This is a genomic window from Streptomyces sp. NPDC005494, from assembly GCF_042872025.1.
Taxonomy (GTDB): domain Bacteria; phylum Actinomycetota; class Actinomycetes; order Streptomycetales; family Streptomycetaceae; genus Streptomyces.
The window spans coordinates 115,344-172,440 of sequence record NZ_JBIAJR010000002.1; the positions used below are offsets into that span (position 1 = coordinate 115,344).

Consider the following 57,097-nt stretch of genomic DNA (forward strand, 5'->3'; position numbering starts at 1 on the left):
GAGCGGACCCTCTTCCTGTCCTCCGAGGGCACCGAGCCGAAGCTCCGGCCCAGAATCGTGGTCACCTACATCGACTCCACCACGGAATCGACGTACTACGCGCCGCAGACGCCGGCGCGCATGACCCCGAACACCGACTACACGGTCGACTTCACCCTCACCAACACCACCGCGTCGACGTGGAACGCCGCCGACCATGTCCTCACCTACAAGTGGGCCCTGCCGGACGGCACCGACGCCACAGGCGGTGGCAACCAGATCCGGACCGCGCTGCCGAGCGACCTGGCGCCCGGTGAATCCGTCCAGTTGCAGGCGCAGGTGAAGACCCCGATCAACTCGGACTCGGGCAACAAGCTCACCGAGTACGCCCTGACCTGGGAGGTGTACGACAAGACGGCGGGGACGTGGGCCTCGGGCACCGAGGGCATCCCCGGCCTGAAGCAGAACGTGGCGGTGGAGGACCCGACCTCCAACCAGCTCGGCATGGAGAAGTTCTACTCCTACACGGGCAAGAACACCGGTGCCGGCTCGACCGTCATGAACAACCTGGCGTCCGGCAACAGCGTCTGGCAGTACAACGCGTTCACCAACCCGGGCCGCGGTGTCACCACCTTCGCCCGGTTCGCGTACAACAGCCTGGACACCTCCGACACGGTCTCCGGTCACGGCTGGTCCTTCCAGGCGTCCGGCCCGATCCGGCTCGGCGCACCGCTGGAGTTCCACCCCAAGCCGAACCCGACCGAGATCCGGCTCCCGGACGGTGACGGCACGACCCACGTGTTCCGCAAGCAGGACGACGGAACGTGGAAGGCCCCGGCCGGCGTCCACTACAAGCTGGCGGCCAAGCCCGGTCTGGACTGCACCCCGCTCAAGGACCCGATCCCGGACGCGTGGACGCTGACCCGTCCCGACGGGACGCGGTTCCTCTTCGGCTGCGACGGCTACCTGACGTCGCTGGTCGAGAAGAACGGCAACACGCAGACCTACACCTACGAGGAGCGCAAGTCCAACAACAAGCCGACGAAGTTCCTCCGTTACCTCACCGACCCGTCCGGCCGGCAGTCGCTGACCATCGAGTACTACACCAAGACGGACAGCTCCAACCCGAAGATCATCGACCACATCAAGTCGATGACCGAGATATCGGGCCGCACGTTCGCCTTCGAGTACTCCGACAAGGGTCTGCTGACGAAGCTGACCGACGGAGCCGGCTCCGCCCAGCCGAAGGTGTTCGGCTTCGAGTACGACGCCACGCAGGGCAACAAGAACGTCAAGCTGGTCAAGGCCACCGACCCCCGCGGCAACGCCACCGCGATGTCGTACTACGCGCCGCAGGCCGGTGACGACCCGAAGTACCACTGGTGGACCAAGACGATCACCGAGCGTCTGCAGGGCGTCACCGGGTTCGGCTACGCGGCCGACGCCGGAAACACCAAGTTCACCGCCACCAAGGTGACCGACGCGGAGTCGCACGCCACCGACTACGTGTCGGACGACTTCGGCCGGCCGGTCCGTACGACGAACGCCAAGGCGCAGACCACGAAGCTGTCGTGGGACGCGGACAACAACGTCACGTACCTGGAGGAGGCCAACGGCGCCAAGACCGCGTACTGCTACGAACAGAAGACGGGACACCCGCTCTGGAAGAGGGACGCGGAGAGCAACAAGGCCGGCGTTCCGCCGTCCTCGGACTGCGCGCCTGGCACATTCCCGGCGAACTCGGCCCGGTACACGTATCAGACGCGTGCGGACGGCTATTCCGCCGACCTGGCCACCAAGACCTCTCCGGAAGGCCGGAAGTGGCAGTTCGCCTATGACGCCTTCGGCAACCTGAAAGCGGTCACCGACCCCAAGGGCGTCGCCACCACGACGGCGGGTGACTACACCACGTCGTACGAGTACGACGCCTACGGCCGGCTGACCAAGGCGACCGACGCCAACGGCAACCCGACGACCACCGGCGAGTTCGGCCCCACCGGCTACCCGGCGAAGATCACCGACGCGCTGGGCAAGGGCACGTCGTACCTCTACGACGAGCGCGGCCAGGTGCTCGAGGTCACCGACGCGCTCGGCAAGAAGACCACGCAGACCTACGACACCTTCGGCCGGCCGAAGGTGAACACGGTTCCGAAGGTCCAGGACGCGGGCGAGCTGATCACCACCCCGGCCCCGGTCTACGACGCCAACGACAACGTCACCACGTCGACGGCGCCCAACGGCGCGGTCTCGACCGCGGTCTACGACGCCGCGGACCAGCTCAAGTCCGCCACCGCGCCCAAGGACACGCCCACGTCCCCCGAGCGGAGGACGTCCTACACGTACGACAAGGTCGGCAACCTCAGGACCGTCACGGAGCCGAAGGGTTCGCTGACGACGACGGACGCGACCGACTACGTCACCACGAACCACTACGACGAGATCTACCAGCTCACCTCGGCGGCCAACTCCGCGGGCGACAAGATCTCCTACTCGTACGACGACGTCGGCAACACCGACGTGGTGGTCGACCCGAAGAAGAACGCGACCGCCGACGCCACGGACTACACGTCCAAGATGGCCTACGACCTGAACCACCGGCTCACCACCTCCACGGACGCGGCCGGCAAGGTCACCTCGCGCACCTATGACAAGGACTCGCAGGTCCTCACGACCACGGACGCCGTGGGCAGCACCACGACCTACACCTATGACGAGCGGGGCAAGCAGACCGAGGTCAAGGTCCCGTACGACCAGACCACGTTCCGTACCACCAAGTACGAGTACGACCAGGCCGGCAACACCACCAAGGTGATTTCTCCGAGGGGTGTGGCGACAGCCACCGCGGACGACTTCACCGCGCGTACCGAGTACGACGCGCTGAACCGGCCCGTCAGGCAGTTCCAGCCGTACGATCCGAACGACGCCGGCAACAACGATCCGAACGTCTACACGCAGACGGTGTACGACGCGGTGGGGCGGGTGGAGCGGCAGTCGCTGCCGCCGTCGGAGGGCCAGACGGTCCGCAACGACACGGTCTTCGAGTACTTCGACAACGGCTGGTCGCGGAAGTCCACCGATCCGTGGGACATCACCACGACGTACGACTACACCGAGCTCGGGCAGCAGAAGGCCCGAACGCTCACGTCGGCGGGCGGTTCCTCGGACCGCACCATGACGCAGTCGTACTACCCCGACGGCAAGCTCAAGTCCAAGGCGGACGACGGCGTGCCGGTGGGCAGGTCGGTGGTGCTGGTCGACAACTCCGACACCCAGCACACCTCCGCCACGGGCACCTGGACGGCCGGCGACCTCGCCGGCCAGCAGGGCTACGACCACCGCAGGCACGCGGCCGGCACGGGCGCCGATGCCTTCACCTGGACGCTGAACATCCCGAAGGACGGCTCGTACACCGCGTACGTGAAGTACCCGAAGGTGACGGGCGCGGCGACGGCGGCGAAGTACACGCTGTCGCAGGGGGCGACGACCCAGCCCCCGGTCACCAAGGACCAGACGGCCGGCGCCGGGACCTGGGTGCCGCTGGGCTCCTACAGCCTGAAGCAGGGCAATGACGCCCAGCTCGAGGTGGAGCAGAGCAGCTCCGGCAGCGTGGCCGCCGACGCCGTCAAGCTGGTGCGTGACACGGCCGGCGAGACGGACACCGAGAAGAACTCCTTCGCCTACGCCTACGACGTCAACGGCAACCTGACCTCGATCGACGACACCTCGGCCGGCGCGAAGATCGACGCCTACACGGTCACCTACACCGGCCTCAACCAGGTCGAGAAGGTGACCGAGGCCCTCGCGGGCCAGGAGAAGAAGGCCACGTCGTACACCTACGACGGCAACGGCCAGGCAGACACGGTCACGCACCCCGGCCAGTTCTCCGAGTACACCTACGACCTGCGCGAGCTGGTCAAGACGATCTCGGTGGGCAAGTCCGCCACGGACGCGTCGCCGAAGGTCTCGTCGTTCACGTACACCGACCGCGGGCAGCGGCTCAAGGAGACCAAGGCCAACAACAACACCGTCGACCACACCTACCTCCTCGGCGGTGACCTGAAGTCGACCACGGAGAAGAAGGGCTCCGGAACTCTCGTCTCCTCGCACACCTACGCCTACGACCTGAACGGGAACAAGGCGCAGGACGTCGCGGAGAAGATGAACGCCGACAACCACGCGGCGTATCTCGACTCCACCACCGACTACACCTACGACCCGGTGGGACGGCTCGCCAAGTCGGTCAAGACCGGCACCGGCGCGGGCACCGAGACGTACGTCCACGACGACAACGCCAACGTCGTCAGGCAGACGGTCAAGGACGTCACCACCGTCTACGACTACGACCGCAACCGGCTGCTCAGTGCCACCACCAGTGGCTCGACGGCCACCTACGCCTACGACCCGTTCGGCCGGCAGGAGTCCGTCACCGCGGGCGGCAAGGTCATCGAGAGGAGCGTGTACGACGGCTTCGACCACGTCGTGGAGTCCCAGAAGATGGACGGGACCGGCGCGATGAAGTCGACGAAGTTCACGTTCGACCCGCTGGACCGCACCGCTTCGAAGACGACGGACGGCAAGACGACCGACTTCAGCTACCTCGGCCTGTCCGGCGAGGTGCTGAGCGAGGAGGTCGCCGGCCGGCTGACCAAGTCGTACCAGTACAGCCCGTGGGGCGAGCGTCTCTCCCAGGTCAAGCACAACGCTGACGGCACGAGCGAGGACGGCTTCTACGGCTACAACTCGCACAGTGACGTCGAGACGCTGACCGACGAGGACGGTGACACCAAGGCGACGTACGGCTACACCGCCTACGGCTCCGACGACAAGTCCGAGTTCACGGGCATCGACAAGCCGGACGTCGCGGATCCGACGAAGCAGGAGTACAACCCCTACCGGTTCAACTCCAAGCGCTGGGACGCCCAGTCGGGTACGTACGACATGGGCTTCCGGGACTACAGCCCGGGGCTCAACCGCTTCACCACCCGGGACATGTACAACGGCGCCCTCGCCGACATGAACCTGGGCGCGGACCCGTTCACCGGCAACCGTTACGCGTTCTCCGGCGGCAACCCCACCAGCTTCGTCGAGATGGACGGCCACTTCGCCATCCCGCTGGTCTGGTGGGCCGGGGCGGCCCTGGTGACGGCCCTGTACGCGGCTACGCCGGAGGGCCAGGGAAACCTTCAGGACGCGGCGACGGCGCTGAGCCAGCTGATGCCGTCCGCGGAGGACCTGGCCTCCTCCAGCTCGTCCAGCGGGTCGAGCAGCGGGCCGACGCCTTCGCCGGCGCCGGGACCGGCTCCCTCCGCGCCCAAGAGCGGCCCGCAGGGAACCACGACCGGAGCAGCGGTATCCATGCTGGTCCGGATCTTCCAGGGCCTCACGTCGTCACAGGCGACCGAGGACACCTCCCTCCAGCGCAAGCTGATCGACCGCGCGGGGGAGGAGAACAAGAAGTGCCAGGACTCCTCCGGGCCGAGCACCGTGTGGAACACCCCGGTGGACACACAGGGCCGGGCCACCGGCGGGTTCGCCTGCCTGAATTCCGACGCTCCGGCGCCCAGGAACACCAGCGAGCCGCAGAACCCGGTCGGCTGGAACCTGCAGGGCAGCGCCGACGAGTGGAACCGGGCTCACCTGATCGCCCGTGAATTCGGCGGGACTCACCTCCGGCAGAACATCGTCCCGACGACGAAGTCCGCGAACCAGACCGACATGCGGGCTGTCGAGTACGAGATCGAAAGGCGCCTCAAACTGGGAGAACGGGTCTATTACCAGTCCGTTCCGGTCTACGTTCCCAACAGGACCAATCCGATCGGAGTCCACATGTACGTATCGAGCTCATCAGGCACATTCTCGCGACTGATAGGGTCCGGAGTTTAAGTCCCCTTGAGGGGCTGATCCGGCACAGATGAGGCGGTGGGGTGAGCGGCCGGCGGCTGCCCACCCCACCGCCGATGCCGTTCACGGAGGAACACATGAATCATCTCGACGTCATCCGGCTGCTCGGTCTCGACGCCCCGGTGCGGGCGCAGGACGGCGGTCACGGGCAAGTCGTTCCCGAGGACTTCGAGTTGCTGGTCCAGGCGCTGCCGCCGGGGGTGATCGCGGCTTCGGTACTGTTCAGCCGGCCCGATGTCCCCGTGCGTTCGCTGCCGGACTTCACGGAGGAAACCGCCCTGCGCCTCGCGGACATGGAGGAATCCCTGCGCACGCGCGAGCACGAGCTTCCGTCGTCCTTCTTCCCGCAGCCCGGCGGCATGGTGCCGTGGGGCCGCACCGCCCGTGACGGCGTGCTGCTGTGGGACACCACCGACCCGGACACGGCGAACTGGACGACCGTCCTCACGGATTCCGATTTCCAGCTGTGGCTGGACCTTCCTTTCTCCGCGTCGGAGTTCATCGCGCGGGCCCTTCTGGGACGCCCCGAAGGAGTTCCCGCGTGGGAGACCTACGAGGAATACGAGGCGGGCTCGTTCTGGAATGTCGCCGACGACATGCGCGCGACGGCCACCGCGCTGGCGAACCCGGACATCGGGGCGGTGGAGGAAATCATCACCAAGGTCCGGGGTATCGGTGTCCCGGGCGTCCGGCAGTACGCGGAGGAGCTGCTGGACCGCGCCGTGAAGGAATCGTTCGGCGCCCTTCCGGCCGACTACCTGGCCATCATGAAGGAATTCCCCGGCGGGGTCGTCGCCGGTATCCGGGTGTTTCCTGTGGAGGCGAGGCCGGAGACCCCGGGGCTGCGGTGGCTGGACGAGGACCGGCTGTTCCTGCAGTGGGGAGAGACACCGGGGCACATGTTCGGCTGGCTCGCAGGCCAGGGTTCGCCCGAGGACTGGCGCATCGCTTACATCGAGCGGAGCGGCACCGCGCTCACACACCTGGAGGACCAGACCTTTTCCACCTTTCTGCGGCGTCGGTTGAGGGGCGACAACTCACTGTTCTGATCCGGTCCCGTCCGCATGTCCGGGCGGCTCGCAGCTCCGGCCACGATGGGTTCGGTCCCTCGCCGGGAGACCGAACTCCGATGGCAGAAACGCGCTGTGTGCCTGATTTCCGGCAGGGCGGCGCGCGGCGGTCAGGGCGTGGACGACCTGCTGGATCTCCTGCGTCGCACACGCCCTCCGCGTCCCGGCCCGGGTTCGCCTTCCCGCGCGTGGCGGCGGCCCAGCCGAGGCCAGTCGCATCGAGGTTCCGGGGGACCCGCCGCACCGGGCACGGCGCCTCAGGCGCGGCGGGCGCGCCAGAGCCATGTCGCCGTGCCGACGAGCAGGGCGAGCATCGCCACGTTGGCCACGAGGGCCGGGGTGTCGCCCTCCGGGCCGCCGCTGGACAGGTTCCACGCGGCGATGACGACCGTCGGCAGGACGGCGGTGATCAGTACGCCTGTGGTCTTCTGGACGGTGCTCCAGTGCACGGAGGTGCAGAGGAGTACCGCGCCGGTGATGCGGAACGCGAAGGCGAACGCCGGGCCGGGGAGGTCGGGGAAGACCATGGCGAACGGCAGCGCGAGAGTGAGCATCACCAGCGGGACCAGGGGGTGCACCTTGCCGCGGCGGGCGGGTGCCGCCGCATCGTCTCCGGTCTGCGTCCCGGCGGTCCCGTTCCCCGACTCGGCCAGCGCCGTCGACGCGATCGTGCGAGGGTCGCCCAGCTCCGCGAGGATCTCGCCGATCGCGGCGCCGGGGCGTTCTGCCCGGGTCACCTCTATGTGTTCGGTGAGGTCGGCGAGGAGTTCCTGGCGGCGGTCGGCGGGGAGTGCGGAGGCCTCGCGCTCGACGGTGGTGAGGTAGTCGCGTACGAGATCGGAAGAGGTCTTCATGCGGGGTCTCCGTCGGAGAGGGGTGAGGTGTTCAGGAAGGTGTCGACCGCGTCGCGGAAGCCGGGCCAGACGCGGGTGAACTCGTCGAGCGCGGTACGGCCGTTGTCGGTGAGTGCGTAGTAGCGGCGGGGAGGGCCCGAGGCGGATTCCTGCCAGGTGGTGGTGACCAGGTCGTCGCGGCGCAGCCGGGAGAGCAGCGGATAGACCGTGCCCTGGCTGGTGGCCAGAGCGCCGGAGTCCTCCAAGGCATGCAGGAGTTCCACGCCGTAGCGGGGGCGGTCCCGCATCAGGGCGAGCACGCAGTACTCCAGGACGCCCTTACGCAGCTGGGCGGCTGCCCTGGCCTGCTTGGTCGAATCACCTGGTTCCATGCGATGCAAGATACCTGGTCGCGCAAGTGCGCGGGGAAGGTGGGTGCGGATCTGCTCCGGGGGCCTGGGTGCCGTTCCGCATACGGAGTACCCCTCGAGCCGACTGCGGCGGGGTCCGCCGGCTTCTTCAACAGCGGCCGTGCGCACGCGAAAGCCCCGGACCACGTGAAGGGATCCAGGGCTGGTCGTCGGCGGTCCAGAAGACTGTTCGCGCCGGTGAGTTGGGCGGAAGAGCGTAGGCCGGTGGAGCCGGGACCGAACTCCCCGGCGCAGCGCGGGTGCTCGGTGTCGGCTCCGCGGTGGGCCGAGGACTCGGCGAGCCCGTGCGGGTCCGTGACCCGGGCGCGAGCCGGGGGGGGGGGGGGGGGGGGGGGGCCGCCCCCCCCCCCCCCCCCCCCCCCCCCGGGGGGCCGGGGGGGGGGGGGGCCCCCCGCGCGCCGCGGGGGGGGGGGGGGGGGCCGGGGGGGGGGGGGGGGGGGGGGGGGGGGGGGGGGGCGGGGGGGGGGGGGGGGGGGGGGGGGGGGGGGGGGGGGGGGGGGGGGGGGGGTTGCTGGCGGCCCCCTAACCGGCCCGGCCCCCCCCCCCGGGGGGGGGGGGGCGGCGCCGGGGGCGGGGGCGGGGGGGGGGGCCCCCCCCCCCCCCCCCCACGGCCCGGAACAGCGGCCGTGCGGGGTCGCCTCAGGTGGTCCGGCCCGAGCCGGTCGACGCGGCCTTCTTGATGCCTTCGGTGATGTCGTCCAGCACGGACAGCTTCGGCGCCTTGTCGTGGACGTCGAAACCGGAACGGACGACGACCAGCATGTCCGTGGAGTTGGGGGAGGGGAAGGCGAGCGACTCGACGTAGCCGTCGTCGCCGTTCTTCGTCACCACCTTCCAGCGCACCCGGTAGCCCTTCTGGCCCGCCACGGTCACCGCCTCGGACTTGAGCTCCTTGTGCGACGTGATCCCGCCGTAGACCTTCTCCCCGTACGACTCCTCGGCGTTGGCCTCGATGTCGGCCTCCGCCGCGGCCTTCGCCGTGGTCGCCTCGACCTTCAGGGCCTGCGCCGGCGCGGAGAACACCCCGCCGCGCACACACGTCTGGCTCTCGTCGCCCGGGCAGGCGTACTCACCGGTCGTCAGGCCGGCGCCGATGGGGCCGGACTGGCCGGTCCACCCGTCGGGGACGGGAATGCTGATCCCGCTGGCCGCGTCGGTGGCGTAGCCGTCCTCGGCCGGTATCTCCTGGCCGGGGCCCTGCCCCTGGCCGCCGTCCTCCCCGCCGCCCGGTGCGCCCGGGACGCGAGGGCTTGCGGAGGGCCCGGAAGGGCCTGCGGGAGCGTCCGCCGAGCTGCCGACCCGGTCGTCGGAGCTGTCGCCCAGCACGTACGCGCCGCCACCGACGGCGGCGAGCAGGACGACACCGGCGGCTATGCCCGCCCCGATGCGTATGCGGCGGCGCCTGACCGTCGCGGGCGACGGCCGCAGCTGGTCGGTCCAGCGGCTCCCGTCCCACCAGCGTTCCTGGACGGGGCCGATTCCTGAGTGCCCGGGGTCTGGATGCCAGCCGGGCGGGGTCATCTGCGTCACAAGAGCACCGTAGGCGCACTGGGTGAGAAACGTATGAAACGCACAGCGTGGTCGTAGTCACGTCCCAGGTGCACGTGCGCACCTCGCCGGACGGCGGACAAGTCCGGGCGGAGCCGGACCAGTTCGTAACGCACCCGGCATCGGCATGTGTCGCGCGGGACGACGAGGGGCGTACCGTACGGCGGCCGAGCGGGCCTACGGCTCGATCAGCCCGGCCCTGATCGCGTACCGGGTGAGTTCCAGGCGGTCGCGGAGCCCCAGCTTCTGCAGCAGATTCGCCCGGTGCCGCTCCACCGTCTTGACGCTGATCACGAGCATGCCGGCGATCTCCTTCGACGAATGGCCCTCGGCGACCAGCTTGAGGATCTCCTCCTCGCGCTCGGTGATCGCCCGGTCCGGCACGTCGCCGCCCTCCCTGACCCGGTCCAGGTAGTTCCGGATGAGGGCGGTGACCGCGCCCGGGTACAGGAACGGCTCGTCACGCATGGCGGCCCGGCACGCCTCGACGAGATCCCGGTCGGCGACCGACTTCAGCACGAAGCCCGAGGCGCCGGCCTTCAGCGCCTCGAAGAAGTACTGCTCGTTGTCGTACATGGTGAGCATCAGGATGCGCAGTTCCGGCATGACCCGGGACAGCTCCCGGGCCGCCTGCAGCCCCGTCAGGCGTGGCATGGCGATGTCGAGGACGGCGAGGTCCGGGCGCTCGGCGCGGGCCAGTTCGATCGCCTCGGCGCCGTCGCCCGCCTCGGCGACGACCTGGAGATCGGGTTCGCCGTCCAGGATCAGCCGCACGCCCCTGCGGACCAGTGCGTGATCGTCGGCGAGCAGGATGCGGGTCTTCGCGGAGCCGGCGGGGGAGTGGGGCATGGTCAGGCACTTCCGTTCCGTACGGGTACATCGAGGCGAATGTCCGTTCCGCCCGTCGCGCCGGGGCCGACGGTGAGCGTGGCGCCGATGAGCAGGGCGCGCTCGCGCATGCCGCGCAGGCCGGCGCCCTCCTGGGCGTCACCGATGCCCCGGCCGTCGTCATGGACACGCAGCTGCACCCCGTCATGGCTGCGGCGCAGGGAGAGTTCGAGCAGACCGGCCCCGGCGTGCCGGACGGTGTTCGTGAACGCCTCCTGGGCGATGCGGTAGACGACGAGCTCCGCCTCCTCGCCGAGGGGCGGCAGATCCTTCTCCATCCGCCTCCTGACCGTCAGCCCTCGCGGTGTCGGCGTCTCGGTCGTCAGGGCGGTCAGGGCGCTGACGAGCCCCAGCTCCTCCAGCACTCCGGGGCGCAGCCGCCTGGCGATGCGGCGGATCTCGTCCAGGCTGCCCCGGGTGATCTCCTGGACCTGGGCGAGCTCGTGGCGCAGCGGCTCCGGGGCGTGGTTGGTGACCCGCTTCAGTTCGAGCAGGACCGCGGTCAGGGTCTGGCCCACCTCGTCGTGCAGTTCCTGCGCGACCCTCCGGCGCTCGGCCTCCTGGGCCCACAGGGCCCGCGCGCTGCTGGTGGCACGTTCCGCCTCCAGGCGGTCCAGCATGCTGTTGAACGTCTCGATCAGGGCCGCCACCTCCCCCTGCCCCGCGACCTCGGGCCGCGGCCGGGGGCTCAGCAGATCGATGTCCGTCATCGCCCGGCTGACCCGCTGCAGCGGGGCGAGGCCCAGCCGCAGGAGCAACGCGTTCGCGCCGAGCATCAGCGTCATCCCGCCGGCCAGGATCAGGGCCTCGGTCAGCACCACCGGCGCGGACACGGTGATGGGGCCGAGCAGCAGCAGGGCGCCGGCCGCCACCAGGACCGCGGCGTTGAGCAGGAAGATGCGCCAGAACAGGGACAAGACCGCACGGCCTCCTTCGGACGGGTACCCGGTCGGGACGATTGCCTCCACTATCGCCGGTGCGGCGCGCCGCCGGGCCTCGACCGGCCCGCACGGCCGCGTCTGCATGGCCGGCCCCCGCGAAGATGGGTGTCATCCCCGATGGCCACCCGCCCCCGCCGGCGCCGACGATGGAGTCCGGCCCAACGGGTTCCGATCCGGGAGGGAAGTCACCATGGCCCACTACGACCAGCGGCTGAGCGGCATCGAGTACCGGCCCGTGCACGACGGCGGCGCACAGGACGGCAGCGATCACGACGGCGGCGCGTCCGGCGGCGCTCCTCGCGGGGACGCCCCGCGCGAGTCGCGGCCCCGCCAGGTCTGGCTGTGGCTCGCGGCCGGCATCGTGGCCCTGGTGGCCGGCATCGTGATCGGGCACGGTCTGCTCATCGCCGCCGGTCTCGTGGTGGCGGGCATGGCGGGGCAGCTCCTCGAACCGCGCCGGCGGTCAGGCCGCCGGTCAGCGGTGCCGCGCCCACGCTGAGTCACCCCGGGATTTGGTCCGACCACAGCTCCTGTGTGACATAGTCGGTCCATGCGTTTCGCCCGGACCAGGGAGTAGTGGATGCCTGTCGAGTGGCAGCCCGTACGGCAGTCCCGCACCCATGAGCTCGTGCTCCAGAGCATCGAGGAACAGGTCTTCGCCGGGGAGCTCAGAGCGGGCGACCGCCTCCCCCCGGAGCGCGAGCTGGCGCCGGTGCTCGGCGTCAGCCGGTCCGCGCTGCGTGAGGCGCTCCGGGTGCTGGAGACCATCGGTGTCCTGGTCGCGCAGCCCGGCCGTGGCCCCGACTCCGGCGCGCGGATCGTGCGCAACCCGGACGACGCGCTCGGCCGACTGCTGCGCCTGCACTTCGCGCTCGGCAGCTACAGCCTCCACGACGTACTGGAGGCGCGTGTCGTCCTGGAGCGGTCGAGCTGGGCGGCCGCCGCCCGGCACGCCTCACCGGAGGACCTCGACGCGGCGGAGCAGCTCGTCCGGCGGATGGGGGAGCCGGACGTGGGCGTGGCGGAGTTCAACGACCTGGACACCCGCTTCCACGTGCTGATCGCCGGCAGCTCGGGCAACGCGCTGACCTCCACGCTCACTTCCGCGGTGCGTGAGTCCGTCCGCCCGTTGATCCTGCGGGCTCTGGAGGAGACCGGAGACTGGCCGGCGACGGCGACCGCGCTCAACGCCCAGCACGAGCGACTGCTGGGACTGGTGCGTGAGGGGCGGGGCGGCGAGGCCGCCGACCTGGTCGAGGAGCACATCCGGGGCCTGCACGGCACGCTCGTCGACGACAACGACGCCTCGTGAGGGGCTTGTAGCTTCCGGGGCTCGCCCCTTCCGTCATGGCGTGCCGGCCGCGCCCGGGCTGTCGGCCTCCATCGCCTTACGCGGCGGCACTCCCCGCGGCGCCGCGGCCTCGCGCCCCCGCTCGATCATTCCCAGCGCCACCCCGGCGATGATGATGACCCCGCCCGCAGCCTGGGCCGCCCGGATCGACTCCCCGTTGATCACGACGGCGCCGATGACGCCGAAGACCGGGACCAGATTGAGGACGTTCACGGCGACGCTCGACGCCATCCTGCGCAGACCGTAGTTGTAGAGCAGAAAGCCCCCGACCGAGCACGCGACCGCCAGATGGACGAGCAGTGCCGACGCGGTCGCGTCCGGCATCCGCCGGTCGCCGGCCTCCAGCAAGGACGCGAGCAGGAAACCGGCCGCGCCGGCCAGGGTCTGGTAGTAGGTGACGCCCACCGCGTCCTGGCCCGTGCCCGCGCGCTTGCCGAGTACGTTGTAGCCGGCCCATGCCACCCCGCCGAGCAGCAGCAGGATGTCCCCCAGCCAGCGTGAACTCCCGCCCACCTGAGCTCCGTTGCGTACGACGAGGAAGGCGCCGAGGGTGGCCAGCAGCACCCCCGCCACGCGCGTCGCCGGCAGCCGTGTGCGAAAGACGGCCAGTTCCAGCAGAATCGTCATCAGCGGGTAGGTGGCCACGATCAGCGAGGCGTCGGACGCGGTGGACAGGTCGACGCCGACGTTCTCCAGGATGAAGTAGACGGTGATGCCGAGGAATCCGCTCAGATAGAGCTGCCGTCGCTGCCGTGCGTCCGGCCGGGCCGGCCCGTGCCGCCGCATCCGCACCACCACGCCCAGGATCAACGCCGCGAGGGTGAACCGGATGGCGCCGATGCCGAGCGGGCCGACGTCCTCCAGTACCCGCTTGGTCACCGCGTACGAGCTGCTCCAGAACAGCGCGGCGGCCACTACGGCGCACACCGCCCACGCGCCGGGTCCTCGTTCTCTCATCCGAAGTCGCCCTCTCCATGCCATCGTCGGGGCCGCCGTTGTCGTGCCATGACCGAACAAAGGTCAGCCAAATCGCGAGGAGGCTAACAACACATCGATCTTTGCGCTAAGATCCGAATTACCTTCGGATTCGAGCAGGGCGGGACGAGCATGGACGAACTAGATTCGGCACTGGTACGGATGCTCCAGGAAGACGGTCGGCGCACGAACCGGGACATGGCCCAGGTGCTCGGTATCGCTCCCTCCACGTGCCTGGAGCGGATCAGGTCGCTGCGTCAGCGCGGCATCCTGACGGGTTTCCACGCGGAGGCCGACCTCACGGCCATCGGCCGCGGACTGCAGGCCATGATCGCCGTGCGGGTCCGCCCGCCCACCCGTGCGGTGATCGAGGCCTTCCAGGCGTTCCTCGTGCGGATGCCCGAGGTGATCTCGGTCTTCGTCCTCACGGGGACGGACGACTTCCTGGTGCACGTCGCCGTCCGGGACACCGACCACCTGCACGCGGTGGTCCTGGACAAGCTGACGAAGCGTCCGGAACTCGCCGACGTACGGACGTCGGTGATCTACAACCACATGCACAAGAAGGTCGTCGGGCCTCTGTGACGCGGGCTCCGAAGTCCCTGCGGGCGGCCGGCGGGCGACGTGGGCTCTCCGAGGTGTGTGGCGGTCCGGCCGACGTTGTGCAGGTCCGCGAGGTGCGGCGGTCCGGCCTGCACCGTGAGGTCTCCGAGATGTTCGGCGGTCCGGCCGGCGACGTGAGGGTCTGCGAGGTGAGGCGGCCCCTCGGCGCGGAGGCCACCCCCTTACTGGGTAGACTGACCTACCTAGTAAGGGAGGAACGTCATGAGCGAGGCCCCCGCCCCGGCGGCGCACCCCACGAAGAGGCGGGGAACCGCCCGCGCCCGGCTGCTTGCCGCCGCGGCGAAACGCTTCTACGCGGACGGGGTGTCGGCGACCGGGATCGACGCCATCACCGCCGAAGCGGGCGTGGCGAAGATGAGCCTGTACAACAACTTCGCCTCCAAGGCGGACCTGGTGATGGCCTACCTCGACGCCCGTCACGAGGAGTGGCTCGGCCTCTACCGGCGCCGGCTGGCGGCGGTGAGTGATGCCCGCGGCGGCGTGCTGGCCGTCTTCGACGCCTACGCCGATCACGCGGACTTCGCGTACGAGCACGGATTCCGCGGGTGCGGGCTCCTGAACGCGGCGGCCGAGCTCCCCGCCGGTCACGAGGGGCGGGCCGTGGTGCGCCGCCACAAGGAGGACGTCGAGTCCCTGCTCGCCGGGCACCTCGGCGAACTGCTCCCCGGCCGGCCCGAGGAGGCGCGCGCCGTGGCGGAGCATCTGGCGTTCCTGCTGGAAGGGGCCATGGCGCGGGCCGGACTCGAAGGCGGCGGCACGCGCCTGCGGCACGCCCGGACCATGGCGGCCGGCCTGCTGGAGCGGCTGTGAGGCGGCCCGGGGTGCCCGTGGCAGGTCCGGTGGGCAAGGGCTCGCTGTGCGTACTCCTGGCCTCGGTGCTGTGGGGTACCACCGGCACCGCTGCCACCTTCGCCCCCGGAGTGGGCCCCCTCGCCATCGGTGCCGCGGCCATGGGTGTGGGCGGGCTGCTCCAGGCCCTCGTGGCCGTCCGCCGGATCGCCGCGGAACGGTCCGGGCTGCGTGCCCAGCGCGGCGTGGTGCTGCTCGGCGCACTGGCGGTGGCCGCCTACCCGCCGGCGTTCTACTCCTCCATGCACCTCGCCGGGGTGGCCGCGGGGACCGTGGTGTCGATCGGTTCCGCGCCGCTCGCATCGGCGGTGATCGAGCGTGCCGTCGACGGCCGCCGCCTGACGCGCCGCTGGATGGCCGGCGCCTCGCTGGGGCTGGCCGGCACGGTGCTGCTCTGCGTCGCCGAAGCGGCCGGCGCGCACTCCGGCCGGGGCGTCCGCTCCGCGGGGGAGACCGTGCTCGGGGTGGGGCTCGGCCTGGCCGCCGGGGTCACCTATGCCCTCTACTCCTGGGCGGCCCACCGCCTGATCAGCCGGGGGACCGGCTCCCGGGCGGCCATGGGTTCCGTCTTCGGGCTGGGAGCTCTGCTGCTCCTGCCGGTGCTGTTGTTCACGGGCGGGCCGCTCCTCCACTCCTGGTCCAACGCGGCTGTCGGGGTCTACATGGCGCTGGTGCCGATGTTCGCCGGATACGTGCTGTTCGGCTGGGGCCTCGCGCACGTGGCGGCGAGTACCGCCACCACGCTCTCGCTGCTGGAGCCCGCCGTGGCGGCCGTGCTCGCCGTGCTGGTCGTCGGTGAACGCCTGCCCCTCCTCGGCTGGGCCGGCACGCTCCTGATCGTCGGCTGCCTCGCCGTGCTGACCGCTCCGTCCCGCAGGACGCGGAGGGTGCGGGAGGCGGTGGGCGCCATGCCGGAAACCGGGAGCGGCCGCATGCTTCCCCATGCGGACCGAGGCTAGTATGGTCGGACCATAAATCGACCGGGGAGGCCCCATGCGCATCGGACTCTTCGCCACCTGTCTGGGAGACACGCTCTTCCCGGAGGCGGTGAGATCCACAGCGGTGCTGCTCGCCCGCCTGGGCCACGACGTGGTGTTCCCGCCGGGACAGACCTGCTGCGGACAGATGCACGTCAACACCGGCTACCAGCGCGAACCCGTCCCGCTCGTGCGTAACTTCGCCGAGCAGTTCGGGGACCCCTCGATCGACGCGGTCGTCATGCCGTCCGGCTCGTGCGCCGGCTCCGTACGGCACCAGCACGAGATCGTCGCCGAGCGGTACGGGGACGCGTCGCTGCGCGCGGGCGTCGCCACGGTCAAGTCCAAGACGTACGAGCTCTCCGAACTTCTCGTCGACGTCCTCGGCGTCACCCAGGTCGGGGCCTGGTTCCCGCATCGCGTCACCTATCACCCGACCTGCCACTCCCTGCGCATGCTCCGGGTCGGCGACAAGCCGCTCAAGCTGCTGCGGGCCGTCGAGGGCATCGACCTGGTCGAGCTTCCCGAGGCGGACTCCTGCTGCGGCTTCGGCGGCACCTTCGCGGTCAAGAACGCCGAGACCTCCACCGCCATGCTCCGGGACAAGATGCGCCACATCGCCGGCACCCAGGCCGATGTGTGCACCGCGGGGGACTCCTCCTGCCTGATGCACATCGGCGGCGGGCTCTCCCGCATCAGGTCCGGTACGCGCACCCTGCACCTCGCCCAGATCCTGGGCTCCACCCGTACCGCGCCGTACGCCCTGACGGAGGTCGCCCGATGAGCACGTTCCTCGGCATGCCGGCCGCGCCGCCCCGATCCCCCTACGGGACGGGAAACCTGCGCGGGGACCGGAAGTTCCCCGAAGCCGCGCACGACGAACTCCGCAACGACCAGCTCCGCCGCAACCTCGGTAGAGCCACCCGCACCATCCGCACCAAGCGTCTCCACGTCACCGGCGAACTCCCCGACTGGGAGCAGCTGCGCGACGCCGGATCGGCGATCAAGACCGACACCATGAACCGGCTTCCCGAACTCCTGGAACAACTGGAGCGGAAGGTCACCGAGCACGGCGGCACCGTCCACTGGGCGCGGGACGGGGTGGAGGCCAACGAGATCGTCACGCGGCTGGTCAGAGCGACCGGCAGCCGCGACGTCATCAAGGTCAAGTCGATGGCCACCCAGGAGATCGGCCTCAACGAGCACCTCGAAGCGGCCGGCATCACCCCGTACGAGACGGACCTGGCCGAGCTCATCGTGCAGCTCGCCGACGACAAGCCCTCGCACATCCTGGTGCCCGCCATCCACCGCAACCGCGACGAGATCCGGCAGATCTTCCTCGACGAGATCCCCGGCGTCGACCCGGACCTCGACAACGTGCCCGCCCACCTCGCCGCCGCCGCCCGCGCCTATCTGCGCGAGAAGTTCATGACGACGAAGGTGGCCGTATCGGGCGCCAACTTCGGCATCGCGGAGACCGGCACCCTCGCCGTGGTCGAGTCGGAGGGCAACGGGCGGATGTGCCTCACCCTGCCCGACACGCTCATCACCGTCATGGGTATCGAGAAGGTGCTGCCCCGCCATCAGGATCTGGAGGTCTTCCTCCAGCTGCTGCCGCGCTCGTCGACCGGCGAGCGGATGAACCCGTACACCTCGATGTGGACGGGCGTGACCCCGGGCGACGGTCCGCAGGACTTCCACCTCGTCCTGCTCGACAACGGGCGCACCGCCGCCCTCGCCGACGCGATCGGCCGCGAAGCCCTCAACTGCATCCGCTGCTCGGCCTGTCTCAACGTCTGCCCGGTGTACGAACGGGCCGGGGGCCACGCCTACGGATCGACGTACCCCGGTCCGATCGGCGCGGTGCTCACCCCCCAGCTCGCCGGGATGCACGCGACGAAGAACGATCCCAACAGCTCCCTGCCGTACGCCTCCAGTCTCTGCGGGGCGTGCTTCGACGCCTGCCCGGTCAAGATCGACATCCCCTCGATGCTGGTCGAACTGCGCCACCAGCACACCGAACAGTCCGGAACCACGGCCGAGAAGCTGGCCATGAAGGCGGCGGCCGGGCTGATGAGACAGCCGAAACTCTTCACCGCCGCCCAGAAGGCCGCCTCCCTCGGCAGGGTCGCCGGAGGACGCAACGGTACGATCTCGCGTCTCCCCGCCCCGCTCAGCGGCTGGAGCGACAGCCGTGACACCTCCGCGCCGCCCAAGCAGTCCTTCCGCTCCTGGCTGGCATCGGCCGAGGGCGCCGAGACGATGCGCGCGGCGGCCGAAGAGGGCGCCCGCCGGGCGGCCGAAGCTCCCGAGGAGGACCAGTGACAGCGCCCGGTGACACCGCACGCGACACCGTGCTCGGCCGGATCAGGGACGCCCTGGCCCTCGCGCCCGCCCCAGCCGCCGAGATCCCCCGGGCCTACCGTGTCGGCCGTACCCTCCCGGACGGCGAACGCCTGGCGCTCCTCACCGACCGGCTCGTCGACTACAAGGCCCGCGTCCACCCCTGTACGGCCGACCGGACCGCCGAAGTGATCGCCGGGGTACTCCGCGAGAACGGCGCCCGGCGCATCGGCGTACCGCCCGGGCTGGACGAGCAGTGGCTCACCACCTACGACGGCGAGGTGCTGCGGGACTCGGCGGACATTCCGGCCCCGAGCCTCGACGCCCTGGACGGTGTGGTGACCGCCTCGGCCGTCAGCTGCGCCGAGACCGGCACTATCTTCCTCGACGGATCGCCGGACCAGGGCCGGCGCGCCCTGTCCCTCGTGCCCGACCTGCACGTCTGTGTCGTCGACCTGTCCTCGGTGGTGACCGGGGTCCCGGAGGCGGTCGCCCGGCTGGTTCCGGAGAGGCCGACGACGTTGATCAGCGGGCCGTCGGCCACCTCCGACATCGAACTGGAGCGGGTCGAGGGCGTCCACGGCCCCCGCACCCTCGCCGTGGTGATCCGCACGGACGTCTGAGGCCCGCGATGTCCGGGCACCCTCGGTGAGGCGTCCGGACGATCATGTGCCGAGCCGGCCGGTGGGGTTGCGGAGGTCGCGGTGCCGAGGAAGACGTGGCCGCCCTGCAGTCGGCGGCGTGATTTCCGCGCCGCCCCTTCCCGGCCCCCTGGTCCGGTCGTAGTCGCGGTGAGCCGGTTTCGGCTCCCCTGATACGGCATGCGCCGTATCAGATGCCTTCTGGTGCCGAATCGTCCCGAACAGACGTCCGTTGTGGGACAGTCGGCGCGTGATACGTCTGGCGGACCCGCTTCGCTTCTTCAGCATGCTTGTCGCCTGGGTCGCCACACCCTGGGCTCTCGCTCCGTACTCCGTGCTGCTCGCCGTGGTGTCGGTGATCCTGCTGCTCGGCGCGCTGACCGTTTTCGTGACTCCGGGTGACAACGGGATGGAGAGGGAAAAGATCCTCGTGCCCGTCCCGGGAGCCGTGACCATCGGCCTGGTGCTGCTGCATCTGGGCGCGGCCGTCATTTTCTCCTGGGCGGCCTGGCCGACATGGGCGGCCGTCGCCGTGACCCTGCTGGCCGCGGCCAGCCTGATCGCCGAGCAACCTCGCTGGCGGCACCTGCTCGCCGCACGGAGCTGAGGGCTGTCCCGTTCTCCCTGGCGGGCGCAGGGAGAACGGGACAGCCCTTGGCCCCGCACGGCCTTCGGCGACCCCCGCGGCGACCGCGGTGCCCCCTGACGGCCGCCACGGCGCGGTCGTACGTCAGGCCAGGCCGTAGAGGGAGAACTCCTCCCACGAACCGGTGATCGCGGTCGAACGGGCGCGCAGCGCGTACTGGAGCGACCCGGTGTAGCCGTTCTCCATGGCGACGAACAGCCCGTTCAGCGTGGACTGGAGCGCGTAGCGGTCCAGGTCCTCGTTGTAGTACAGGTAGAAGCGCTCCCAGCCGCCCGCGGTCGTGGAACGCGCGCGCAGCATGTTCTGGGCGCTGCCGGTGTAGTTCTTCTCCACCGCGACGTACCGGTTGTTCGCCAGGGACCTCAGGGCGTACGTCGCCGAAGCCTCGTCCCACTCGAAGGCGAAGCCCTCCCAGGAGCCGCCGACCTCGGTGGAACGGGCCCGCAGCGCACCGGTGTCGGGCGCGGCGTAGTTCACCTCGGTCGCGGTGAACCGGCCGTTGCGGGCGGACTGCAGGGCGAGGAGCTCGGGCTCCTCGGCGGCCGAGGCGCTGTCGCCGGCGGCGCGCGGAGCCTGCCGGGCACCGGCCTGCCCCGCGATGCGCTCCAGTTCGCCGCCGTCGACCGTTTCCCAGCCGCTGGGAACCGCCGCCGGTCCGACGTCCTGCGGCGCGGCGCCGGCCGCAGGTGCGGCCATCACGGATGCCGCGAGAACAGCGCTCAGGGACAGAAAGACGGACGTGATACGTCGCACAGTCATCCTCACATGTCGTCAAAAAGAATTCCGGAGGCGAAAAAGGAAGGCCTCGACGGAGGGTTCTCACCCGTTCGGGAGGCGCACGGAACGAAAAGAGATGCCGGTCGCTTCACATACCGGTAGCCGTTCCGTGCGCATGGCAGAGCCAACCCCCCGAAACCGTCCCCCCATAGCCGCGCTGGCGCCTCCCCAGGCGTCGTCGCAGCTGCCGCGCCATGTGGCGAAGCTGTCTCAGCGTAACGGGGGAACGCGATCTGCGGCATCGATCCGAAGGAATTCCGGAGAAGAGCGAAAGCAATCGTGCAGCATTGTTGATTCCGCTGTTCCCCGTTAAGGAAAGCGAAACTGTGCGTTTTCCTCGCGGCTGCCTTCCCTCCGGAAATCCCGCTGCCCCGCCGTCGCCGGTGCTCCCCGTCCGCGCCCTCCGCGCCCTCCTCCGGACGGCCTCAGCCGTGGGTGACCTCCAGCGGCATGAGGCCGATCCGGGTCGTCGTACCGTCGTCCGCCCAACGGACCGCGACCCGCTCCCCGTTCACGTCCACCGCGCTCACCGCCGCTGCGAGCGGGGCGGTTTCGGGCTCCCCCGTGAGCGCGGCCAGTCCCACCAGCACCTCGGTACCCTCGACGTCGGCGCTCAGCCGGGGCAGCACGGCCCAGCGGGTGAACGCCGTGCCCTGCGGAGCCCGTACCTCCTCCAGATCCGTCCAGCCGTGCAGTCCGTGCAACGAGGACCGCACCGTGCCCCCGGGGTCCGTCGCCCAGCCCGTCTGCTCCGCCAGCGCCCCGGCCGGGGCGCCCAGGACCCGGTGGACCCGAAGCTCGTACCGGCCCCGGACCACGGTGACGCTCTCCACGCGCAGCCCCGGCCAGGTCGGCGGCCCCTCGGGGAAGACCGGGATGTGCCAGGACGCGGCCCAGCCCCAGCCGTCGCCGTGCCCCACCCCGAGCGGATGGATGCGGACCCTGCTGCTGCGCGAGCCCGAGACCCGTAGCGAGAAGTGGTTGTCCGCGGTGTTCGTCGACGCCGTGGGGCCCGTGGCCGTCGAGTACGCCAGCCGCGCGTAGAGCGGGTCCGACACGTCCGCCGTCTCCGCCTCATGGGGCCGGACATGGTCGCTGCCGTGGTTGTGCAGCCGTACGATGCCGTCCGCGCGCGTCGACTGGACGAGCAGCCCGGGCGACGGCAGGGCCAGCACCTGGTCCGGGCCCTCGCTCGGCGCCGGTTCCTCGTCGGCCGTCCACAGCGGATGTTCCGCCGGTGCGAGCAGCGCCACGAAGGCCTTGGACGCCCAGTACGGCGAGGACGGCCCGGAGTACACCTGGAGCGTCGCGTCGTGCGGGCCGTGGTAGCCGAGGCTCAGCAGGCCGTCGTCCCCGGCCGCACCACGCTCCAGGAAATACCGCAGGGAGCCGCTGATCAGCCGGCGCGAGACACCCGGCGCCAAGGGGGTGTGCCCGGACACCGCGCCCATCCCGACCGCGGCTCCCGCCGCGAACCGGTAGGTGAGGGAGCGTCCGAAGTGCATCGGCGCACCGTCCGCGCCGAACATCAGCGAGAAGCTCTCCAGGTGCTCCCGCAGCCGGCCGCCGTAGTGTGCGGCCAGTTGTTCGTCGCCCGACAGAAAGGCGTCCAGCACGGGGTACAGGTGCAGGGCCCAGCCGTTGTAGTGGTCGAAGGCTCGCCCGTCCCCGTCGGAGTACCAGCCCTCGCCCCGGTACCACCCCTCCATCAGGTCGAGCGCGCGCTGCCGGGCCCGCGCCGTCTCGGCGTCGCCCCGGCCCACCGACTCCAGGAAACCCGCGACGGAGAACGGGAAGAGGTACCAGTTGTTGGGCGCGGGGGAGTGCCGCAACGATCCGCGCAGCCACTCCTCCGCCCGGTCCTGGGTGCGTCCGTCCAGGGCGTCCCACAGCCAGGGCCGGGTCAGCCTGAGCCCGATGGCCACCGAGGCGGACTCCACCATCGGCTGGCCGAAGACGGTGTGGTCCAGGATGAGCGGCCAGGACTCGGCGTCGTCCCGGCCCGCGGTGCGCGTGCCCGCGTCGAGCCCTTCCGCGTACCGCTCCAGCCAGTTGTGCGGGTCCTCGCCACCCGCGCCCGCGACGCGGAACGCCGCGGTGAGGAACGTCCGGGCGTAGCCTTCCAGGCCGTCGGAGCGTACGCCCGAACGGGACGGGCGACCCGGCAGGTCGATCAGGGCACGGCCCGGGGTCGACCACTTCCAGGCCGCACCGAGCAGTCCGTCGGCCACCGCCTCCCAGTGGTGCCGGGTGTAGCCGGTGAAAGGGCTCGACCCGTGATCCGCAGGGGGGAGCTGAAAGGGGATGAGGGTCATGCGAGGAATGCCAGCCTTTCGCGTCGTACGGGATGGGCGAAGCTGCCGCCCTCGGCCCAGCGGGCGACCTCTCCGATCGCCAGGTCGGCCAGCCGCCGCAGTTCGTTGCCCTGCGATCCGGCGAGGTGCGGGGTGATGGTCGCGTTGCGGCAGTCCCAGAGCGGATGGTCCACCGGCAGCGGATCGGGATCGGTGACGTCGAGCACCGCCCGGATGCGCTCGGACCGCAGTACGTCGACGAGGGCGTCCTGGTCGACGACGGCGCCCCGGGACGTGTTGAGGAGGACCGCGTCGGGCCGCATCGAGGTGAGGAGTTCGCGGCTCACCAGCCCCGTCGTCGCCGGCAGCAGCGGTGTGTGGACACTGACCACGTCGCTCTCGGCGAACAGCGCGGGCAGGGAGACCGGGTGGACCCCGAGCGCGGCGGCCTCGGCGTCCGTGACGTACGGGTCGTGGAGCAGCACCCGCAGGTCGTAGGGGCGCAGCAGCTCGATCACCCGCCGTCCGATCAGGGAGGCGGACAGGATGCCCGCCGTGCGGCGGTAGTTGCCCACGTCGGGAGGGGTGGCCAGCCACGCGCCGCGCTCGCGCGTGGCACGGAAGTCGCGGGCCCGCTCCAGGACGCGCTTGCCCGACAGCAGGATCATCGCGACGGTGTACTCCGCGACCGGCAGGGCGTTGGCCGCCGCCGCGGAGGACACCTCGATGCCCCTTTCCCAGCACGCCTCGGTGACATGGCCCCGTACGGACCCCGCCGTGTGCACCACGGCCCGCAGCGAGGGGGCGGCGGCCAGTACGCCCGCGTGGATCGGCGGGCAGCCCCAGCCGGTGATCAGGATCTCCGTGTCCGCGAGCGCGGCGCGGGCCGTGGGGGTCGTGAAGTCGTCGATGGCGGGCAGGGGCGCGAGTGTGCAGACCTCTCCCAGCGCCGCCAGAGATGCGGGGGAGAGCACCGCCGCGGCGGCGTCCGTTCCCATGGCGAGCGCGGCGCGCGGCAGTCGGTGGGCGGGGGGAGTGCTGAGCATGGTTCTCCTGTGCGGTGGTCCGGGCGGGGCGGCACGGTCACTTGACGGCGCCGGCCGTCAGACCGGACCGCCAGAAACGCTGGAGCAGGGCGAAGGCGAGGATCAGGGGCACCACGGCGAGCAGCGAGCCCATGATGACGACGGGGTAGTACTCCGGTGACACGGACGCGGAGCTGTTCCAGGAGTACAGGCCGAGGCTGACCGGATACAGGTCCTGGTCGGAGAGCATCACCATCGGCAGGAAGAAGTTGTTCCAGATGGCGGTGAGCTGGAAGAGGAAGATGGTGACAAGACCCGGCCCCAGCATGCGCAGCGCCACCCGGAAGTAGGCGGCCAGTTCGCCCGCGCCGTCCATCCGCGCGGCCTCGAGCACCTCGTCGGGCACGTACCCCTGGCTGAAGATCCGGCCGAGATAGACACCGAACGGGTTGAACAGGACAGGGATGAAGACCGCCCAGAAGGTGTTGACGAGCCCGGTGCCGGAGGCCATCAGATAGAGCGGCAGGGCCAGTACCGTCTGCGGCACCATCACCGCGGCCAGCACGAGACCGAACAGCTTCTCCTTGTGCGCGAAGCGGTACTTGTCGAAGGCGTAGCCGCACGCGATGCTGATCAGGGCGCCGAGTGCCGCGCCGAGCACCGCGTACAGCAGGCTGTTGCCGTACCAGCGGCCGAACAGTCCGCCGTCCATGGCGAAGAGGTCCTTCAGGTTCTGCACGAAGGAGAAGCCGCTCAGCGAGAGGATGTCGCTGCTGAAGAGGGCGTCCCTGTCCTTCGTCGAGGCGAGCACCAGCCACAGCACCGGCAGCAGGGTGTAGAGCACCGAGACGAGGACCACCAGGTTGACGACCGAGCGCCCCAGGAGCCGGGGCCGCAGGGGCGAAGCGGTGCGGGAAACGTTCGACGCGCTCATCGGGCGGCCTCCTCGGCCGCGGCGGCCCGGTTGGTCCAGCGGGTGACGCCGTAGGAGAGGGCGATCGTGCACAGCAGCAGGATGACCGAGGCGGCTGCCGCGAGACCGTAGTTGTTGCGCGTGAAGGCGGCGTCGTAGATGTACATGCTGGGGGAGAAGCGGGAGTTGATCATCGGGGTCGACTGGCTGAGCAGCATCGGCTCGGTGAAGAGCTGGAGCGCGAAGATGAGGGTGAACATCGCGACCATCACGATCGACGAGCGCACCAGCGGGGCCTTGACCTGGAGGGCGGTGCGGACCGGGCCCGCGCCGTCGACGACCGACGCCTCGATCACCTCGCGGGGGACCGCCTGGAGGGCGGCGTAGAACACGACCATGTTGTAGCCGAGGTTGCTCCACAGCGCGATGTTCACGATGGACGGGAGCACCATGTGCACCCCGAGGAAGTCGACGGTGAGGTCCGCCCTGCCGAGCAGGTCGATCACCGGGCTGATGCCGGGGGTGTACAGGTACAGCCAGATCAGGGCCGCGATGATGCCCGGAACGGCATGCGGCAGGAAGAGCGCGAGCTGTACGGTGCCCCGCAGGCGGACCACGCCGGAGTCCAGCAGCAGTGCCAGTACGAGGGCGCCGATCACCATCAGCGGGATGTAGACCAGGCAGTACAGGGCGACGACGCCGAGGCCGCCGAGGAAGGTCGGGTCCGCCAGGACGGCGGTGTAGTTGCGGAGTCCGGCGAAGACCGTCCGCTCGGGGCCGAAGCCGAGTCCGGGCTGGTCGTCGCTGAAGAAGCTCAGGTGGACGGCGGTGGCGACCGGGATCAGGAAGACGGTCACCAGGAGGACGAAGAACGGTGTCATCAGGACGCCGCAGGCGCCGAGTTCACGCCGTCGGGCGGACCTGCGGCCCTTCTGTGACGGGGCGGTGGCGGCCGGGCTCCGCGGTGACGGCGGAGCGGTGGCGTCCGCCGCTACGGACACGGGGGTGGTGCTGGTCATGGGTGTCACCTGCCTCTCTGCTGCTGGGAACGGACGGCGGACCGCATGTCAGGTGGAGCGCTCGGTGGTGCTCAGACCGAGCGCCCGGAGGTCGGGCATCGTGCCCTCCTGCGCCGCCCTCACGGCTCCGAGAACGGACCCCTGGCCGCCGCTCGCCCGCGCCAGTCCATCCCTCATGATCTTGCCGGTGGCCGTCATCCGAGGTCCCCAGACCCATCCGGGGCGGATCTTGTCGGCCTCCTGCTCGAACAGGGTGTAGATGTCCTGGCCGCCGTAGTAGGCCCGGTCGAAGGCCTTGCGGCCCACGTCCACCAGGCCGGGCGCGGCGGGGTACTGGCTGCTGGCGCCGCTGGAGAGGCGGGCGCGCAGGGCGTCCGGATGCGAGACCTGCCACTCGATGAACTCCATCGCGGCCTCGGGGTGCGCGCAGTCCTTGGTGATCGCGAAGGTCGAGCCGCCGTGGGTGCCGACAGCGGGGTCGGCCGGATCCCACTGGGGGAGCGGTGCGAGTGCCCACTGCCCCTTCTGGCCCGGACGGGCCTTCATCTGCGCCCCGGCGTCCCACGCGCCGCTGAGCCTGCTGAGCACCAGGCCCTCGCCGATCTGGACATCGCTGTGCCGGCTCTCCACCGCGTTCATGAAGACCAGGTCCTGATCGGTGAGCCGCTGCCAGTACGCGGCCACGCGGCGGGTCGGGGCGTCGGCGAGCGAGACGTTCCACGCCCCGCCCGACGTGTCGAACCACTGGGCGCCGGCCTGCCAGGCGTACGCGGCGAGGTGGGTGTCACCGTCCGTGGGGAAGAGCGCCATCCGGCGGTCACCACTCGCGCGGCGTACGGTCCGCGCCGCGTCCTCGAAGTCCTCCCAGGTGCGCGGGACGGTCAGGCCGTACCTTTCGAAAAGGTCGGTGCGGTAGTGCAGCACCATCGGCTCTATGTCCAGAGGGACACTGAACACCCGCTTCTCGAACGTGGTCAGGCCCAGCGCCTGCGGCAGCAGCTTGGCGCGGAGCCCTTCGCCCACCAGGTCCGTGATGTCGCGGCAGACCCCGTCGATGGCGAAGCCCGGGACCTGGGGGTACTCGATGGTGGCGATGTCCGGGGCGTTGCCGGCCCGGGCCGCGTTGCTGAGCTTCGCGTAACCTCCCTGCATCCCTCCGGGGACCTGCTGGAAGTCGACCTGAATCGTGTCGTGACCGCGGTTGAACGCGTCCACGACCTCCTGGCTGCCCCGCAGGGCCGACCAGAAGGTGATGCGGATCTTCCTGCCGTTCCCGCTTCTGACGGTGCTTCCGGTACTGCTCGTACCGCCCGATCGTGTGTCTCCGCCACCCCCTCCGCAGGCGCTGAGCGCGCCTGCCAGAGGAAGTGCGGTGATCGTGGCGAGCACGGATCGACGGCTCTGTCGACCAGGCATGTGCGCCTCCCGCGGCTCCTGATTCGAGACACGGGAATACTGATCGGCTGATCGATAGTGGTCAATAGATCGATCAAAAGAAGCTTGAAGTGTTCAAACGATCATTCGGCTGGGCGGTGCAGCTCCTGGGTCGACCCGCGCACTTCGAGGCCGGGCAGGAGCTCCACCCGGCGCACCGGACCGGAAGCGCCGGCCGGACGGCCCAGACGGTGCAGCAGGAGCTCGGCCGCCGCCCGGCCGATCTCGCCCCTCGGCGGTGCCACCGCGGTGAGGGAGGTGCTGCCCAGCGCGGCCACGACATCGTCGTACGCCACCACGGAGCAGTCCCGCGGCACCTGGATGCCGTTCTCCGCGAGCTTCTGGACGAGCATCAGGGCGTCCTCGTCGCCGTGCAGGACCGCACCGGTGAAGCCCCGCCCGCGCATCAGTGCCGCGAGATCCGGAGCCTCCTCCCGGCTGCCGGGTTCCCCGGGGCCCGCTGTCGGGGAGCTGAGCACCACGGCCCACTCCTCCACCTCGGACCGCGCCGCCGCGATCTCGGCGAACGCGGCCCTGATCGAACGAGCGGTCGGGCTGTCGTTCCTCGCCGCCAGCACCAGCCGGCGGTGGCCGAGCGAGACCAGGTGGTCCACGGCCAGATGGATCCCGTACCAGTGGTCGGAGCACACCGAGTCCAGAGCGTGCAGCGCGCTGCCGGGCCGGGGCCGCCGCTCCATCAGGACGGTCGGCACCCCCAGCCCGGCGAGCCAGCCGTAGTCGGCCTCCTCGCCCTCCCTGCTGCGCCACCGGGGCGCGATGAGCAGACCGCGCACCCCGGCCGCCAGCGCCCGCTCCACCTGCGGCCGTTCGGCGCCGGCCGCCTGGGGCGCGATGCGCAGGGTGATGTGCGCCCCGGCCTCCTCCAGCGCCGTCCGCGCGCCGTGCAGGGTCTCGTACAGGTAGGAATGGCGTTCCGGGACGACGAGGGCGATCGCGCCTCCCTCCCCGGCCGGTTCAGCGCTCCGGGGGGCCGGGACGGCCGCGGGGCGCTCGACGCCCCCCATCGGGCGGACCACGCCGTGACCGCGCCGCAGCATCCCCGCCCTGGCCAGCTCCTCCACGTCCCGCCGCAGGGTGACCGCCGAGACGTCCAGCTCCTCGGCGAGCGAGCTCACCTTGACGGCGCCGCGCGCGTGCACCACCGAGAGGATGCGCTTGCGCCTCGACTCGACCGGCTCCCGCATGATGGCCCCCTTGCCTACCGCTGTGCCGTGTTCGTTTGAACGTTTCCGCGAGCGATCGCAGCATAGCGAGCGGACGGCTGGAGGAGGCTACGGATGAAACGATGATCCGCCGAGAGGAAGATGTGTCTACCATCTGATCCGGAATGGACACCATCACACTCTGGCAACTGGCCGCACTCGCGGCGGCATCCACCCTCGTCGGCTTCTCGAAGACGGCGGTCAGTGGGGCCAATACGATCAGCCTCGCGGTCTTCGCGGCCGTGCTCCCGGCGCGCGAATCCACCGGAGTGCTGCTCCCGATCCTGATCGCGGGCGACATCCTCGCCGTGCTGGTCTACCGTCGCCACGCCCACTGGCCTACCCTGCTGCGGCTCTTCCCCGCCGTGGCGGTGGGCGTGCTGGCCGGCACCCTCTTCATGATGCGGGCCGGGGACGACGCGGTACGCACCTCGATCGGCGCGATCCTGCTGTTCATGGCGGGGGTCACCCTCTGGCGACGGCGGGCCGGCTCCCAGCCGCCCCCGGAGGAGGAGAGCGCGGACGGGCCCTCGCGCGGCGCTCGGCTCAAGGCCCGTTCGTACGGGGTGCTCGGCGGGTTCACCACCATGGTCGCCAACGCGGGTGGCCCCGTGATGTCGCTCTACCTGCTGTCCGCGGGCTTCCGGAAGCTGGGCTTCCTCGGGACGTCCGCGTGGTTCTTCCTGATCGTCAACACCTCGAAGGTGCCCTTCAGTGTGGGGCTCGGCCTCATCGACGCCCGGTCGCTGCTGCTGGACGCCGCCCTCGTGCTGTTCGTCATCCCCGGGGCGTACCTCGGCCGCGCCTGCGTCGGCCGGATCAACCAGAAGGTCTTCGACCGGATCGTGATCGCCGCCACCGTCCTGGGCGGCCTCCAACTGCTGCTGAGCTGAAGACCGCCCGGGAGGGGACGGTCAGACGATGCCCTCGGCGATCTCCGCCTGCTCACGGGCGTTGCCGTACGCGGCCGGGGTGCTGTACGAACGGCGCGCGACGAACCACCACACCGTCGCCAGAACCAGCACGGCGACCAGGGCGATCGACGCGTAGTTCATCGAGTCGATCGTCACGGGAGACGACTGCGGGAGCAGGAACAGCACGGTGACGACGGCGACCCACACCACGGCGATCCAGCCGATCGGCTTCGACCAGCGGCCCAGATGCCAGGGACCGCGCTGGAAGCGGTCGCCGGCGCGCAGCTTGAGGTAGATCGGAATCGCGTACGCCGGGGTGATCCCGATGACGTTGATCGCCGTCACAGCCCCGTACGCCGTCGCGGAGTACAGCGACGGCACCGCCAGCAGCGCGGCGACACCCACCGACAGCCATACGGCGGGCACCGGGGTCTGGGTACGCGAGCTGACCTTGCGCCACAGGGCCGAGCCCGGCAGGGCGTTGTCACGGCTGAAGGCGAAGACCATCCGGCTCGCCGCCGCGACCTCGGCGTTGCCGCAGAACAGCTGTGCGGCGATGACGATCAGCAGCATGGCGGTGGCGCCGGCGGTGCCCAGCGCGTCGATCAGGATCTGGGCCGGCGGCACTCCGGTGGCGCTGTTCTGGGTGCCCGCGTAGTCCTGGATGGCGAAGGTCAGGCCCGCCAGCAGCACGAAACCGGCGATCCAGGAGACCCAGATCGCCCGCACGATGCCCTTGGCCGCCGTCACCGAGGCGTTCGACGTCTCCTCGGACAGATGGGCGGAGGCGTCGTAACCGCAGAACGTGTACTGCGCCAGCAGCAGCCCGATCGCCGCCACGTAGATCGGGTTCTCCCAGCCGGTCCCGTTCACGAACTCGGTGAAGACGAACGACGGCGACTGGTGGTTCGAGGGCACGATCGCCAGGACCGTCACGATCACGGCCACCCCGCCCAGGTGCCACCAGACGCTGATCGAGTTCAGGACACTGACCAGGCGCACACCGAACAGGTTCAGCACGGCGTGCAGCAGCAGGATGCAGAGGAAGATCACCATGGTGGAGCCGGGCGTCGGGTCGAACCCCCACTGCAGGTTGAGCAGCGCCCCCGTGAACAGCGCGGCGCCGTAGTCGATGCCCGCGATCGCACCCAGGAGACCCAGCAGGTTCAGCCACCCGGTGTACCAGCCCCACTTACGGCCGCCGAGCCGGTCGGCCATGTAGTACAGGGCCCCCGACGTCGGGTACGCGCTGGTGACCTCGGCCAGGGCCATGCCCACACAGAGCACGAACAGACCGACACCGGCCCAGCCCCAGAGCATGACGGACGGGCCGCCGGTCGACATGCCGAAGCCGTACAGCGTCATGCAGCCGGAGAGGATGGAGATGACGGAGAAGCTGATCGCGAAGTTCCCGAAGCCGCCCATGCGACGGGCCAGCACCGGCTGGTAGCCGAGCTCGCGCAGGCGCCGCTCCTCGTCGTCGTGCGGTGTGGCTTCCGTACTCGACGGGGTCGAGGCGGATATGGACATGGGATTGACCTCCAGGTGGTGGGGGGACAGGGGGAGAGGGAGGGGCGCGGGCGCCGGCGGATCAGCCGTGCGGCCCTGTGCCGGGTTCTTGCCCGGAGGCAAGACAGCGGGTGCGGGCACGGAGGAAGACGTCTTCGGCACTGGCCGTGTCCTGCGGGGGACGCGTGCGGTAGGCCCAGGGCACCGAGGTGTAGTACGGGCCCATCGCCCGGAACACCGGTGCGGCGTCCGCGAACCGGAGCGAACCCCACAACGCGTGCGCCAGATGGTTGAGATCGAGCAGGGAGCGGGAGGCGGGATCGGCGGCGTCGAACCAGATGTGCAGGGCCCGCCGGGCGTCGCGCTCGCCGTCCTCCGTGACCCAGTGCAGGTCCAGTGCCCGCTCGTTGCCGCGCTCGCGCCGGTAGCGCTCCACCCGCACATACAGGGGAAGCACGTGCAGAGGGGAGCCCCCCGGTGCCGAAGACGCGGCCCACTGGACGAAGTTGACGGCTTCGGAGAGCGTGCCGCCCTTCTGCCTGGCATAGACGAACTGCAGCATCCGGTGATAGGCCTCGCGATTGAAGGGATCGCGTTTGTCCGCCTCCGCCAGAAGGCCCCAGGGGCCCGGGAACAGCATCGGGCCGGGCGGCAGGAGCCGGTGCTCCTCCAGGCGCTGCCCCTCGTCGAGCTGGGAGAGCGCGAGCAGGCAGACCCAGGGCACCGGGTCCTCCGGAGAGGCATGGGCGGCGGAGCGGCACCCCTCCCACGCCAGCTGCCACAGCTCCTGTGCTCGCGGGTGCCGTTCACGACCGGCGCGCACCGCCCGTTCCACCGCCACCCGGGCGTGCATCACGGTCGCGGCCACACTCCGCGGTTCCTCGGCCAGCCAGGCGTGAACGGTGTCCGAGCCCGCCGCCACGGCCGCGAGGACCTGTGTGCGCTGGGTCCACAGGGCCCAGTCCGGGGTGCTCTCCAGGAGATTCCGCATCGCGAGCCAACGGCCGGTGCGCAGGTCCTGGAGGGCCACCCGTAACGCGTGATCGGGTCCGGCGGGGTGGTAGACAGGCTTGAAATCACCGGTAGCCATGGACGAGCCCCGGCCCTGGACACGTGGTGGGGGCGGGGCGGGAGGCCGGGCACGGCGGCACGGCGCGGGTTCTTCTCGACATGAATCCTCAAGAACGTGGGGGGTTGGGCACAAGGATCGCGAACAGCCCTCGCCGGAACTCCGGTTGTTCACTGCGCGGTGAGTGTAGGGCGCTCTGCACCCTTCATCCGGCAACTTTGCGGATCTTACTCAACTAGTGTCCGTATGACGGACATTGGCCGGTCCGAGGGCTCGGTGCAGGATGTCCGGGCGAGGCTTGACGCGAGGGGTGGACTGCACGACTGTGGTCGCCAGGACCAGATGATCACTGATCCGCCCCCGACCGGGCGGCCGCAGGACTGGAGCGTGGATTGACCGGACCGGTACTCGCCGTCGACCAGGGGACCTCCGGAACCAAGGCCCTGGTGATCTGTCCGGACCGCGGGGTGATCGGCTCCGCGGCGGCGCCCGTGCGCCCGCGTCACGGCGCGGGCGGACTGGTGGAGACGGACCCCGCGGAGCTGCTCGGCTCGGTCCTCGACGCCGGGCGGCGGGCGGTTGCGGAAGCGGGTGAGCCCGTGGCGGCGGTCGGCCTGGCCAACCAGGGCGAGACGGTACTGGCCTGGGACCCGGCGACAGGCCGGCCCCTCACGCACGCCGTCGTCTGGCAGGACCGGCGCGCGGAGGCGCTGTGCGCGGAACTGGGCGCCCACGCGGAGGAGTTGAAGGCGCTCACCGGACTGCCGCTCGATCCGTACTTTGCCGCGCCCAAGATGGCGTGGATACGCCGTGAACTGACCCGTGAGGGAGTCGTGACGACCAGCGACTCCTGGCTGGTCCACCAGCTGACGGGAGCCTTCGTCACCGACGCGGCCACCGCGGGACGCACCCAGCTGCTCGGGCTCCACGACGTCGGCTGGTCGTCCGCCGCGCTGGAGATCTTCGGCCTGTCCGGTGAACAGCTGCCCACGGTCGTCGACTGCGCCGGTCCGGTGGGCACCACCACCGCCTTCGGCGGCGAGATCCCCCTGACGGGCCTCATCGTCGACCAGCAGGCCGCCCTGCTGGCGCAGAACGCTCTGGAACCCGGAAACGCCAAGTGCACCTACGGAACGGGCGCGTTCCTCCTCGCCCAGACCGGGAGCCGGCCCAGCACGGGTGCCACCGGCCTGGTCAGCTGCGTGGCCTGGCGGCTCGCCGGGCGGACCGACTACTGCTTGGACGGACAGGTCTACACGGCGGCCTCCGCCGTGCGCTGGCTCACCGACCTCGGGGTGATCTCCGCAGCCGCAGACCTCGACACCGTCGGCGCGACGGTGCCCGGCACCGGCGGCGTCACCTTCGTCCCGGCGCTCGCCGGCCTCGCCGCTCCCTGGTGGCGCAGCGACCTGCGGGGTTCCGTGACCGGTCTCGGGCTCGACACCACCGCGGGACACCTGGTCCGCGCGCTGTGCGAGGGCATCGCCGCACAGGTCGTCGCGCTGGCCGACGCCGTCACGTGCGAGCTGGGCGCGCCGCTGACCGCCCTGCGGGTCGACGGCGGTCTGACCCGCTCGGCGCTGCTCATGCAGACACAGGCGGACCTGTTGCAGCGGCCGGTCGAGGTCTCGGCGCTGCCCGACGTGACCGCGCTCGGCGCCGGTGCGGTGGCCCGCCTCGGACTCGACCCGAAGCTCCCGACGCGGCAGGCGACCCCCACCTGGCAGCCCTCCGCCGTGTACGAACCACGGATCGGCCCCGGCGAGGCGGCGGAGCGCCTCGACGGCTTCCGGGCGGCCGTGGACGCCCTCCTGGAGCGTTCATGACCGAGACCGTCACCACCGAGGGGCCTCTGCACCGGGACGACGGTCAGGAGGGCAGGTACGACGTCACCGTCGTCGGCGCGGGCGTGGTCGGCGCGGCCATCGCCCGCGAACTGGCGCGCCACCGGCTGCGGACCGCCCTGGTCGAGGCCGCCGACGACGTCGGCAGCGGCACGTCGAAGGCCAACACCGCGATCCTGCACACCGGTTTCGACGCCGTACCCGGCTCGCTGGAGGCCCGGCTCGTACGCGAGGGGAAGGAACTCCTCACCGCCTACGCGGCCGAGACCGGCATCCCCGTGGAGCGCGTCGGCGCCCTCCTCGTCGCCTGGGACGAGGAGCAGCTGGCAGCCCTGCCAGGGCTGCTGGACAAGGCGATCCGCAACGGTTACCGCGCCGCCCGCCTCGTGGACCCCGGCGAACTGCGGGTCCGCGAACCACATCTGGGGCCCGGCGCGCTGGGTGCCCTGGAAGTCCCGGACGAGAGCATCATCTGCCCCTGGACCACTCCGCTCGCCTTCGCCACCCAGGCCGTCCGGGCGGGTGTCCACCTGCACCTGAACTGCCGGGTGCGGGACGTCGCCGGCGACGAGCACGGCCATACGCTCACGACCTCGCGCGGCCCGCTGCGCACGCGCTACCTGGTCAACGCCGCGGGGCTGTACGCCGACGAGATCGACCGGCTCCTCGGCCACGACGTCTTCACCGTGACCCCGCGCCGCGGTCAGCTCATCGTCTTCGACAAGCTCGCCCGTGACCTCGTCAGCCACATCCTGCTGCCGGTCCCGGGCCCCGCGGGCAAGGGCGTCCTGGTCGCACCGACCGTCTTCGGCAACGTCCTCCTCGGCCCCACGGCCGAGGAGCTCGACGACAAGACCGCCACCGGGTCCACCGCCGAAGGCCTGCGGATGCTGCAGGAGAAGGGCCGCCGGGTCGTGCCCGCGCTCCTGGACGAGGAAGTCACCGCCGTCTACGCGGGCCTGCGCGCCGCCACCGGGCAGGAGGACTACCGCATCCAGGAGTACCCGGAGCTGCGGTACGTCGCGGTGGGCGGCATCCGGTCCACCGGCCTCACCGCCTCCATGGCGATCGCCCGGCACGTCGGCGGGCTGCTCGCCGCCGCGGGCCTGGAACTCGGTGACCCCCACGAGCTCCCGCCGCTCACGATGCCCGGCATCGGCGAGGTCTCCGGCCGGCCCTACCGCGACGCGGGTCTCATCGCCCGGGACCCGGCGTACGGCACCCTGGTTTGCCACTGCGAGCGGGTCACCCTCGGCGAGATCCGGGACGCCCTGTCCGCGACCGTCCCGCCGCGGTCCCTCGACGGCCTGCGGCGCCGGACCCGTGCCCGCGGGGGCCGGTGCCAGGGCTTCTACTGCGGCGCGGCCGTACGCTCCCTCTTCGAGGAGGCACGACCATGACCGCGACCGTACGGGAGGTCGACGTCCTGATCGTCGGGGCGGGCCCCGCCGGTCTCGCGGCCGGAGCCGAACTCGCCGCGGCGGGTGCGGGCCGGGTGGAGATCCTGGAACGCGAGCAGGAGGCGGGCGGGATACCCAGGCACTGCCACCACGGCGGATTCGGCGGGCCCGTGACCCGGTCGGTGTACGCCTGGGCCTCGGCGAACGGCCCCGGGTACCTCCGGTCCGCGGTGAACGGTCCGGCACACGTCCGGTCCGAGGGGAGCGGTCCGGCGTACGTCCCGTCCGAGGGGAGCGGTCCGGCGGGCGTCCGGCCGGTCCGGGCTCCGGGAGGGCAGAGCGGTCCCGCATTCGCGCGGCAGCACGTCGAGGCGGCCCTGCGCGCGGGAGCCGCACTGCGCACGGGCATCACCGTCACCGGCTGGGGGGGACCCCGTACCGTCGAGACCACCGGACCCGGCGGGCTCGAACGCATCACGGCCCGCGCCGTCGTCCTCGCCACCGGAGCACGCGAACGGCCGCGCAGCGCCCGGCTGATCCCGGGAAGCCGCCCCGCCGGCGTCTACACCACCGGTGAACTCCAGCAGGCCGTCCACCTCTACGGGCAGCGGATCGGCACCAGGGCGGTCGTCGTCGGCAACGATCCCGTCGGCCATGCCGCCGTCGCCACCCTGCTGGCCGCGGGCGTCCAGGTGGTCGCCGTGGTCACCGATCAGCCGTCCCGCCCGAAGCCCGTCCGCAGCCGCCGGATCCCCCTGCTGACCGGGGCCACGGTCACCGGCCTGACCGGCAGAACCCGGCTGACCGGGGTGGGCCTGCGGCACGACGACGGCCGGACCACCACGCTGCGCTGCGACACCGTGGTCCTCACCGGCGACTACGTCCCCGACCACGAGCTCGCCAGACGCGGCGGGATCCAGCTCGACCCCGGTACCAGAGGGCCCGCCTACGACGCCGCGTACCGCACGTCCCGGCCGGGCGTCTTCGCCGCCGGGAACCTGCTGCACGCAGTCGAGCGCGCCGGGGTCGCGGCCGAGGAGGGCAGGGCCGTGGCCGTGCCCGTACTGCACCACCTGGCCGGTACGGGGGAACCCGCCGGGAGCCGGAAACCACTGCTCGTCGACGCCCCCCTGCGGTGGATCGCCCCCAATGTGACGGGCCCGGACGGTGCGCGGCCACAGGGCGACAGGTTCGTGCTGCGCACCACGCGCAGGCTTTCCCGGCCGCTGCTGGTCGTCACCCAGGGCCGGCGTGAACTCCACCGCCAACGGCTGCTGTTGCCCGCGATCCCCGGCAGGCCGATCCATCTGGCGGCGGGCTGGCTCGACGGGGTCGACCCGGAGGGCCCGCCCGTGCGGATCACCGCGTTGTGACAGGCGCGGCGACCGCTCCTGCCGGCCGTCGGCCGTCGTTCAGGGGATGAGCAGCCAGTCCGCCCCGATCGCCGCCACCAGGCCGACGCCGAGCAGCCAGCTGCCGAGCCGGGTCCGGCCGTTCCTGCTGAGTTCGATCACGACACCGCAGAGGATGAGCGCGAGGCCGTACACCCCGACGACGAGGACCGAGGAACGGCTCGCTATCCGGAGGGCGAGGACCACAGCCGTCGCCGCCATGCCCACCGACGAGAGCAGGATCCGCAGCCGCCGCGCCTGACGCGGTGTGAGTCTCCCGACCCGCGCGGCGGGCTCGGGTATCTCCGCCGCCGCGCTCAGGTCCTCTTCCTGCTCCCGGTCCTCCGGCGCGGGGCCGGGTGCGTCCCGTGCCGTGGGGCCCTGCTGGGCGTCCCGCTCTTGGTCCTGGGCCTGGTCCTGGTCAGAAGTGCTCATGACGCCGGATCGTAATGGCTGCGCAGGGCCTTGTTCGCCGGACCGTGGGATCGGCCGCCGGGACCGGGCCGGAGGAATCGGGCGGGGAGGGACCGGCCGTGAGGGGTCAGGCGATCGACGCCGACACGATGGCGGCCACCGCCAGATTGCAGGACGCCGTCACCCACACCGCCGGGTGCGGCTCCCGCTCCACCAGCGTGGCACCCAGCTTCCCGGGCGTGACCAGGTCCACGACGAGGAAGGCGACGGCCATCATGACCAGACCGAGCAGCCCGAAGGCGGCCGTCGAGGCGAGCCCCTTGCCGAAGTCCTCGTAGGTCGTCCAGATCGAGGTGAACACGATGCCGCCGATGCCCACGAGGGCCGAGCTCAGGAGCAGCGCGGCGTTGCGGTTGCGCTCCTCCCATATCTGCCGGCCGAGCTTGCCCGGCGTCAGGGCGTCGATCAGAAATATGCCGAGAACGAGCAGTACGACGCCGAGGGCCCCGTATGCGGTGGCACGGCCGAGGCCGTTGATGATGTCGGTCATCGGGGCGTCCGTCTCCTGAGCGAGTGGTTCGGAAAAGGGGAACGTGTATCGACCAACGCGATCAACACGCCGTCAAGAAGGAGCAAAACCTATCGCACGTACGTCCTTACTCCTCGGGCCGGTCCCCTCGCAGCAACCGAGGTGCCTCCGCCGCCGCGTCCGGGACGGGAGCGGCTTCCCGCCCGGCGCTCACGCCGGAAGGACCGGCCGCCGCCCCCCGGTGCCCGGCACCGGCCCCCTCGTGGCCGGGCGGGTCCACACGTCCGGCCAACTCCTCGGCCCAGACGATCAGTCCGCCCACCCCGACCCCGTACGGGTCGACACCGCGGAACCCCTCGACGGCGGCGGCGCCGCGCCTCAACAGCCGCGCCCCGCCTGCCGCGTTTCCCCGGGCGGCGTGCGTCAGCCCCACCGCCATCTGCGCCAGGCCGCGCCACAGCTCGCGTTCCTCCTCCGGCCCCGACTTCCACGCGTCCTCGAAGACCTCGTGGGCGTGGAACGGCATCCCCGCGTCGAGCAGTCGCTGTGCCTCACGGACCGTCTCCCCGGGGGAGCGGACCACGCCCTCCGGCTGCCGCTCCACCCCCTCGGCCCCGTACGGCAGGGGGCGCCCGAGCCCGTCCCGGGGGCGCGCATTGCGCGCCCGTCCTTCCTCGTCACGGTCCCTGCGAGATTCGTCCACCCTCCGATTGTGCCTCGCACCTGCGACGAACCCTCGGAACTCTGCCCCTGGACACCCGCGCGCGGCTAGGCTCGGAACCCTCCGCAACCACCCTGGGAAGGGGAGGCATGAAGCCGTCCCGGCCGTTGTACGAGCGCGAACCGGAACTCGCCGCCGCCGCAAAGGCGGTGGACGCCCTCTGCGGCGGGCAGGCCGCCGGAGGGCTGCTGGTCTTCAGCGGCGAAGCAGGCATCGGGAAGACCGCCCTGCTGGCCGAGATCCAGGCCATGGCCGCCGACCGCTGCACCATCTGGTCGGCGCGTGGCGGCGAGACGGTGACCTCGGTGCCGTTCCACGTCGTGCGCCAGCTCCTCCAGCCCGCCCTGGACCGGTTCCCGGCCGACGAGACCCGCGCCCTGTTCGGCGACTGGTTCGAGATCACCGCGCCGGCCCTCGGCCTCGCCGAGCCCAGCGGCCCGCAGCCCGATCCGCAAGGCGTGCGGGACGGCCTGGACTTCGTCGTGTCCCGGCTCGCCTCCCGCCTCAGTCACCGGCCGCTGCTCCTCATAGTGGACGACGCGCACTGGGCGGACGGCGAGTCCCTCGCCTGGCTCGCCGGGTTCACCGCGCGGCTGTCCGAACTCCCCGTCCTGGTCGTCCAGGCCCACCGGCCCCAGGAACTCGCCGACCGCAACGCCGACTGGGCCATGCCCCGGAGCCCGGCGAGCGGCGGTACCGCAGGACACCCGGCCCTGGTCCGCGTCGCCCTGCGCGCACTCACCCCCGACGCCACGGCCGAGCTCGTGCGGGCCGGCCTGGGCGACCACGCCGACGACCCGTTCTGCCGCGAGGTCTGGGCCGTCACCGGCGGAAATCCCTACGAGGCCGTGGAACTCGTCGCCAAGGCACAGGACCGCGAACTCGCGCCGGTCGAGGAATCCGCAGGCCTGCTGCGCGAACTCGGCGCCTCGGCCCGTGGCAGCGGACTCGTCGCCCGCCTCGAACGCCTGGGTACGAACGCCAACCGTTTCGCCTGGGCGGCGGCCGTGCTCGGTACGGAGATCTCCCAGGAACTCGCCGCCACCCTGGCAGGGATGAGCTCGGCGGAGGCCGCGGACTGCACGGCGAGGCTCCGTGACGCCCGTATCGTCAGCGGCTTCGACCCGCTCGAATTCGTGCACCCGCTCATCGCGAGCGCCGTCTACCGGTCCATCCCGCCGGCGACCCGCACCGCCATGCACGGGCGCGCGGCCTGGGCGATCACCCAAGCGGGACTCGGCGCCGCCGCCGCCTCCCGCCATCTGCTCGAGGTCCACCCGGACGACGACCAGGAACTGGTCGCCCAGCTCCGCGAGGCAGCGCGCCAGCATCTGGCGGTCGGTGCCCCGGAAGCCGCCAGGCGCTGTCTCGAACGCGCTCTGGAAGAACCGCCGCGCCCCCACGACCGGGCCGCCATCCTGTACGAACTCGGCTGCGCCACACTGCTCTCCTCGCCGGCCACCACCGTCCAGCACCTGCGGGCCGCCCTCGACACGCCAGGGCTGGACGCGGCGATGAGGATCGACGCCACCTTCCGCCTCGCCTCGGCCCTCTCCCACAACAACCAGCTCAAGGACGCTGCGCTCTCCCTGGCGGCGGAGGCGGCGCGCACCGAACCCGGCCCCGGCCTGATGCGTCTCCAGGCCGCGCACTTCCTGTGGGAGGGCATGCAGGCCTCCGAGGACGACGGCCCCGGACGGTCGGCCCGGCTCGCTCGCAACGCCGACCACCTCAAGGGCCGGGACAACGCCGAGCGCGCGCTGCTCACCCTGCGGGCCTTCGACGCGATGCTCCGCGGTGAGGACGCCCAGATCATCGCGGACTTCTGCGAACGCGCGCTCGTGGACGGCCGCCCCGCACGCGGGCTCGGCTGGACCGACTCCGAATGGGGCTTCGAGCTCCCCGCCATGGTCGGCATCACCTACGCCTTCACCGACCGCCTCGACCGGGCCGAAGCACTCTTCAGCGAGGCCGTGCGCGCCTTCGAGATCTCGGGCTGGAGTGGAGCGCACCTCGCCTTCGCGCACACCCTCCTGGGCCTCGTGCACCGCAGGCGTGGCCGTCTCGCCGAAGCGGAGGGCTTCCTGCGCGAAGGGCTGAGGCTCGCAGACCGGGCCGGCAGCGGACTCCCGGTCCACTGGGACGCCACCTGCCTGCTCGTCGACACCCTGCTCGCCCGCGGCCGGACGGCGGAGGCCCGGCTGGTCGCCGACCGGTACGACTTCGGTCCGCCGTACCCCAGCGCCATGGTCCTGCCGGACGCCCCGTGCGTACGCGGCCGACTCCTCCTGGCCGAAGGCCGCGTAGAGGAAGCCGTGGCAGAGCTGGAGTCGGCGGGAGCCGCACTGGAACCGCGGGGCCGCTTCAACGGGGTCTGGGCACCCTGGGCCTGCGACCTCGCCCGCGCTCTCGCCGACACCGACCCGGTCCGCGCCGCCGAACTTGCCACCCGTGCCCGCGTCCACGCGGAGCGCCTCGGCACCGGCACGGCCATCGGCGAGGCACTGCGCTGCGTCTCCCTCTTCGCGCCCGAGGAGGAGTCCGTCCACCTGCTGGCCGAGGCCGTACGCCACCTGGAGGCCTCTTCGTCCGCCTACGAGCACGCCCTGGCCCGCTTCGAGTACGGCACCGCGATCCGCTCCCACCGGGAGGTCGCCCGTGCGCAGAAGCTGGCCACCGCCTGCGGGGCGGAAGGGCTGGCGACCCGCGCCCAGCAGGTCCGGGCGTCGATCCGGTCCTCGGAGTGAGGTAATGTTTGTCCTGCGCGGCCACCCGGTGACACCGGGAGGAAACGCATCGGGACGTGGCGCAGCTTGGTAGCGCACTTGACTGGGGGTCAAGGGGTCGCAGGTTCAAATCCTGTCGTCCCGACTCGTGAGAGTCGTAGATCAAGGGCCGGTTTCGGAGCAATCCGAACCGGCCCTTGATCATTTTTGGGACCAGTCGGGGGTCGGCGCCCTTGACCAAGTGCGTCGGCCGGTGCGATGGGCATCTTTCAGTCAGGCAGGGGCAGCGCGCGCGAGCGGCCTGAGCGCCGATGTACCGACGCCCGGGGCCCGGCCGCAGCCGGAGCCGGGGGCGGCCGTGCCGGCGCATGCGGCAGCCGTGCGGGAGGCCGTGGCCGGGGTGTTGCCGCTCCGGACATGACGCAGTGCCGTGTCGCCTACGCGCGGGTCCACTTCTGGTTGGCCTGGCTGTTACAGGTCCACAGCACCAGCGGGGTTCCATTGGCGGTGCCGGACCCGCTGGCGTCGAGGCACAGTCCGGAGCGGACGTTGCGGATCGAGCCGTCGGATCCGACGGTCCACTTCTGGTTGTTCTGGGCGTTGCAAGGCCAGGTGATGACACGGGTTCCGTTGGTGGTGCCCTGGTTGTAGGCGTCCAGGCACTTGTCCCCGTAGACGCGGATCTCGCCGCTCGCCCATGTGGTCCACAGCTGGTTGGCGGCCGTGTGGCAGTCCCACATCAGAGTCGTGGCGCCGGCAGCCGTGGAGGCGTTGTCCACGTCCACGCAGCGGCCGGAGGCATTGCCCCGCAGGCGTGAGGTGGTGGCGGCCGACGGGCTGCCGCCGCTCACCCGGTACGCAGCGACGCCGTGCGCGGGGACGCTCGCCGAGATCTGCCCGGACGTGCTCGACGTGCCGCCGGTCCACAGGTCGGTGAGGGTGAACGGTCCTCCGCTCAGGCCGATCTGGGCGGCCGTCGTGGTGACCGTCGCTGCGCTCCCGCCCCGGTTGAACAGGCCCACCGCGACCGAACCGTCCGCAAGGGGCTTGGCGAACACCTCGATGTTGCCGTCATCGCGCACCCTGCGTCCGCCCGCGCCTTGGGGGTCCTGGTTCACCGCCAGCAGGCGCGGATTGCGCAGAATCGCGCTGACGTCGGCGGACATCGTGCGGATGTCGTTGCCGGCCATCAGCGGGGCACTCATCAACGCCCACAGGGCGAAGTGGGAGCGGGACTCGGTCAGCGACAGGCCGGGGCGGCCGACGACCAGCATGTCGGGGTCGTTCCAGTGCCCCGGGCCGGACTGTGCGGCCAGCGGCGCATTGACGTCCAGGACGTTGCCGACGCCCATCGGGTAGCTGTTGGTGTTGCCGTTCTGCCAGATGTCGAGCAGGTCCTCGGTCGTCCGCCACAGGTCGGCGACCTCGCCCCAGTTGTACGTGGACCCGGTGATGGCGTGGAAGCTGTTGGGGTTGATGCTGTAGACGATCGGCCGGCCGGTGGCGCGCAAGGCATCACGCATCAGCTTGAACCGCGCGACCTGCTCGTCACGCGCGCCGCTCGAGGAACACCAGTCGTACTTGAGGTAGTCGACCCCCCACGTGGCGAACGTGGCGGCGTCCTGGACCTCGTGCCCCTTGCTGCCCGTGGAGCCCGGATAAGTGCCCACGGTCTGCGCACAAGTGCGCTCGCCCGGCACCTGGTAGATGCCGAACTTCAAGCCCTTGCCGTGGATGTAGTCCCCGAGGGCCTTCATCCCGCTCGGGAACTTCGTCGGGTTGGCCCGCAGGTTGCCCTGCGCGTCACGCTGCGGGTCGAACCAGCAGTCGTCGACCACCACGTACCGGTACCCGGCGTCCCGCATGCCCGAGGACACCATCGCGTCGGTGGCCTGGTGGACCTGGGCCTCGGTGATCCCGCACCCGAAGCTGTTCCAGCTGTTCCACCCCAGCGGTGGGGTGAGCGCCGGACTGCCCGGCGCGGCCGTGGCCGTGGACTGCGCTGAGGCCGTGACAGACGCGGTCAGCACCAGCGTTGCGGCCGTGAGGAGGCGGAACAGTCGTCCGCCGGATCGTCTGGGCACCGGGACTCCTTCGGCAGGGAAGAGAGGCGAGGAAGGTGTTCGAAATTTCGATCGCCGTTCGGAAACTTCGGAGGCCCCACGGATACTAAAGTGGTGAATGGACGTGTCAACCCCCCTCGGCGGTCAGGGTTTGCCGCACGATCGGTCAAGGGCACGCTGAGGCGCACCGACTCCACGCCAGACACCTCGAATATTTCGAAGCGGCGCGCGAATCATGCGAGAAGGGTTGACAGGGTACGGCAACTTCCTGTCATCCAGAATGCTCGACAAGTCGCACCGTGTTCGATATATCGAATGCGGTGGAGCCGCTCCGACCGATGAGCTCGAGGTGCATACCTCCATGAATCTGTCATGGCCGCATCAATCTCTCACTCGTCGCCGCACACTCGTGGCCGCCGCCGGCCTGGCCGCCGGCGCCCTCGTCCCCCCCCTGGGCCCGCCCTCGCGGTCGCGGCGCAGTACACGAACCCGGTGATCTGGCAGGACTTCGCGGACATCGACATCATTCGCGTCGGCGACACCTACTACGCCTCGGCCTCGACGATGCACTATTCGCCGGGCGCGCCCGTTCTGCGGTCGTACGACCTGGTGAACTGGGAGATCGCTGGGCATTCGGTACCCGTCCTCGACTTCGGCGCCAAGTACGACCTGAACGGCACCCGCGGCTACGTCAGAGGAATCTGGGCATCGTCACTTGCCTACCGGCCCAGCAACAGGACCTTCTACTGGCTCGGCCAGATCGACTTCGCCCGGACGTACCTCTATACCGCCACCGCGGTGGAGGGGCCGTGGAACAGGCTGACGACGATCAACACCCCCTACTACGACGCCGGCCTGCTCGTCGACACCGACGACACCCAGCACTGCTGCGTGACTCCTCCGCCTGGATCGGCCTCAAGCGCGACGGCGGTGCGACACGGGTGGTGATGGTTACCGGGCTGACCATGGACAGCAACTGGAAGACCACCGGCACCGGCACCGAGATCGCGAGCGCGCCCGTCTCCGGCGGCCGCATCGGGCTGCGCGCGAACGCCGACATCCGCCCTGGCGCACCGCGCCCCGGGACCTTCTCCTACAGCACCGACGGCATCACGTTCACCCGTCTCGGCCCCGCCTTCCCCATGGGCAACGACTGGCGGTTCTTCATGGGCTACCGGTTCGCCCTCTTCAGCCACGCCACTCAGGCCCTCGGCGGCGCGGTCCGCGTCACGCGGTTCGAGGTGTCCACACCCTGAACCGGTCCATCGACCGCACCTCCCGGCCCCCGCCCCGATCAGGAGAACCATGAGCCCGCGGAAACGGCTCGGTGTCCGCCGGGCGTCCGTCCTGAGCGTGCCGGCCGCGACCGTCCTGATCAAGCCGGCACCGCGACCGGCATCAGCAAGAAGAGGGGCAGGACGCAACGAGTACCCAAGCCATCGGATCGAACGGCAGTCAGTTTTTCCGTTGCCGGCCCTCGACCACTCCGGCCGGCCTTCTGGACGCCCGCGCCGCGTCCGGGAGCACCCGTTCGGACCGGGGCCGGCCCCGGGCTGTGAGAGGTCAGGCGCTGGCCCGGACGGTCAGGCGGGTGGGGAGAATCAGGGGAGTGGGGTCCTGCCCGTTGACGAGCGCGACGAGCATGCGCGCCATCTCCCGTCCGAGAGCCTCCACAGGCTGATGGACGGTGGTGAGCGGCGGATCGGCGAACTGGGCGACCGCCAGGTCGTCGAAGCCGACCACGGCGACGTCGGCGGGGACCTGTCGGCTGGCCTCCCGCACGGTGCGCAGCGCTCCCGCCGCCATGTTGTCGTTGGCGGCGAACACTCCGTCCACGTCGGGGTGTTCCGCCAGCAGCGCGGCCATGGCTGTGGCCCCGCTGCGCTCCGTGAAGTCCCCCTCCGCCGGCGGGAACGGATCGAGACCGGCGGCCAGCATGGCGTCCCGGTAGCCGCGGTACCGGGCGCGCCCGGCCTCGGTGTCCAGGCGCCCGCAGATCACGGCCACGCGCCTTCGCCCGAGTGAGACCAGATGCTCGGTCGCCTCACGCGCTCCGCCGACGTTGTCCACGTCCACGTACCACCGGGGAGCCGAACCGACGGGGCGCCCGCCGAACACGACGGGCATCTGCGCCTCGTCGGCCATCCGGGTCAGCGGATCGTCCTCGCGCAGCGCCATCAGCATCACACCGTCCGCGCCCCTGGACCGCAGGAGCTCCTCGACCCGTTTGCGGCCCCGGTCGGACGCGGCCAGGCACAGCATCAGATGCAGGTCCGCCGAGTCCAGGGCGGCCGACGCTCCCACGATCACCCGGGCGAAGAACGGGTCGGCGAAGATCGACGGATCCTCCCCGGAGATGACCAGGGCGGCCGCTCCCGTCTGGCGGGTGGCCAGCGCGCGGGCGGTCGAATTGCGTGCGTAACCGAGCTGCCGCACGGCCCGTTCGACGGCCTCGCGTTTTGCGCGGCTCACGTGCGGTGCGTTGTTGAGGGCGCGGGAGGCCACCGAGCGGGAAACACCGGCGTGTTCGGCCACCTCGTCGAGCGTCGGATGCCGACGCGGCGCTGCTTCTGCCATGACTCGTGAGTCTTTCACAGGGGGGGAGGCTCAGGGACGCAGATGTTGGGACCGCTTCCGGTGCATTGGCCTACAGGAGGCCCAGTCCCTGAGTGGGAATCGAATGCTGTGCCGAGTATTGACAGCCCAACGGCCCACCCGCACGATTGGGACCGCTTCCAGTGGGAGCGCTCCCAAAGTACACGTCCTCTGAAATCGAGGTACTGTCTTGAGCCGCAAACTCCGCACCCTGATGGCAGCGCTCTGTGCTCTGCCGCTGGCGTTCGCCGCCGCGCCATCCGCCCACGCCGCCGACCCCACCACCATGACCAACGGGTTCTACGCGGATCCCGACTCGAGCGCGAGCCGGTGGGCGGCCGCCAACCCCGGCGACGGCCGGGCCGCCGCGATCAACGCCTCCATCGCCAACACACCCATGGCTCGCTGGTTCGGCTCCTGGAGCGGCGCCATCGGCACCGCGGCAGGCGCCTACGCCGGAGCGGCCGACGGCCGGGACAAGCTGCCCATCCTCGTCGCCTACAACATCTACAACCGTGACTACTGCGGCGGGCACTCCGCCGGTGGAGCCGCTTCGCCGTCCGCGTACGCCGACTGGATCGCTCGGTTCGCCGGAGGTATCGCGGCCCGTCCGGCCGTCGTCATCCTCGAACCGGACTCTCTCGGAGACTACGGCTGCATGACCCAGGCCCAGATCGACGAGCGCGAGGCCATGCTCACCAACGCCCTCGTCCAGTTCAACCGCCAAGCTCCCAACACCTGGGTCTACATGGATGCCGGCAACCCGCGCTGGGCCGACGCGGCGACCATGGCCCGGCGTCTCCACGAAGCCGGCCTCCGACAGGCCCACGGCTTCTCGCTCAACGTCTCCAACTACATCACCACCGCCGAGAACACCGCCTACGGCAACGCCGTCAACAATGAACTGGCCGCTCGCTACGGCTACACCAAGCCGTTCGTCGTTGACACCAGCCGCAACGGCAACGGCTCCAACGGCGAGTGGTGCAACCCCTCCGGCCGCCGCATCGGCACGCCCACCCAGAAGGGCGGAGGCGCCGAGATGCTCCTGTGGATCAAGACTCCGGGCGAGTCCGACGGCAACTGCGGTGTCGGATCCGGCTCCACGGCCGGCCAGTTCCTCCCCGAGGTCGCCTACAAGATGATCTACGGCTACTGATCGGGGGCGTCCCGCCGCCCGCACAGGCGACCGCAAGCCGCCGGCGGGCGGGCACTGCCCCACGCTGCTTACCCACTCGGGCGAACTGGCGGCCTTGCTGCCGGTCTGTGAGGAGCAGTGGTGCAGCAGTCGTTCCTGGCAACGGCAGGACACCGGACACCGTCTGCGAGCTCAGCGCGAGGCTCCCAGGTCTCATGCCGTGACGGGCCCTGGCGAGCAGGCCTCCTGACCTGGCGGCGACCCTTGGGCGTACGTGTCACGGACACGCCCTAAGGGGACCAGTTGGGGACCACGCGGTGTCCGCGCACCTGAACGGCACGCACGGCATCACCTGCTGTGCCCCCTTGTTTCTGGGCGTATGTGCAGATGAAAGGGATGACCCCTACTCCTGGGGGTCAAGGGGGCGCAGGTTCACATCCTGTCGTCCCGACTCGGAGAGTCGCAGATGAGGGCCGGTTTCGGAGAAATCCGAAACCGGCCCTCGCTCTTTCCCGGCCACCGGTCGAGGGCACGTGCCCTTGTCCCGCGCCGACGGTTCCACGCACGCAGGGGATGCCCGCACCCCGAGGACCGCCGTGAACGGCGCCCGAACCACGGCCGTGGGAACGGAACTGGGCACCGGGCGGATTGGGCGCAGGTCCGCTGGAGTTGGGATGCCCACAGCCCTCGGCGCGAGGGCGACAGCAGACGAGCGCCAGGGGCACCCCTCGACTTCGGCCACGGGAGGCGGCGGGCTCGGCGAACGGGTGGAGACCTGTTTCTACATCTGTGTAGAGCATAGACTTGCCGCGCACAGGCGGAGAGCCTTCCGCCATGGGGCCGGAGAACGGCCGAAGGGGCTGTCGGGGGCTCTCGGGCAGCAGGTGATCCCGTGAGCGCGGTCGGTGGCGCCGTTTCGCGAGTTCGCCGACCGGGAACACCGTTTCGTCCCCAATCGTTCCCAGCAGACCAGAACCAGACTAGGAGCCGACGCTTGTCCGCCAGATCGTCGACGGACCCCTCGGGGCACAGTCCCCGGCCATTCCGCCAGTCAACGCCTGAGCGCGGCACGCTGCGGGGTGGTGTCGGATGAGTGCCCTGGAAGCCTGGCTCGGCGTGCTGGCCGTGTTCGTGCTGACCGCGGGCACCGGCTACTTCGTCGCGCAGGAATTCGCGTACGTCTCCGCCGACCGGCTCGCGCTCGCGCGTGAGGCCGAGCGCGGTGATCACAGGGCTGCTCGCGCCCTGAAGGTGCTGGAGCGGCTGTCCTTCATGCTCTCCGGCGCCCAGCTCGGCATCACCGTGACCGGCCTGATCGTGGGATTCATCGCCGAACCCGCGGTATCCGCCCTGCTGCGGCCCGTCCTGTCCGGTGTGGGCATCCCGGACGGTGCCGTCACCGGCATCTCCGTGGTCCTCGCCTTCGTCCTGGCCACCGTCGTGCAGATGGTGCTCGGCGAGCTGGCACCGAAGAACCTCGCCCTCGCGGTCCCCGAGCCACTGGCCAAGGCGCTGGCACCCTCCACCCTCGGCTACCTCAAGGTCGTCGGTCCGGTGGTACGCATCTTCGACGGCGCGGCGAACAAGCTGCTGCGCACGACCGGGATCGAGCCGGTGGAGGAGCTTCACCACGGAGCCACGCTGGAGGAGCTCGGCCATCTGATCGGGGAGTCCCACGAGCAGGGCCAGTTGCCGCGCGCGACCGCCGAGCTGGTCGACCACGCGCTCGAGTTCTCGGAACGGACCCTGGGCGAGGTGATGGTGCCCCGCGTGGACGTCGTCTTCGTCCGGAAGGACGCCACCGCGGCCGAGGCCGTCACCCTCATCGGCACGTACGGGCATTCGCACTACCCCGTCCTCGGTGATCACCCCGACGACGTCGCGGGCGTCCTCGGAGTGCGTGAACTGATGCGCATGTCCGCACGACAGGCGGCCGTGGCCACGGCGGGGGCGGCGGCCCGACCGCCGCTGCTGCTGCCGGACACCCTGCCGCTCCCGGCCGCGGTGTCACGGATGCGGCAGCGGGACGACGAGTTCGCCGTCGTCCTCGACGAGCACGGTGGGGTGGCCGGCATCGTCACCTACGAGGACATCGCCGAGGAACTCGTGGGCGACATCGCCGACGAGTCCGACGCCGCCACGTTCATCGCGGTCGCGGACGGCGACGGCTGGCTGGTGGATGCCGGCCGCCGGCTGGACGAGGTCGCCGGAGCGACCGGTCTCGGACTGCCGGAGGATGACGACTACGACACCGTCGCCGGGCTGGTCATCGACCGGCTGGGCCGGTTCCCGGCCATCGGCGACCGCCTCACCGTTCCCCTCGCGGACGGCGCTGACGCCACCATCGACGTCCGCACCCTCGACCGGCACGTGCCCGGACGCGTACGCATCGAACGCCAGGCACAGCAGGCGGAGGAGCAGGCATGAGCTTTCCGATGGCGCTCTTCGTGACCGTCCTCCTGCTGATCGGCAGCGGATTCTTCGTGGCCGCCGAATTCGCGCTCGTCGCCGCCAAACGGCACCGCATGGAGAAGGCCGTCGCCCAGGGACAGAGGGGAGCCAAGGCAGCCCTGGCGGGCATGCGCGAGCTCTCCCTGATGCTCGCCGGGGCCCAACTCGGGATCACCGTCTGCACGCTGGGGCTGGGATCCGTCTCCAAGCCGGCGATCTCCCACGAACTCGACCCCCTCCTGCGCGACCTCGGCCTGCCCAGTGCGCTCAGCTACGGGGCCGCCTTCGCCGTGGCGATGATCGTCGTGGTCTTCCTGCACATGGTGGTGGGGGAGATGGCGCCCAAGTCCTGGGCCATCGCGCACCCCGAGCGATCCGCGATGCTGCTCTCGCCCTCCTTCCGCGCGGTCGTGAAGGTGGTGCGCCCCCTCATCTGGGTGCTGAACAGGGTCAGCAACGGCCTCGTGCGGCTGTGCAGGGTCACCCCGCGCGACGAGCTGGCCTCGGTGCACAACCGTGAGCAGCTCACCCACCTCGTGGCGGAGTCCGAGCGGCTCGGCCTGATCAGCGGGACGGACTCCGGTCTGCTGACCCGTTCCCTCACCGAACCGGAGACTCCGGTGCGTGACCTTCAGGTCCCTGCTGATGCCATCCTCGCCGTGGAGGCGGACGCCGGCGCGGAGGAGATCCTGCGGGTCGCCTCCGCCGGCGACCGTACGAGGCTTCTCGTCCGCGACCGCGACGCCGTCCTCGGCTCGGTGCACGCCCGCGACGTCCTGGTCGCCCGCGCCCGGGACCGGGCCGCCGATGCCCGCGCCCTGGCCCGGCCGGTGCCGGAGGTCACCGAGGACACCACGGTCGCCGCCGCCCTGGACCTGCTGCGCCGGCGCCGCTCCTCGCTCGCCGTGGTCCGCGACGACGACGGCCGGCTCACAGGCATCGTGAGCCTGGACGACCTCCTGACCCGCTACCTGCAGCCGGAGGGCAACACGGCCGGGTGACCTCGCGGTTCCCTCTGCCGGGGGTCCGACTCCCGGCGAGGACGTGCCGGTGCTTCCTCGCCACCGAGCGAGGGGGCACCGGCACAGCAGCTGTCCCTGAACGAGGGGGCACCGGCACAGCAGCTGTCCCTGAACGAGGGGGCCCCGGTACAGCAACTGTCCCTGAACGAGGGAGCCAGGGCTCAGCATCTGTTCCTGAGCGAAGGGGCCGTGCTCAGCTGGGTACCGCTCTCCTCGGGTCGGCCGGTGCCATGTCCCGGGCGATCTCGCGTGCGGTGCGCCCGAAGATCTCTATCGCGCGGTTGCCGCCGCCGGACCGCCACATCAGGCCGTAACCGAGGGGCTCGTCCCCGACCACGGGGACGTAGGAGATACCGGGCCGGCCGTGGTACAGGGCGACGTGGGCGCCTGCCAGCAGGGCCCCGTCGCCCCCGGCGACGAGTGTCAGTGCCTCCTGGAAATTGGTCACGGACGGGCCCTGCCCGATCGGCCTGCCGCTGGGCGTGCGCGTCGGCAGCCGGTGCTCCAGCCAGTACGCCGGAATGTCTCCCGCGATCGTCAGCAGCGCCACACCCGCCAGGTCCTCGAGCGTCACCGCGTCCCGGCTCGCCAGGGGGTGCCCGGTGGCGACCGCCAGCACCCTGTCCTCCGCCAGGAGCGTCGGTCCGCCGGTCAAGTCGGCCTCGTGCGCCGGGAAATCGGTCAGCTGGAGGTCGAAATCGCCCCGCCGTAGCATCCCGTACGGATCGGCCAGGGGCACTTCGCACACCTCGACGGCGAGTTCGGGATGCGTGGCGCGCAGCCTCTCGGCCGCCTTCATCACCATCTCACCGGCCAGAGGCGTCGAGAAGCCGACGTGCAGCACCCCCTCGATGCCGCGCGCCGTGGCGACCGCGCGCGCCAATGCGCTCTCGATGCCGCGGTAGTGGGGTTCGAGGTCCTCGCGGAGGCGGCTGCCCAGGACGGTGGGAGTCACACTGCGGCTCGTGCGCGTGAACAGGGGCGCGCCCACCCGGCGTTCGAGTTTCTGGACGAGCTGACTCACCCGGGCGCGCGAAAGGCGCAGGCGGTCGGCGGTCCGGCCGAAGTGCAGTTCGTCGGAGAGTACGAGAAAGCACTCGAGTTCGTTCTGGTCCATGTACGTCTCCGGGATCGCGTGGGACACGGATCGGTAAGCCTGGCTGTACGAACGTTGCGATCATCGCTGTTGTTCCCCTCCGGGGTGTGGAGAAGGCTTGAGGCATCACCAACACCCGCAATCCCGGAAGGGGTTCTTTGTCATGAGTACCTTGAGCAGGTCCGACGGCCTGGACTCGCGCAAGTGGGGCGTGCTGCTCGTGCTGTGCGGCGCGATCTTCCTCGAAGGCATCGATGTCGCGATGCTCAATGTGGCGCTGCCGTCGATCCGTGCGGATCTCGGACTCTCCACCGGTGACCTGCAGTGGGTCATGAGCGCCTACGTACTCGGCTACGGCGGCTTCATGCTTCTCGGCGGGAGGGCGGCCGACCTGTTCGGGCGCCGCCAGATGTTCGTCCTCTGGCTCACCGTCTTCCTGCTGTTCTCCGGGCTCGGCGGATTCGCCACCGAGGGATGGATGCTGATCGTCGCGCGCTTCGTCACGGGTGTGGCGGCGGCCTTCATGACCCCGGCCGGACTGTCCATCATCACGACGGGCTTCGCCGAGGGCCCGGTGAGGAACAAGGCGTTGCTCATCTACTCGGGCACCGCCGCGGGAGGTTTCACGGTGGGGCTGGTGGCGGGCGGGCTGCTCACCGCCATCGGCTGGCGCTGGGTCTTCTTCGCACCGGTCGCGCTCTCCTTCCTCATCCTGATCGCCGCCCTCGCCTTCGTGCCCAGGTCGCAGCGCCCGGACAGGTCCGGCAAGCCGGTCGACGCCGCCGGCGCGCTCACGATCACCACCGCTCTCGTGCTGATCGTGCTGGGCGTCGAGCGCGCGGCCCACGCAGGGATCGCGGCCAGCGCCGCCACTCTGCTGGCCGGGCTGGCCTTCCTCGTCGCCTTCCTCGTCATCGAGCGGCGTTCCGCCGAACCCCTCGTACGCCTGGGCATCCTCCGCAGCGGTTCCCTGGTGCGGGCGAACCTCTCGGCGATGCTGTTCGCCGCCGGGTTCTTCGGCTTCCAGTTCCTGGTGGTGCTGTACCTCCAGGAGCTGCGGGGCTGGTCGACGCTGGAGACGAGCTTCGCGATGCTGGTCATCGGGGTCGACGCGATCCTTTCCCCGACCCTCACCCCACGGCTGGTCGCGCGCTTCGGCAACGCCAGGGTGATCTTCGGGGGACTCCTGCTGGCGGTGCTCGCCTACGGCCTGTTCCTCCCGCTGGGAGCGGACTGGAGCTACGCGGCGATGTTCCCCGGCCTGATCGTCCTCGGCCTCGCCTTCTCCTTGGCCTACGGCCCGCTCACCATCGTGGCCACGGAGGGAATCGCGGAGGAGGAGCAAGGGCTCGCGGGCGGTCTCCTCTACACGGCTTTCCAGTTCGGTGCCGCCCTCGGTCTCTCCGCCGTCACCTCCGTCAGCGTGGCCGCGACGCACGCGCAGACACCTGGCGCCCTGCTGGAGGGTTACCGCGCCGGTCTGCTCGTGCCGTTCGCGGCAGCGGTGGTCGCCGCCGCGATCAGCGCCCTCGGCCTTCGTTCCCGGCGAGGCGCGGTACCGCCCGCCCCGCAGGAGGACACGCCGGACACCTCCGAGCGGGCCGGCCACCCCGCCTCCCGCTGAATCCCCGAAAGGACAGCCACATGACCGACACCGTCAGCGCGTTCTCCGAGATCCAGGAGACCTTCCTCGCCTACGTCCGCGACATCAAGTACGCCACCATGGTCACGGTCGACCGCCGGCACCGGCCGCGTGCCCAGGTGCTGCTGCCCGTGTGGGAGATCGTCGACGGAGAGCCGATCGGCTGGCTCGCCGCTCACCGGACACCCGGCAAGAGCGCGCACCTCGCGGACAACCCCCATACGACGTACGCGTACTGGAGCCCTCGTCAGAACGCGGCCTTCGTGGACAGCGTCTCCACCTGGGCCGACGACGAGAAGTCCAAGGTGCACGCTTGGGACCTGTACGAGCGGGGCGGGCCGCCGGGCCTCGGCTACGACCCGGTCCGTTACTGGCCTGGCGGTCCGGGTGATCCCGGCTACCACGTGCTGCGGATCGTCCCGTGACGAATCCAGCTCGTTCGCGGTTCCGACCTGCACAGCACGCTGTGGCGGAAACGGGAGCCCGCCCCGGCGCACACGGCGTCCGCGTCGGGGGAGCCGGCCGTGGGGGCCGCCCGCTGAGCCGGACGGAGCGGATGCCACCGGCGTGGTGGTGGCATCCGCGTGCCGACGCCCCCGACTCGGCAGCCGCCGGTGACCGGGGGAGGGGCGCCGGGTGGCCGTTCACGGCGCCGGTCCGCGACGGAGGCCGGCGGAAGCGCCTGAGCCCTCGGCCGCCCGGGCGGCGTGCTCAGAGCGGCTGGAGCCGGGTGCGCAGAAGACAGAACTCGTTGCCTTCGGGATCGGCCAGGACGTGCCAGCCCTCGGTCCCGGTCTGGCCGACGTCGGCGGGCCGCGCGCCCAGAGCGAGAAGCCGGGCCAGCTCGGCGTCCTGGTCGCGGTCGGTGGCGTTGACGTCGATGTGCAGCGGGAGCTTCCCGGGCCGTGGGCCGTCGCTCGGGCTGAGGACGAGGGTGGGCTGCGGGCCGCCGAAGCCGGCCGGCGGCCCGATCTCGATGCTTCCGTCGTCCTCGCGGCCGAGTTCCACGTAACCGAGGACCTCGCTCCAGAACGCGGCGAGCCGCTCGGGGTCGGCGGCGTCGAGGACCAGTTCGCTGATGCGGCATGCCATGCCCGGCAGTCTACGTACGGCGGTCCGCGCGTTCGGCGGTCCGCGCGTTCGGCGTTCGCGGCGGGCGGGACCTCGCCCTCGGTGCCGGTGGCCACCGGATCGTCCTGCGTCAGGTCCCGTCCTCTGCCGGGCCGGGCATGTTCCCGACTGGGCGCCCACGTCCGACGACTGCCGGGAGCACGAGGCCACGGGCGGCTCGGCACGTCAGACGAAGTCGTCCCCGAGCGCCTCCTCGGCGACTCCCCTGTCGTCGCGGGTGTAGGGCACGATCTGCACAGGACAGTGCGAATGGTGCAGCAGCGCGTGTACGACATGGCCGAGCCCCAGGGCCGAGACACTGCGCCGCTCGTGGCTCCCGACCACCAGGAGTTCCGCCTTCCGGCTCGCCTCGACCAGGGCGGAGGCCGCCGAACGCGCCGTGTCCGTCCCGGCCTGCACCGTGAGACCGGGCCGCGCCTCGCGGACCCGGGCGGCGAGGTCCGTCAGCAACCGCTCGCGAGGGCTGTCCCGTTGTTCCGTGACCTCGGGCGCGGCCGGACGGCCGTCGAACCGGACGAACATGCTCCGGATGTTCAGCAGCCGCAGGGGACACTTCCGTACCTCCGCCTCCTGCGCGGCCCGCTCCAGCCACACCGCGTCGTGCTCGTCGCGCACCGCCGCCGTGACCGGCGCGCCGTTCCCCCGGCCGGTCTCACCACGCACGACGACGACGGGCGCGGGGCTGCCCACCACCGCTTCCAGACCGACCGAACCGAGCAGGAGGGGGCCGAATCCGCCGCTGCCCCTGCTGCCGACGACGATCGTGCCGCGCGGCCCGACAGCCGAGTGGAGCGCGGTGACCGGATTCCTCCTGCTGAGCTTCACCGTGAGGTCGAGCTCGGGAAATCGTTCCCGTACCTCTTCCTCCGCCGCCGCCAGCACCGCGTTGCCGTTGGTCCGGGCGTGCTCCGACGTCTCGAACGAGGCGAACCGGTCGAGACGGTCCAGGTTCGCGGCGTGTACGAGCCACAGGCCCTGGCCATGGAGGGTGGCCTCGTCCGCACCCCACAGTGCGGCGGCCCTGGCATGTTCGGAACCATCCACGCCCACGACCGTCCTCGGTCCGGCGCCGGACGTGTGGGTACGCATGGCTGCTCCTCGTGCCGTCCGTCCCTCCCTGCCTCCCATGCTGTCACCGCCGGACGGGGCGCGGCCAGCGCCCGGGGTGCCCGGCAGGCCGGAAGCCCCTGTGCCCCCGCGCGCGGGGGCACAGGGGCCGGCAGGCACGGTCGGTACGCCGGGGGGCTGCGCGACGCGCGGCAGGGTGGGTCAGGACGCGACGAAGCGGGCGATCCGGCCCAGCACGCGCGTGTCGGCAAGGAACCCGATGTGGGTCCGGCAGGCGACGGTGTGGACGACCTCGTCCGCCACCATCGCTTCGCCGCGTCGTCACGTCAGGCGACCCGTGGAGTCGTCACGTCAGGCCACCACGTCCCGCGATCACATCGAGCCGCACGCAACCTCGTCAGGTCAGGCCGCACCGTGCGAGGCGTTCGCGGAGAGCCCTCGCTCGCGCAGCCGCGCCTCCACGCGGCCGTCGGTGACCCGAGTGTCGAAAGCGGGCTGCGCCGCGGTCGCCGGGCCCTGGACGTTCCAGCCGTCGGACAGCCGGAAGACGCTGCCGTGCCATGGGCAGCGTACGCACCCGTCGGCGACCTCTCCCTCGGAGAGCGGGCCGCCCAGATGGCTGCACGCGTCGGCCAGCACGTGCACCTGGCCACCGCTCTCACGCACCACCACGACGGGCACCTCGTCGATGTGCCGGCGGACGGCCTCTCCGGCCGGGAAGTCCGCGACGGCGCCGAGCTCGTGCCATCCGGGCTTCACCAGATCGGGCACCGCTTCGGCGTGGTTGGCCCCCGAGGCCTGCCGGTACGCCAGATGACCGCCGATGGCCCCGCCGACCCCCACGACGGAGAGACCCGCGAAGCCCAGGGCCTTCCCGAGCCGGGTGCGCCCGCGCAGGCGGGCAGTGAACGAGCCGGCGTACAGGGCCACGGCGGTGATGTTCGCCGCCGCGTGCACGAAACCGACGCGACGCTGCCGGTACTGCAGCTCCGCCCAGTCGACCCAGCCCGCCACGGCGGCCGGACCCGCGGTGCTCAGTCCCACGCCGACCAGGGCGCACGCCGCGCGGCGCTGCCCGGGAAGGAGGTCGAGCACGGCCGCGGAGAGCCACGTGCCGATCGGGACCTGCACCAGCAGGGGGTGCACGGGATGACCCAGCCAGCGGCCGTGCAACGCGTCGCGCCACGGCCCTAGTGGGAGCGCGTGGACGGCCTTCTGCACCACATCGATGGCGCCGTCGAGCGCGGTGGTGTGTTCGAGGCGGTCCATGGCCTTGAGGACCCGTCCGGGACCCAGAGGCGACGGCATCAGGTTCTTCACCGCGCGCAGGGCCGGACCGGCAGGGGAGGCGCGGTGGTCTGCTTCAGACATTTCGTTCATAGAGGGCGGGTATCCATCTGGCACGGCAGGAAACGGCCGAGCGCCGTTGTCAGTCGATTGCCCGCCGTACGCACCCCGGCGAGTGCAGTGGAGAGCCGCCCGCGACTCGGCCCGCCGACCGTCCGCAGAGGACGGCCGGCGGGCCGGGGCCGGTGTCCGGCGTACTCCGTGTGCCTGCCGTACGCCGTCAGGCGCGCGCCGCGAGGGCCTTGCCGATCTCTCCCAGGAAGGGATCCAGGTCACCCGGGGTGCGTGAGGTGATGAGCGTCCAGCCGCCCGATCCGTCGGTCACCACCGGCGCGTCGGTCCAATCGC

Annotated in this window: 46 protein-coding genes, 1 tRNA gene and 1 pseudogene (2 of these 48 only partly in view); 23 read left to right on the plus strand and 25 right to left on the minus strand. The window is 71.0% G+C overall.

Annotated elements, in window-relative coordinates:
* On the plus strand, window positions 1-5,862 hold the 3' portion of the coding sequence (locus ACFYQ6_RS06350; RefSeq protein ID WP_388761068.1) for a DNRLRE domain-containing protein. The gene continues 2,727 nt to the left of window position 1, outside the view; only the last 5,862 of its 8,589 coding nucleotides appear in the window; its start codon lies beyond the left edge, outside the window; its stop codon occupies window positions 5,860-5,862.
* Between the two features lie 95 nt (window positions 5,863-5,957).
* Window positions 5,958-6,929 carry a hypothetical protein gene (locus ACFYQ6_RS06355; RefSeq protein WP_388761071.1) on the plus strand — a complete coding sequence of 324 codons (972 nt, stop codon included), beginning with the start codon at window positions 5,958-5,960 and terminating at the stop codon, window positions 6,927-6,929.
* 278 nt (window positions 6,930-7,207) lie between these two features.
* Here ACFYQ6_RS06355 and ACFYQ6_RS06360 read toward each other — a convergent pair whose 3' ends face one another.
* From ACFYQ6_RS06360 to ACFYQ6_RS06380, 5 genes are all read right to left on the minus strand, one after another.
* Window positions 7,208-7,804, minus strand: coding sequence for an HAAS signaling domain-containing protein (locus ACFYQ6_RS06360; RefSeq protein WP_361573274.1), 597 nt, complete (start codon window positions 7,802-7,804; stop codon window positions 7,208-7,210).
* Complete coding sequence (locus ACFYQ6_RS06365; protein WP_361573272.1) at window positions 7,801-8,175, minus strand: PadR family transcriptional regulator; 375 nt, start codon at window positions 8,173-8,175, stop codon at window positions 7,801-7,803. Before ACFYQ6_RS06365 ends, ACFYQ6_RS06360 begins: the two co-directional genes overlap by 4 nt.
* Before the next feature lie 678 nt (window positions 8,176-8,853).
* On the minus strand, window positions 8,854-9,735 hold the full coding sequence (locus ACFYQ6_RS06370; RefSeq protein WP_361573440.1) for a DUF2510 domain-containing protein: 882 nt from the start codon (window positions 9,733-9,735) through the stop codon (window positions 8,854-8,856).
* A 204-nt stretch (window positions 9,736-9,939) separates the two neighbouring features.
* Entirely contained in the window at window positions 9,940-10,611 is a 672-nt protein-coding gene (locus tag ACFYQ6_RS06375) for a response regulator transcription factor (RefSeq protein ID WP_361573270.1), read from the minus strand.
* Between the two features lie 2 nt (window positions 10,612-10,613).
* Entirely contained in the window at window positions 10,614-11,567 is a 954-nt protein-coding gene (locus tag ACFYQ6_RS06380) for a HAMP domain-containing sensor histidine kinase (RefSeq protein WP_388761075.1), read from the minus strand.
* A gap of 214 nt (window positions 11,568-11,781) precedes the next feature.
* Between ACFYQ6_RS06380 and ACFYQ6_RS06385 the strand changes: the two genes are divergently transcribed.
* Both ACFYQ6_RS06385 and ACFYQ6_RS06390 read left to right on the plus strand, forming a co-directional pair.
* Window positions 11,782-12,090: a hypothetical protein gene (locus ACFYQ6_RS06385; RefSeq protein ID WP_361573266.1), complete on the plus strand. Its 309-nt coding sequence runs from the start codon at window positions 11,782-11,784 to the stop codon at window positions 12,088-12,090.
* 81 nt (window positions 12,091-12,171) lie between these two features.
* Complete coding sequence (locus ACFYQ6_RS06390) at window positions 12,172-12,903, plus strand: FadR/GntR family transcriptional regulator (RefSeq protein WP_388761078.1); 732 nt, start codon at window positions 12,172-12,174, stop codon at window positions 12,901-12,903.
* A 33-nt stretch (window positions 12,904-12,936) separates the two neighbouring features.
* Here the strand turns inward: ACFYQ6_RS06390 and ACFYQ6_RS06395 are convergent, their stop codons facing one another.
* Entirely contained in the window at window positions 12,937-13,899 is a 963-nt protein-coding gene (locus ACFYQ6_RS06395) for a DMT family transporter (protein WP_388761080.1), read from the minus strand.
* A 150-nt stretch (window positions 13,900-14,049) separates the two neighbouring features.
* On the opposite strand from ACFYQ6_RS06395, the gene ACFYQ6_RS06400 reads away from it, so the two are divergent.
* From ACFYQ6_RS06400 to ACFYQ6_RS06430, 7 genes are all read left to right on the plus strand, one after another.
* Window positions 14,050-14,502 carry an Lrp/AsnC family transcriptional regulator gene (locus ACFYQ6_RS06400; RefSeq protein WP_388761083.1) on the plus strand — a complete coding sequence of 151 codons (453 nt, stop codon included), beginning with the start codon at window positions 14,050-14,052 and terminating at the stop codon, window positions 14,500-14,502.
* Between the two features lie 240 nt (window positions 14,503-14,742).
* A complete protein-coding gene (locus ACFYQ6_RS06405; protein WP_361573258.1) occupies window positions 14,743-15,351 on the plus strand; it encodes a TetR/AcrR family transcriptional regulator in 609 nt (202 codons plus the stop codon).
* Between the two features lie 11 nt (window positions 15,352-15,362).
* Window positions 15,363-16,349 carry a DMT family transporter gene (locus tag ACFYQ6_RS06410; protein WP_388761086.1) on the plus strand — a complete coding sequence of 329 codons (987 nt, stop codon included), beginning with the start codon at window positions 15,363-15,365 and terminating at the stop codon, window positions 16,347-16,349.
* A gap of 34 nt (window positions 16,350-16,383) precedes the next feature.
* On the plus strand, window positions 16,384-17,151 hold the full coding sequence (locus ACFYQ6_RS06415) for a (Fe-S)-binding protein (RefSeq protein WP_361573254.1): 768 nt from the start codon (window positions 16,384-16,386) through the stop codon (window positions 17,149-17,151).
* Complete coding sequence (locus ACFYQ6_RS06420; RefSeq protein WP_361573252.1) at window positions 17,148-18,692, plus strand: lactate utilization protein B; 1,545 nt, start codon at window positions 17,148-17,150, stop codon at window positions 18,690-18,692. Before ACFYQ6_RS06415 ends, ACFYQ6_RS06420 begins: the two co-directional genes overlap by 4 nt.
* Window positions 18,689-19,333, plus strand: coding sequence for an LUD domain-containing protein (locus ACFYQ6_RS06425; RefSeq protein ID WP_361573250.1), 645 nt, complete (start codon window positions 18,689-18,691; stop codon window positions 19,331-19,333). The genes ACFYQ6_RS06420 and ACFYQ6_RS06425 overlap by 4 nt, the downstream gene beginning before the upstream one ends.
* A 268-nt stretch (window positions 19,334-19,601) precedes the next feature.
* The gene (locus ACFYQ6_RS06430) at window positions 19,602-19,958 is read left to right on the plus strand and encodes a hypothetical protein (RefSeq protein ID WP_361573248.1); all 357 of its coding nucleotides are present in this window, start codon (window positions 19,602-19,604) and stop codon (window positions 19,956-19,958) included.
* Between the two features lie 123 nt (window positions 19,959-20,081).
* On the opposite strand, the gene ACFYQ6_RS06435 is transcribed toward ACFYQ6_RS06430, so the two are convergent.
* The 7 genes from ACFYQ6_RS06435 to ACFYQ6_RS06465 form a co-directional block, all read right to left on the minus strand.
* Entirely contained in the window at window positions 20,082-20,741 is a 660-nt protein-coding gene (locus tag ACFYQ6_RS06435) for a hypothetical protein (protein ID WP_388762201.1), read from the minus strand.
* Between the two features lie 458 nt (window positions 20,742-21,199).
* The gene (locus ACFYQ6_RS06440; protein WP_361573244.1) at window positions 21,200-23,089 is read right to left on the minus strand and encodes a DUF2264 domain-containing protein; all 1,890 of its coding nucleotides are present in this window, start codon (window positions 23,087-23,089) and stop codon (window positions 21,200-21,202) included.
* Complete coding sequence (locus tag ACFYQ6_RS06445) at window positions 23,086-24,114, minus strand: hydroxyacid dehydrogenase (protein WP_361573242.1); 1,029 nt, start codon at window positions 24,112-24,114, stop codon at window positions 23,086-23,088. The genes ACFYQ6_RS06440 and ACFYQ6_RS06445 overlap by 4 nt, the downstream gene beginning before the upstream one ends.
* Before the next feature lie 37 nt (window positions 24,115-24,151).
* Complete coding sequence (locus ACFYQ6_RS06450; protein ID WP_361573240.1) at window positions 24,152-25,027, minus strand: carbohydrate ABC transporter permease; 876 nt, start codon at window positions 25,025-25,027, stop codon at window positions 24,152-24,154.
* Window positions 25,024-26,025, minus strand: coding sequence for a sugar ABC transporter permease (locus tag ACFYQ6_RS06455; RefSeq protein WP_361573238.1), 1,002 nt, complete (start codon window positions 26,023-26,025; stop codon window positions 25,024-25,026). The genes ACFYQ6_RS06450 and ACFYQ6_RS06455 overlap by 4 nt, the downstream gene beginning before the upstream one ends.
* Window positions 26,026-26,073: 48 nt before the next feature.
* A complete protein-coding gene (locus tag ACFYQ6_RS06460; RefSeq protein ID WP_361573236.1) occupies window positions 26,074-27,441 on the minus strand; it encodes an extracellular solute-binding protein in 1,368 nt (455 codons plus the stop codon).
* A gap of 101 nt (window positions 27,442-27,542) precedes the next feature.
* The gene (locus tag ACFYQ6_RS06465; RefSeq protein ID WP_361573234.1) at window positions 27,543-28,664 is read right to left on the minus strand and encodes a substrate-binding domain-containing protein; all 1,122 of its coding nucleotides are present in this window, start codon (window positions 28,662-28,664) and stop codon (window positions 27,543-27,545) included.
* Between the two features lie 143 nt (window positions 28,665-28,807).
* Here ACFYQ6_RS06465 and ACFYQ6_RS06470 point away from each other — a divergent pair, with 143 nt between their 5' ends.
* Window positions 28,808-29,575 carry a sulfite exporter TauE/SafE family protein gene (locus tag ACFYQ6_RS06470; protein WP_361573232.1) on the plus strand — a complete coding sequence of 256 codons (768 nt, stop codon included), beginning with the start codon at window positions 28,808-28,810 and terminating at the stop codon, window positions 29,573-29,575.
* Between the two features lie 21 nt (window positions 29,576-29,596).
* Here ACFYQ6_RS06470 and ACFYQ6_RS06475 read toward each other — a convergent pair whose 3' ends face one another.
* Both ACFYQ6_RS06475 and ACFYQ6_RS06480 read right to left on the minus strand, forming a co-directional pair.
* Complete coding sequence (locus tag ACFYQ6_RS06475; protein WP_388761093.1) at window positions 29,597-31,126, minus strand: amino acid permease; 1,530 nt, start codon at window positions 31,124-31,126, stop codon at window positions 29,597-29,599.
* Window positions 31,127-31,187: 61 nt separating this feature from the next.
* Window positions 31,188-32,195 (minus strand): hypothetical protein, encoded by a 1,008-nt coding sequence (locus ACFYQ6_RS06480; protein ID WP_361573228.1) that lies wholly within the window; start codon window positions 32,193-32,195, stop codon window positions 31,188-31,190.
* A 371-nt stretch (window positions 32,196-32,566) separates the two neighbouring features.
* On the opposite strand from ACFYQ6_RS06480, the gene ACFYQ6_RS06485 reads away from it, so the two are divergent.
* The 3 genes from ACFYQ6_RS06485 to ACFYQ6_RS06495 are packed head-to-tail and all read left to right on the plus strand — an operon-like array spanning window position 32,567 to window position 36,791.
* Entirely contained in the window at window positions 32,567-34,000 is a 1,434-nt protein-coding gene (locus ACFYQ6_RS06485) for an FGGY family carbohydrate kinase (protein WP_361573226.1), read from the plus strand.
* On the plus strand, window positions 33,997-35,418 hold the full coding sequence (locus ACFYQ6_RS06490) for an FAD-dependent oxidoreductase (RefSeq protein WP_361573224.1): 1,422 nt from the start codon (window positions 33,997-33,999) through the stop codon (window positions 35,416-35,418). Before ACFYQ6_RS06485 ends, ACFYQ6_RS06490 begins: the two co-directional genes overlap by 4 nt.
* Window positions 35,415-36,791 carry an NAD(P)/FAD-dependent oxidoreductase gene (locus ACFYQ6_RS06495; protein ID WP_388761097.1) on the plus strand — a complete coding sequence of 459 codons (1,377 nt, stop codon included), beginning with the start codon at window positions 35,415-35,417 and terminating at the stop codon, window positions 36,789-36,791. Before ACFYQ6_RS06490 ends, ACFYQ6_RS06495 begins: the two co-directional genes overlap by 4 nt.
* A 39-nt stretch (window positions 36,792-36,830) precedes the next feature.
* Here ACFYQ6_RS06495 and ACFYQ6_RS06500 read toward each other — a convergent pair whose 3' ends face one another.
* The 3 genes from ACFYQ6_RS06500 to ACFYQ6_RS06510 form a co-directional block, all read right to left on the minus strand.
* On the minus strand, window positions 36,831-37,244 hold the full coding sequence (locus tag ACFYQ6_RS06500) for a hypothetical protein (protein ID WP_388761099.1): 414 nt from the start codon (window positions 37,242-37,244) through the stop codon (window positions 36,831-36,833).
* A 106-nt stretch (window positions 37,245-37,350) separates the two neighbouring features.
* A complete protein-coding gene (locus ACFYQ6_RS06505) occupies window positions 37,351-37,773 on the minus strand; it encodes a DUF350 domain-containing protein (RefSeq protein ID WP_361573218.1) in 423 nt (140 codons plus the stop codon).
* Between the two features lie 106 nt (window positions 37,774-37,879).
* Entirely contained in the window at window positions 37,880-38,455 is a 576-nt protein-coding gene (locus tag ACFYQ6_RS06510) for a DUF309 domain-containing protein (protein ID WP_388761102.1), read from the minus strand.
* 107 nt (window positions 38,456-38,562) lie between these two features.
* Between ACFYQ6_RS06510 and ACFYQ6_RS06515 the strand changes: the two genes are divergently transcribed.
* Both ACFYQ6_RS06515 and ACFYQ6_RS06520 read left to right on the plus strand, forming a co-directional pair.
* Complete coding sequence (locus tag ACFYQ6_RS06515) at window positions 38,563-41,220, plus strand: ATP-binding protein (protein ID WP_388761105.1); 2,658 nt, start codon at window positions 38,563-38,565, stop codon at window positions 41,218-41,220.
* A gap of 50 nt (window positions 41,221-41,270) precedes the next feature.
* Window positions 41,271-41,344, plus strand: a tRNA-Pro gene (locus tag ACFYQ6_RS06520).
* Between the two features lie 292 nt (window positions 41,345-41,636).
* Here ACFYQ6_RS06520 and ACFYQ6_RS06525 read toward each other — a convergent pair.
* Window positions 41,637-43,283: an RICIN domain-containing protein gene (locus tag ACFYQ6_RS06525; protein ID WP_361573214.1), complete on the minus strand. Its 1,647-nt coding sequence runs from the start codon at window positions 43,281-43,283 to the stop codon at window positions 41,637-41,639.
* Window positions 43,284-43,623: 340 nt separating this feature from the next.
* Between ACFYQ6_RS06525 and ACFYQ6_RS06530 the strand changes: the two are divergent.
* Window positions 43,624-44,518 (plus strand): annotated as a pseudogene (locus tag ACFYQ6_RS06530) (family 43 glycosylhydrolase).
* A 307-nt stretch (window positions 44,519-44,825) separates the two neighbouring features.
* On the opposite strand, the gene ACFYQ6_RS06535 reads toward ACFYQ6_RS06530, so the two are convergent.
* On the minus strand, window positions 44,826-45,839 hold the full coding sequence (locus tag ACFYQ6_RS06535; RefSeq protein WP_388761109.1) for a LacI family DNA-binding transcriptional regulator: 1,014 nt from the start codon (window positions 45,837-45,839) through the stop codon (window positions 44,826-44,828).
* A 232-nt stretch (window positions 45,840-46,071) separates the two neighbouring features.
* Here ACFYQ6_RS06535 and ACFYQ6_RS06540 point away from each other — a divergent pair, with 232 nt between their 5' ends.
* The 3 genes from ACFYQ6_RS06540 to ACFYQ6_RS06550 all read left to right on the plus strand — a co-directional run bounded on the left by ACFYQ6_RS06540 (window position 46,072) and on the right by ACFYQ6_RS06550 (window position 50,444).
* Window positions 46,072-47,013, plus strand: a complete 942-nt coding sequence (locus ACFYQ6_RS06540; RefSeq protein ID WP_388762204.1) for a glycoside hydrolase family 6 protein — start codon at window positions 46,072-46,074, stop codon at window positions 47,011-47,013.
* 1,068 nt (window positions 47,014-48,081) lie between these two features.
* Window positions 48,082-49,419, plus strand: coding sequence for a hemolysin family protein (locus ACFYQ6_RS06545; protein ID WP_388761112.1), 1,338 nt, complete (start codon window positions 48,082-48,084; stop codon window positions 49,417-49,419).
* A complete protein-coding gene (locus ACFYQ6_RS06550; protein ID WP_361573206.1) occupies window positions 49,416-50,444 on the plus strand; it encodes a hemolysin family protein in 1,029 nt (342 codons plus the stop codon). The genes ACFYQ6_RS06545 and ACFYQ6_RS06550 overlap by 4 nt, the downstream gene beginning before the upstream one ends.
* Before the next feature lie 214 nt (window positions 50,445-50,658).
* On the opposite strand, the gene ACFYQ6_RS06555 is transcribed toward ACFYQ6_RS06550, so the two are convergent.
* Window positions 50,659-51,609 (minus strand): LysR family transcriptional regulator, encoded by a 951-nt coding sequence (locus ACFYQ6_RS06555; RefSeq protein ID WP_361573204.1) that lies wholly within the window; start codon window positions 51,607-51,609, stop codon window positions 50,659-50,661.
* Between the two features lie 115 nt (window positions 51,610-51,724).
* On the opposite strand from ACFYQ6_RS06555, the gene ACFYQ6_RS06560 reads away from it, so the two are divergent.
* Together ACFYQ6_RS06560 and ACFYQ6_RS06565 are read left to right on the plus strand one after the other, a co-directional pair.
* Window positions 51,725-53,185 (plus strand): MFS transporter, encoded by a 1,461-nt coding sequence (locus ACFYQ6_RS06560; RefSeq protein WP_388761115.1) that lies wholly within the window; start codon window positions 51,725-51,727, stop codon window positions 53,183-53,185.
* Window positions 53,186-53,205: 20 nt separating this feature from the next.
* A complete protein-coding gene (locus ACFYQ6_RS06565) occupies window positions 53,206-53,628 on the plus strand; it encodes a pyridoxamine 5'-phosphate oxidase family protein (RefSeq protein WP_388761118.1) in 423 nt (140 codons plus the stop codon).
* A gap of 286 nt (window positions 53,629-53,914) precedes the next feature.
* Here ACFYQ6_RS06565 and ACFYQ6_RS06570 read toward each other — a convergent pair whose 3' ends face one another.
* The 4 genes from ACFYQ6_RS06570 to ACFYQ6_RS06585 form a co-directional block, all read right to left on the minus strand.
* Window positions 53,915-54,295, minus strand: coding sequence for a VOC family protein (locus ACFYQ6_RS06570; protein ID WP_388761120.1), 381 nt, complete (start codon window positions 54,293-54,295; stop codon window positions 53,915-53,917).
* 204 nt (window positions 54,296-54,499) lie between these two features.
* Window positions 54,500-55,423, minus strand: coding sequence for a universal stress protein (locus ACFYQ6_RS06575; RefSeq protein WP_388761122.1), 924 nt, complete (start codon window positions 55,421-55,423; stop codon window positions 54,500-54,502).
* A 381-nt stretch (window positions 55,424-55,804) separates the two neighbouring features.
* Window positions 55,805-56,710 (minus strand): Rieske (2Fe-2S) protein, encoded by a 906-nt coding sequence (locus ACFYQ6_RS06580; RefSeq protein WP_361573438.1) that lies wholly within the window; start codon window positions 56,708-56,710, stop codon window positions 55,805-55,807.
* Window positions 56,711-56,969: 259 nt separating this feature from the next.
* On the minus strand, window positions 56,970-57,097 hold the 3' end of the coding sequence (locus ACFYQ6_RS06585) for a type 1 glutamine amidotransferase domain-containing protein (protein WP_361573194.1). The gene runs 439 nt beyond the window's last position; 128 of the gene's 567 nt are visible here — the last part of the coding sequence; its start codon lies beyond the right edge, outside the window; it ends in the stop codon at window positions 56,970-56,972.

Coding starts and splice junctions, on each gene's coding strand:
- ACFYQ6_RS06395 (WP_388761080.1), bottom strand. CDS start 13,899: ATGAGAGAACGAGGACCCGGCGCGTGGGCGGTGTGCGCCGTAGTGGCC.
- ACFYQ6_RS06495 (WP_388761097.1), top strand. CDS start 35,415: ATGACCGCGACCGTACGGGAGGTCGACGTCCTGATCGTCGGGGCGGGC.
- ACFYQ6_RS06480 (WP_361573228.1), bottom strand. CDS start 32,195: ATGGCTACCGGTGATTTCAAGCCTGTCTACCACCCCGCCGGACCCGAT.
- ACFYQ6_RS06560 (WP_388761115.1), top strand. CDS start 51,725: ATGAGTACCTTGAGCAGGTCCGACGGCCTGGACTCGCGCAAGTGGGGC.
- ACFYQ6_RS06440 (WP_361573244.1), bottom strand. CDS start 23,089: ATGACCCTCATCCCCTTTCAGCTCCCCCCTGCGGATCACGGGTCGAGC.
- ACFYQ6_RS06450 (WP_361573240.1), bottom strand. CDS start 25,027: ATGAGCGCGTCGAACGTTTCCCGCACCGCTTCGCCCCTGCGGCCCCGG.
- ACFYQ6_RS06550 (WP_361573206.1), top strand. CDS start 49,416: ATGAGCTTTCCGATGGCGCTCTTCGTGACCGTCCTCCTGCTGATCGGC.
- ACFYQ6_RS06515 (WP_388761105.1), top strand. CDS start 38,563: ATGAAGCCGTCCCGGCCGTTGTACGAGCGCGAACCGGAACTCGCCGCC.
- ACFYQ6_RS06460 (WP_361573236.1), bottom strand. CDS start 27,441: ATGCCTGGTCGACAGAGCCGTCGATCCGTGCTCGCCACGATCACCGCA.
- ACFYQ6_RS06570 (WP_388761120.1), bottom strand. CDS start 54,295: ATGGCATGCCGCATCAGCGAACTGGTCCTCGACGCCGCCGACCCCGAG.
- ACFYQ6_RS06365 (WP_361573272.1), bottom strand. CDS start 8,175: ATGGAACCAGGTGATTCGACCAAGCAGGCCAGGGCAGCCGCCCAGCTG.
- ACFYQ6_RS06565 (WP_388761118.1), top strand. CDS start 53,206: ATGACCGACACCGTCAGCGCGTTCTCCGAGATCCAGGAGACCTTCCTC.
- ACFYQ6_RS06540 (WP_388762204.1), top strand. CDS start 46,072: ATGGCAGCGCTCTGTGCTCTGCCGCTGGCGTTCGCCGCCGCGCCATCC.
- ACFYQ6_RS06400 (WP_388761083.1), top strand. CDS start 14,050: ATGGACGAACTAGATTCGGCACTGGTACGGATGCTCCAGGAAGACGGT.
- ACFYQ6_RS06355 (WP_388761071.1), top strand. CDS start 5,958: ATGAATCATCTCGACGTCATCCGGCTGCTCGGTCTCGACGCCCCGGTG.
- ACFYQ6_RS06490 (WP_361573224.1), top strand. CDS start 33,997: ATGACCGAGACCGTCACCACCGAGGGGCCTCTGCACCGGGACGACGGT.
- ACFYQ6_RS06465 (WP_361573234.1), bottom strand. CDS start 28,664: ATGCGGGAGCCGGTCGAGTCGAGGCGCAAGCGCATCCTCTCGGTGGTG.
- ACFYQ6_RS06500 (WP_388761099.1), bottom strand. CDS start 37,244: ATGAGCACTTCTGACCAGGACCAGGCCCAGGACCAAGAGCGGGACGCC.
- ACFYQ6_RS06420 (WP_361573252.1), top strand. CDS start 17,148: ATGAGCACGTTCCTCGGCATGCCGGCCGCGCCGCCCCGATCCCCCTAC.
- ACFYQ6_RS06385 (WP_361573266.1), top strand. CDS start 11,782: ATGGCCCACTACGACCAGCGGCTGAGCGGCATCGAGTACCGGCCCGTG.
- ACFYQ6_RS06415 (WP_361573254.1), top strand. CDS start 16,384: ATGCGCATCGGACTCTTCGCCACCTGTCTGGGAGACACGCTCTTCCCG.
- ACFYQ6_RS06545 (WP_388761112.1), top strand. CDS start 48,082: ATGAGTGCCCTGGAAGCCTGGCTCGGCGTGCTGGCCGTGTTCGTGCTG.
- ACFYQ6_RS06360 (WP_361573274.1), bottom strand. CDS start 7,804: ATGAAGACCTCTTCCGATCTCGTACGCGACTACCTCACCACCGTCGAG.
- ACFYQ6_RS06405 (WP_361573258.1), top strand. CDS start 14,743: ATGAGCGAGGCCCCCGCCCCGGCGGCGCACCCCACGAAGAGGCGGGGA.
- ACFYQ6_RS06475 (WP_388761093.1), bottom strand. CDS start 31,126: ATGTCCATATCCGCCTCGACCCCGTCGAGTACGGAAGCCACACCGCAC.
- ACFYQ6_RS06370 (WP_361573440.1), bottom strand. CDS start 9,735: ATGACCCCGCCCGGCTGGCATCCAGACCCCGGGCACTCAGGAATCGGC.
- ACFYQ6_RS06575 (WP_388761122.1), bottom strand. CDS start 55,423: ATGCGTACCCACACGTCCGGCGCCGGACCGAGGACGGTCGTGGGCGTG.
- ACFYQ6_RS06505 (WP_361573218.1), bottom strand. CDS start 37,773: ATGACCGACATCATCAACGGCCTCGGCCGTGCCACCGCATACGGGGCC.
- ACFYQ6_RS06445 (WP_361573242.1), bottom strand. CDS start 24,114: ATGCTCAGCACTCCCCCCGCCCACCGACTGCCGCGCGCCGCGCTCGCC.
- ACFYQ6_RS06390 (WP_388761078.1), top strand. CDS start 12,172: ATGCCTGTCGAGTGGCAGCCCGTACGGCAGTCCCGCACCCATGAGCTC.
- ACFYQ6_RS06375 (WP_361573270.1), bottom strand. CDS start 10,611: ATGCCCCACTCCCCCGCCGGCTCCGCGAAGACCCGCATCCTGCTCGCC.
- ACFYQ6_RS06455 (WP_361573238.1), bottom strand. CDS start 26,025: ATGACCAGCACCACCCCCGTGTCCGTAGCGGCGGACGCCACCGCTCCG.
- ACFYQ6_RS06470 (WP_361573232.1), top strand. CDS start 28,808: ATGGACACCATCACACTCTGGCAACTGGCCGCACTCGCGGCGGCATCC.
- ACFYQ6_RS06580 (WP_361573438.1), bottom strand. CDS start 56,710: ATGCCGTCGCCTCTGGGTCCCGGACGGGTCCTCAAGGCCATGGACCGC.
- ACFYQ6_RS06535 (WP_388761109.1), bottom strand. CDS start 45,839: ATGGCAGAAGCAGCGCCGCGTCGGCATCCGACGCTCGACGAGGTGGCC.